This is a genomic window from Micromonospora sp. CNZ296 (genome assembly GCF_007827635.1).
Genome location: NZ_VISW01000002.1, coordinates 186,805 through 244,475, shown reverse-complemented (window position 1 = coordinate 244,475; position 57,671 = coordinate 186,805). Strand labels below are relative to the sequence as shown.

Here is a 57,671-nt window from a genome sequence, read left to right as displayed (position 1 = left end):
GCCGAGGTCGAGCTGGAACAGAAGCTCATCGGCAAGGGCCTCGTCCCGGAGATGTGGCCGGGCTGCGACGCCTACGACCTGAGGATCACGCTACCGAACCGGCAGGTTTGGGCCATCGACGTGAAAGACCGCGCCAACCCGGCCCTGCTCGGGCACAGCGCCACCCGGTTCCGGCCGGAGCCGCCGTACAACCGGGCCTTCCTGGTGGTGCCGCAGTACCGGTTCGACGACCGCGAGGACTACAAGATCGTCTTCGAGCATTTCTGCCCGCCGGAGGTCAAGGAGCAGGTGACCCTGCTCAGCGACAAGGCGTTTCTCCGCATGTTGACAACCACCCTGACCCGGCTGCGTAAGAACGGCTCTGCGGGAGGCGACGATGCGTGATCGCAGTAGCTGGCACGGCGACCTCGCCGGCGAATTCCGTGGCGCGTGGAAGGCACCTGCCGGGTTCGGCATCGGTGACCTGCTCGACGTAGAGCTGGCAATCTACCTCGGCACGCGGGTCATGCCGACCCGGCCGGTGCGCGACATTTGGACGTTGCTCAGCGGCTACCCCTATGAGGAAGTGTTCGGCGACGTACGCACCAGCGAAGCGCGGCTGATGATCCGGCGAGCCCGGCATTTCCTGTGGGACCGCAGCCGCCGCTACACCTGGCACAACTCGCTGCACATGTATCTCGATGTCGACATCACGCTGCGCGGCTACACGTTCGCGACCATTGACGATCTGCCCAAGGCGCTTGAGCCCACGCGCGCGCACGACCGCAGGGAGATCTATGAACGGTTGCTGACCCAGCCGCCTCCTCTGGAGCGGCGCGAGCTGCCCGTCGCCGGCGCCGGAGACCAGCTGTTCTACGTCCGCGACCAGCGCCACTCCGTGAACATCCCCGTCGAGCTGATCGGCCTCAAGCCCTGGATCGGGCATGACATCGGGGCGGCGCCGGCAGGCAGAGGCGAGCCGATCACCGTCACCATGACCGAACTGGAAGCCGCAGCTGATGCTATGGACGCCCTGGAGGTCGCCGCCAACGCCGCGGATCTGGCAGAGAACCGCACGCCGCGCAAGCTCAACGATTGGAAGAAGCGTCTACGGCGGGTCGAGTTGCTGCTGCGCGACGAGGCCGCCGGGGCGTTCCAGACCCATCCCCGGCTGCGCATCGACAGGCTGATGAACCTGGTGGGCATGGTCGGCGCCGGCAAGTCCACGATTCGCGACATTCTGGCCTTCCAGCTCGCCACCCGCGAGCGCCCGGCCGACCGACGCCGGACCACGATCGTCGTGGGTGACGTCGCCGAAGTGCTGACCATCACCGAGCAATTTCGCCGCCTCGGCGTGCACGCCGCGCCGATCCTGGGAAAGTCCACCCTCGAACGCAACATTCAGCGGTTGCACCGGCGCAGCGAGTCTGCCAGACAAAGCATGCTGAATCATGACAACCCGGGTTTCGCGCACCTGTCGAACGCCTGCCCGCTCGACGCCTTACGGGGGTTCGAGGCACGTCGGGCGCTGGCGATCACCGCTGCGCCATGCACCGCTTTGTACAACGCTGACGATGTCGAGAAGGCCGAGATCGAGCACGACGATCCCGACTCCGCCAGCACGAGGTTCCGGCGTCGCCGTAAGCCAGCCAGGCCGAAGCGTCACGGATGCCCGTTGTGGACTGCTTGCCCGCGGCATAGTGCCGCCCGCGACCTGGTCGACGCGCAGATCTGGGTCGCCACGCCGGCATCGCTGGTGCACAGCCGTGTGCCCGACCATCTCAACGACGAGAATATGCGCTACCTGGAGCTGGCCTGCCGCCGCAGCGACCTGATCATCGTCGACGAGGCCGACCGGGTACAGATGCAGCTCGACACCGCGTTCGCGCCGGCGGCGACGCTGGTGGCCCGTGGTGCGCAGTCGTGGCTCGACGAGGTCGGCAAGCACAAGCTCACCGAGCTGGCCGCGCAGGGCCGGCTGCAGTTGTCGAGTGACGAGATCGACGATTGGAACAACGCGCTCAACACGGTCATCACGGCCACCGACCGGATCTACTCGATGCTGATCAACGACGAGCCGCTGCGGCGATGGATCACGCAGGACTACTTCAGCGCGATGACCTTGCACCAGTGGCTGATCAATGAGTGGTTTCCCGAGCTGCGCAGGCGCAATCGCGACGATGACGAGAATGTCGTGGCCCCCGACGAGGACAAACTTGCTTCCCAGCGGGCCGAGCTCCAGCGTGTCGACACCGTTCTCGGCAGTTTCCGCGACTCGCCGCTGACCCCGTTGCGCGGGAGTGGTCCCGAGGATACGACCACGGACCTGGTCAACGCGCTCGTGGCGATGGCGACGGAGTTGCTGCACGCCCCCCGCGGGGTATTCGTTCGCGAGTTCAGCCGTGAGCGGCTGAAGAAGTTGCTGCGCCAGCTGGTCCCGAACAACGCCTCAGTCGCCGGTGACCTTGACGCCAACCTGCACCGCTTCGAATTCACCCTCGTGCTGGCGGTCCTGCACGATCGTCTTGACCGCATGACCATTCTGTGGCCTCGCGTCGAAGCTGCCCTCAACCTGGACTCGACCTCCAACGTGCTGTCCCGCCGGCCGCCCAAGGACTACATGCCGGTGGTTCCCGAATCCCCCATGGGTAACGTGCTGGGCTTTCAGTTCCAGGCCGGCGACCGCAACGAGGACGGCGATCAGAGCGGTGAGCTGCGGTTTTTTCGCTGCAACGGTGTCGGCCGCGAGCTGCTGCTGGAGCTGGCCGACATCCCTGCCGTGGACAACCGGCCCGGCCCGCATGTGCTGTTGATGTCGGCCACCAGCTGGGCCGGCACCTCCAGCCGCTACCACCTGCACGCCCAGGTTGACGCCGTGCTGCGGCCCCACGAACACGAGGTCGCCGCCATCAAGAAGAGCAATTTCCGCAAGCTCTTCCTCTACCCACCCGGCGTCACCACCGCCCTGCGGCTGTCCGGCACCGACCCTCGGCAGCGTCCCGCTCAGCTCGAGCAGATGCTGCACCAACTGGCCGTACCTGACCGCAGCCTGACCGGCGCGACCTCGCTGCTGCAGCAGGAACTGGACGACATCGACGACCCACAACGCCGCAGGATCCTGTTGCTGGTCGGCAGCTACGCCGAGGCACACCGTGCCGGGCACTACCTCAACAACCTGCCGGAATGGACCGGCAACGTCACGGTCCTGGTATCCGACGACACCGACCTCGACCACTCCTGGAGCAACCTGCCCGCCGACACCCGCCAGCTGCACCTTCGCCGCGGCGAGCTGGCCAAGTTCCCCGACATCGGCGGGCAGTTGCTGATCGCGCCGCTGCTGGCCGTCGAGCGCGGGCACAACATCGTGGTTCCCGGCGGTAAAGCCGCCATCGGCAGCGTCTACTTCCTCGCCCGCCCGCATCATCGCCCTGACGACATCTCCCTGGCCACCCAGGCAATCAACGACTGGGCGGTCCGCCAAGTCCGCGGCCCAGGCCGTCGCTTCACCCAGACCGCTCTGGCCGCCGGCAGCCCGGACGACGCCGGACTGCGCTTTCGGGCCGAAGCCGCCCGCAAATGGCACCGCTTCCTCACCCGTCGCCTGTCCTGGACCAGCCTGCCTCCCGATGAGAAGTCGGCCTTTACCTGGGATCAGCTCGTGGTCATCTGGCAGGTCATTGGACGACTCGTGCGCGGAGGTGTCGCCGCCCGCGTCTACTTCGTCGACGGAGCCTTCTCACCCCGCGAGGCCGGCTTCACCGGAGACGACACCCCAGCGACCAGCCTGCTCGCCAGCATGCTGCACGAACTCGCTCCCTATTTCGACCCCGAGTCGGCGCAGACGACGATCGACCGATCGCTGGTGCAAGCCCTCTACGACCCGCTCTACCGCGCCCTGCGCGACATGAACTGACCGCCCACGCTCGGACCGGTTCAGAAAGGCCCCCGATGCGCTACGACCGCACGCAGACCGCAGCCTTCGTGGCAGCAGGCGATCTCAAAATCCCGCTGCACACACTTACCTTCCCCATCTCTTGGCGCCGCCCTATCCTCGACCTGCGCACCGCCGGTTGGCGCGAGGAATCACGCGCACGCGCCCAGCAGGTGCCGATCGGGCGCCTCAACGCACTGATGCGCACCGTCGCCCCCGATCTGGTCTCCACCGCTACCTGGGCAACCCTTGATGAAGACAACCCCTGGCTGTTCGCAGCAAAGCCGTTCCCGCCGGCGATCATGCGGACCTTCATCAACGCCTGGCTGTATGACCTGCCCACCACCGACGACGGCAAAGCGCTCGTGATGCCGACAATCAGGAAACTGGACTCGGGCACCCTGCGATGGACGCAGAAGACCGTCGACCTGCTCGCCCACGAGCTCTCCGATGGCAACACCGCCGTCCCTCAGCCTCACCTGTTCAGCCTGCTGCCTGACTACGCCGCAGCTAAAATCGCTGGCCAGTCATACCAGCATGGCAGCAGATCCATAAGGTTCCGGCAGGTCGCGGCGAATCCCGCCAACGGCTACGCCGAACTCGTTTCTTGGCCGCCGCTGGAACACCACACCGGCAGAGGTAGCAACATCCGGACCTGGTACTACAGCGCCACGATCAAGATCGCGCTGCGTACAAAGGCGTTCGACCCCACCCTGCGACTACACGTCGACACCGGCATCCGCCGCTGGACCAGCGGCGAGCTACACACCAAGGGCCGCTGGGGAGCTTCTACCCTCCTACAGTCGACCAGCCCCTTCGTAGTCGACGCACCGACATCCCAGAAATTCGCGGTCGCCCACCTGATCTGGGACCGAGACACCCGGGAAATGGGCTGGCGCAACGGCGGCACCGAACAGATCCTCAACCGGATCGGCGCCGTGGACAATCTCCCGGCTGCCGAGCAGCTCGCCGGTAAGTCAGACGCCTGGATCCTCGGCCGAGATGGCGTCACTGCCGCCGTCACCTACCACACCACCATGCGCGGCCCTGACCACCAGGTCGGCACCGGCGTCATGCCAGCCGAACGCAGCCGCCTCATCCGCTGGATCGGCCAGTGCCTGCAGCCCGACTTCGACCTCGACCAGCCCCTGACCCGCGTCCTCATCGGCGGCAAGGCAAGCCGAAGCCTCAGCAAGCTCGAAAGCGTCCCCAAAGACAAGAAGGACCAGACCGACGCTGAGCGCACCCAGCTCGTCGAGAGGCAGGAAGCCGCCAACGCCGCAAACGCTGAAATCTCGAAGGCGAACGCGCTCGTCCGGCGCCAGCAACTGGCCGCCGCGGTCGACGGCCGGCTCTCTGTCGTTTTGCTCTACCAGGGCGACGGCAAGGGAATGCGCGACCGCCTGCTCGCTGCCGTCGAACGACTACTCGACCTGCCTCATCAGCAACCCGCCAGCAACGACACCTGGACATGGAAGGTCGGAGACCTCAACCTCACGATCTACGCCCGCCCCCTCGGCAGGCTCGGCGCAGCGCTCGGCGAGGGCTCCGTTCCCAGGCGCGGCCGGAAGCACGACGAAGCCGTCGACACGCACCGGAAACTCGTCGCCTCCGCGATGAAGGACCTGGCCGAAGAAGTCGATGACACCCTGCAACTCGCCCTCATCGAGCTCGACGGTGCGAAGGCCTTCAACGCACGCACCACCGACCCGAAATTCGCTATCCGCATGGGCTGCGCCGACGCCGGCATGGTCAGCCAGTTCATCCGCCCCGACGAGTTCCCCGGCAAAGATCTCGACAAGGAAGAGGCCAGCAACCAGCACCGGGCCGAAGCCGCCTGGGACGACTGCCTACGGCAGCTCGGCGTCCGATTCGTCCCGCAGCACAAACTCAAGAGCGCCATCCCCGACGACCTCGAGCAGCTGGCATTCTGGGTCGTCAAAAGGCGCAACGACGACACCAACACTCACCAGATCTTCGTCCCGATCGCCGTCCTGATCCGGCCCGGCCAAAAGCACATCATGGGCAAAGCCGAAGGTATGGCCGACTGGGTGCCCTACCCGACCCTGCTCAAGACCCTGGCCGGCACGAACTACCACGCCAGCCCTGCCAAGGAAGAGGAACAGAAGGAGCGGCTCGCTGCCTTCATCCGAAGTACCCTAACCCGGTTCCGAAACACGCAGATCCTCATCGTGACTGAAGCCCATAACATCCGGTATCGACTCACCACGGTGCAGAACGCTCACATGCTGCCCGACCACCTCCAGCTCGGCGAATTGCGACCTCAGAAAATCAGCCTCTTCGGCAAGAAAATGAGGCTGGTACGGATCTGCGGCAACGATCGCCTCGAAACCCCCGAGTCATGGGCTTTCGAGGCCGACAGCATCGGCATCTCCGACGGGCTGTGGCGACACGACGACGGAACCGGAAACACCGAGCAGACGCGCGTCTATTACAGCACGGTCGACAAGCCGGCCACCCACAGCTCCATCGTCATCGACTTGGCCAAACTTACGCCTCATTACAAGGAGAACCCGGCAAAGGCCGATGCTCCCGATCCCTCAGAGGGCCGTTCTCCCGACGGAAAGCTAGAAGTCGCGAGGAACTATCTCGACCCTTCTAAAAACGCCTGGAACGCGGAACTACTCGAGTTCGTCGTCGCCGCTCACCCCCAAGGTGAAGACCCTGCAAACTGGGCCGGGTTTCTACACCAGCAACGCCACTGCTTTGACGACTACCGGGCAGCCCTCAGCAGGCCCCTGATCATGCACGTCGCACGACTCACCAACCAATACGCCCTACCCGCCGACGACACGCTCGAAGACGACGGCGACAACATCGATGATCAACCCGAACCCGAAGGCGATGTACAGCTCACCTTCGACTTCGAGCTCTGAAGACCCTCTCGGAACGCAGGCGGACGGGCTGGGCACCTCCTCACTCCGTAGGAGGTGCTCAGCCTGGCCAAGCACCGACGGCCAGTGCCCTGGAGCCAGATCAGACCACCCCCTCATATTTTGTCGAGCGGATCCCCGACCCCAAGCCCGGATGGAAGGACGTCCTCGATGCCACCCGGCGTGAATACCGCATCCGTCAGATCGCCGCAGTGGTCCGATCCAACCCGGCAACCGCGGTCGCGACGCTCAAGCGACTCGGCTACGAAGTCCGCAACCCAGACGGCGGCCTGCTCTCCAGCCTGCGGAAGCTCACGCAACAGCTGAGTGTGAGGTCAGGAGGTGGGGCCCTCCTCCATCGCGCCCAGGTTCGCTGCCCCCATCTGGGCCCACCGCGTGCTTTCATAAGCCATGCAGTCGGTGCCACCTGACGTCCTCTCCCGGCTCGATCTGGAAGGAGCCACACGCCGAGAGGCAAGTGCCGAGGAACCGTTGATACCGTCGTCGCCGGGCGCTACCGAACTGAACGAACGCGCTCCAGAGTTCGCGTCGTGGCTCGCCGGCCAACTCCAAGCCGGACTGACGCCTTGCCGCGGTCTGGTCGTCGCGGTCGCCAAACCCGAGACCGGCAGCAGGCCGGTTGCGCTCTGGGGTTTCGCCGAGCGAGTGACCTACCGGGCGTTAACCGATCTCCTCATGGCCGAGGCCAAACACGAGGTGGACCGCTCCAACGAGGGATACCGGACGTTCGCCTACGCGCCGCTGGCGTACGCCCAAACTCGGGGCAACCGGGTAGACGCCAACAGCCACAGCGAGTTGTCCTGGCCGGATAACGCGGTCGTCCAATACGTCGTGAAAGCCGACCTCGCGTCGTTCTACGACTACGTCGACCATGACATCCTCGCCCGCGAACTACTCCTCCGTACCGGGGACCACGCCACCATCGAGTGTCTGCTCGAACTCCTGCTCGAAGTCCAGCGCAGGCGTTACGGACTTCCTCAGCTGCTCGAGCCCTCGGATCGGCTCTCCGACCTGTACGCGAGCCGGGTGCTGCGCGCGCTGCGTCGCAAGCAGTGGGCTGCGTGGCGGTTCAACGACGACTTCCGAATCGCGACCGACACGTTCGAGGACGCCAAACGAGCGCTTGACGATCTGGCAGCAGCCGCCCGCGACAACGGGCTGACGCTCAACGAATCCAAGACCCGCACACCATCGTTCCGCGCCTACTGGGAGGAGAATGAGGTACCCGAGTACGCCGATGATGACGACGACAGCGACCCGCAGTGGGCGCTCGACACGCTCAACTCGACCGTGACCCCCCGCGACCTGCCAACGAGCACGGCTGCTGACCACCAGATCAACCTGCACGAGGCCGACCGTGCCGCGATCCGCGCCATCCGGAGTGCCCTCATCAGGCTGTCGGATCCCGCAGAACGACGGGCCGTCGACGTGATGCCGAAAGTGGTGAATGTCGTCGCCTTCGCCGCGTCCACGACACCGTATGTACTCCGCTATCTGAAAGCCATGGCCAACCTCGACCGTCCTGCAGTGACCCGCACCGTTACGGCGATCGCTACGGAGGTCAGCCTCAGCGACTGGCAGCGGCTCTACCTGCTCCGCGCTATCCGCGAACTCGGCCTGATGGATGTGGAACCTTTCACCGCTTGGATCATGGCCAACCGTGCGCAACGGTACGAGCCTGTCGTACGCGCCGAGGCCGCACTTGCCCTCGCAGACGCGAACAAGATCGAGCCGCAGGAGGTCGTCCGCGCCCTCGACGAGGAGCCGTCCTCATTGGCAACCTGGTACCTGGTTGCGCTACGACGCCTGCACCACCACGGAGCTGTATCGCAGGAAACCAACGATGCCGTTCGCGACGAAAGCGGCCTACACGCGACGATCCTGGCCCGGACGTGACACCAGAGCCCGTAACACTCGAGATCACCGAAAACGCTCTCGAAGAGCTGATCACCACCTACGCACGACACACCGCCACAGCAGCCGGCCGTCTACGTGACCGACCCCGCCACCGCGTCAACCTCGACAGTGACGCTGCGTCAGCCGACCGTGCTGCCTGCTGGCTCCGGTTGGTCAGCATCGTCGAGATCTACACCGAGGCACTCCTGACACATCTCGCCGGTGAGGCTCCTGGCCGAGCGCCCGGCGGCTGGAGCGACGTCATCGGTCTCCTGCGGCGGCGGCACAACATCGACGTGGCTGACATCCCGGCGTGGGAAAGCCTCGAGGCATGCTTTCTCGTCCGCAATGCAGTCGCTCATGGTCTCGGACGCTTCACAGCAAAGCAGCTCGAGAGAGAGACTCCCCGCAAGATGCGCGTCATCGGCGTGCCAGTACGCGACGGCATGGTCGTCATCACCGCGACCTCCCTGGCCCACTGTCTCGAAACCTGCCGCGAATTCATCACCAAGCTGGACACGCATCCTCAGGTCACCGCCGAGGCGATCACCGCGCCCGCCGCCACCGACGCCCGGGCCAAACACTGAACGGACAACGGCACGATGCCGAGTGGTGCCGAGGCCTCGCCGCCGCACAACTCCCCACGTGAACGGGAGGGCGCGGATCGGGGAATGTCCGCTGCGGACGATGGAGCGTCTGCCCTCTGGACTCATCTGCCGGCGCCTGCGGTAACTCCAGTCAGGCCCGGTTCCGCACCTGCTCGCCACCCCGTAACTGGCTCGATCACCGCACAGCAGAATGTGGCGCTGCCTGACACCGCCGTTGCGACTCGTTCAGTCGGCCGCTCCACTTTGTCCCCGGCCGGGGAAGGCTGGACGGACTGCGAATGCTCGACAAGGAGATTCGCTGCAAGCTCCGATCACTCCAGCGAGAAGCCCCATTCATCCCACGACCATGGCCACGGCGCATCGGGATTTTCGTTGAGTGGCGCCGAGAGGACTGCCGCCTCAGTCTCTGGGGTGAGTCCGGTTGGACGCACTGGGGCCTCACCACCGAACTGGCGGGAGAAAATTTTCGCCAGACGGAAGTAATCAGCGAACGGCCGAACCTGAGGATCCTCCCATCCCAGCCTGATCAAGAGGTAGGCGAGCAGTGATCCAACCGCCGGCCTGCTGGTATCAGGTAAGAAAGAGCCGACGAAACAATGCAATGGTTCAGGCACCTCACTTGGATCGCCACCCAGCTTATGCCAGCTGGCCGCTGCCATATGTGTAAGGCGCGTCGACTTCAATGTTACGCATGTGTTTGCGACGCAAACTAGGTCGAGGAACTCCCGCGCGTGCAAGGCGTGCTGCCCGGTGCCCGTCACCACATATTCATTGATCTTCTCGACGGCGACGTGATCACTGGACCATCCGTGAGCGTGCGCCAGTACGCCGTATACGATCGGGCTGACAAGCTCTTTGTAGGGCGTTCCTTGACGCGGGGCCGCCATACGTGCGATCTCTGCTGCCGTCTGGGTCGCTTCCTTGATATGTGCAGCCGTCAAGGTGAGCTTACATTCGAAGGCTGCCGCTACGCCGGAGGTCACGTACAGCTTCTTGTCGAGCAGCTTGCTGGGATAGCCCGGACGGAGTACGACCACGTCCACCTGCCTGCTCGCGGCTCCATCATGAGCGAGGATGCGGCCCTTCGTGCGTACCTGGTAGCTGCTCGGCAGCCATTCGCGCAGTAACCGAGCCCAGTTCTCCTCTCCCTCGTCGCCGGCAGTCCCTGGATCCTCGGTGGCGCGTAGCCGGATGCGTTCGTACTCGCTCGCCATCTCGCTAGTGGTTTGCTCGATCCAGGTGTCGAGCTCGTGTGGGCGGTGGGGGTTCGTCACGGAGAAAGAGTCTCAGTCTCCGCGTGGGACGGCCAGTTGCTATTGGCCGGCAGGACGGGTAAGGCCCTCCTACTTGGCGATACGACCGAGCGGATTGACAGCAGCACTGACAGCAACGGCCTCGGAGCATGAGGCACGGTTAGCGGCACCTGCGGAAGCATGGCCAGCCGCGGCCACGGGGGGCATGGACCGTTCCTGAGCCTCGAAGCGGGACAGGTGCAGTTGGGCGGCGACCGCGACTGCGTCGGTTGGTCCCCTGACGGTGCTTGGCGGCGATCAGGTTGTCGTGCGGAGTTCGAAGAACGCCGTCAGGTTAGGGTTTCGTCCTTGGTAGGTCACACGGTGTAGCTTCGATTCGCCTGCGCCCTGCCAGCTGTCGATAGGGGTCAACATGCGTGAGATTCTGCGTCGGTCGGTACGGGCGATCCTGTGGGACGAACGTGATCAGCTCGTATTGATCAAGAGGACGAAGCCCGGCCAAGCGCCTTACTGGACTGCGCCCGGTGGCGGCCTTGAACCGACTGACGCATCCCTCGATGCAGCCCTGCGACGTGAGCTGCGCGAGGAGTTGGGCGCGGAGGCAGAGCGGCTTAGCCAGGTGTTCCTCTTCAGCTCGCCGTCAGGCGAGGGAGTGTCCGTACAGCACTTCGTCTCCTGCCGGCTCGCCCGGGTCGACGAGAGCGCTCGTACGGGTGCAGAGTTCACTGATCCGGGTCGTGGTGGCTATGCCCTGGACCGGGTGGCCGTCGACCGCCTTCCTGAGGTGGATCTGAAGCCTGAGGCTCTGAAGGAGTTCATCCTCGCGAACGCCGATGCTTTGCTATCGGAGTTCAGCTAAGGCGGGCCAGATCCCTGCCGGTGCGAGCGTGAAGCGGCGCGCGGCTTGGAACACGTCCTGGGGGCGGCTCGCTCCGGCGGTGATCGCTGCGACCGCGCCGATGAACACTCGGTGCGAGACGATCAATGCTGTGTTTCCTTCACGCACGTGTCCGAGAATCGCCGAGGCGGCCGTCGCCCGTTCGTAAAGCGCTGTAAGGCTCTCGCCGCCGGCCAGGGCCGAGTCCGAGTCGCGGAGCCGGTCCGTGCGCCAGGTCCGGTACTCGGCTGGGTAGTTTTCCGGTCCTTTGCCGAGGACGCAGTCGGGGGCGCGCCACTCGGCGTACAGCGGGTTGGGAGCGGCGAGCGGCACGCCGAGCAGCGCAGCCAGGATCTCCGCGCTTGTGGCGGCGCGCGGATGCGGGCTGGTCAACACGATTGCAGGCCGGACACCGCAGTCACGAAGTGCGCGGGCGGTGGCTGCAATCTGTGCCGCGCCGCGCGCGGTGAGGGGCGTGTCGGGTCGGGCATGGGCGTGGGGGCTGGTGATCCCGTCGAGGCTGGCTCCGTGGCGGATCCAGAGGGTCGTCATGACAGGTGCCAGCCGCCGTCGACGTTGATCGCTTGGCCGGTGATGAAGCCCGCTTCCGGGGTGGCCAGGAAGGCGATGGCGGCGGCGATATCCGAGGGTTGACCCCGTCGTTTGATGCATTGTCGGTCGAGCTGGCGTCCGACCATGGCCTCGTGATCGGGTACGACGCTACGTTCTGCGGGGACCTCGATCGAGCCGGGCCGCACAGTGTTGACGGTGATGTTGTGGGGACCGAGTTCGCGGGCGAGCGCGCGGACGAGTCCTTCCAGGCCGCTTTTCGCGGCGATGTAGCCGGCGAGGTCGACGCGTCCGATCTGGGTCATGACTGACGAGACGGCGACGATGCGGCCGTATTTGTTGCTGACGAAGGCTGGTGTGGTGGCGCGGATCGCGGCGGCGTGCGTGACGAGGTTGAGTTCGAGCTGGTCGCGAAGGACGTTGAGGTCCGTCCGGCTCCACGGGATGCGGGGGTACGCGCCGGCGTTGCTGATCAGGACTGCGAGTTGGGTGGCGTGTTGCTCGATACTGGTGCGGAGTGCGGTCTGGGTGTCAGCGGCGGTCAGGTCGCCGGTGACGGTGTGGGTCTGTGCGCCGTGGTGGCGGGCGGCCTCGACGACCGCAGCGAGGTTGGTGTCGTCGTTCAGGTGGGTCAGGACGAGGTCGAAGGTGGCTGACAGCCGGGCGGCGATGGCCGCTCCGATGCCGGTGCCTGCTCCGGTGATGACGGCGATGGGGCGGCTCATGAGGGCGGCTCCGCTGGCGTCTGAGTGGTGAGTCCGAGGATCTGCTCCAGGGCGGCGTCGGGTGCGTAGAGGTCGGCGAGTAGGCCCAGCGACAGAGCAGCGTCGCGGGGTTCCAGTAGCTGTAGTGGGTAGACGGCGAGGATCCGCATGGCGAGGTACGGGCGTATCCAGGTGAGCAGGTCGGTGGCGGCGGAGAGTGCGAGCGGCCGGGCAAGCGTCGTGAGATATCGGGTGATGGCTTGCTGCCGGGCCGGCGATGGTTGGTGCTCATAGTCGATGCCGACGGCTCGGTGGGAGAGTCTTCTGAGCCGAACGGTGGGCTCGACAGCTTCGGCGAGTGACCTCCTGTGGTCGGCGTAGGCGCCGGGGTTGTAGTGAGGGACGAGCCAGGCGCCGTGCAGTCTCTGGTACCACAGGAAGCAGGCGATCTCGCCGGGGAGGGCGTTGAGGCCTGCGGTGTCGTAGTCGAACCAGACGGGCTGGTTGTCGGTGTCGAGGCCGATGTTGAAGTCGGTGGGGTCGCCCTGGGTCATCGCGGCCCAGACCTGCTCGTCGGGCTGGAAGGCGTCGCGTAGCTCGCTGACGAGGGCATGGAGGTCGAGCCGTCGGGGCTGTCCGTTGACCATGAGGGTGGTCTCTCGCAGCTCGGAGGGTCGGAGACCGTCGGCGTCGGCCAGTTTGAGCACGATCGGGTCGTGACCGTAGTAGTGGTCCAGCCTGCCGCGGGGCTGGACCCGGTCGCGGTAGAGCTTGCTGTTGGTGCGCGAGGCGGGGACGCGGCAGATGGTCGCGTCGATGGTTCGGCGGTAGTGCTGGAGGATCGCTTCGAGCCCACGATCGAGGTTGGCCGTGCTGTCTCCGTCGGTCGATGTGAGAGCGTCGAGGAGGAGGCCCGTGTCCGGGAGATCGGGTTGGTGGCGGTCATAGAGGGTGAGGGTCCAGTGCCCGATGCGGTGTTGGGAATGCAGCCCTGGTACCTGGTAATGGTGGCGGATTCGTTGGTATCCGGCGGCTTCGGCGGCGGCCTCCACGGGGTTCGGGTTCACTTTGGCGAAGAGGCGGTGCGGGCCGATGTCGAGGTGGAACGTGCGGTTCATGGTGAAGCGGCGGTAGCGGGCGACCCGGATCATCGAGGCCACCAGCCGGCGCGCTGCCCCGCGAAATCGGCTATGTCCTTGATGGGGATGGCGCGAAGGTCGCTCGCGGTTGACCAGAGAGTGTCGTCGTAGCAGTCCCGCACGGGACACGCATCGGCGACCGACATCAGGTGCGAGAACGGGGTGGCCACCGCGTGGTGGTGTGGCGATCCGGTGATCCACTTGGCGTAGCCGTGCCGTCCGTAGAGGCCGACCACGTGCGGCTGGGTGCCGTCCGGTCGGATGGTGAGCGCGGCGAGATGGGTCAGGCCGGTGTCGTTGCCGATGACCAGCTCGGCGGTGGCGAAGAGGTCAATGCAGTCGACCGCCGTTGGTCCGTGAAGTACTTCGATCTGACCTACGAATGCCGGAGGTTGGTGGCCCGGTGGTGTCACCAGGCTGAAGCGCCAGGCGCCCGAGTGGCGGGCCCTCAGGTGTTTGGCGAGGGCGGCGAAGTTGTCGATGCCGTAGTCCTTGCGGTCGGGGCGACTCGTCGTGGCCACGAAGACCACGTGGAATGGGTCTGGCGCTGCGACGGTCGACCGGAACCTGGGGCACGGATCACCGGATGCGGGGAGCCTGGCGCCGAGGGTCTGCTCGATGTCGAGGTAGTAGCGCATCGGCAGCGCCGCATGGACCTCGACAACGTCGACGTCGACGAGGTCGAGCAGCGTCGGAGGCGATTCCGGTACCGCGTCGAATTCCAAGGCGTTATCGCTGCTCCGCGTGCCCAGTTGGTGCCCGTCCCCGTACGTGACCGTGACTGGAAGGGTGCACCGGGCGATTAGGTCCGCCCGCCTGCCGGCGTACTCCAGTGTTTCGAACTGATCGTGTGTGGCGTCGTGAAGTGCCCGAGCCATGGCGAGGCCGAGCAGCAGGTCGCCGAGTCCGCGAGAGCCGAAGTCGACGCGCCACCCGGTCTCACGTACCGCGTCGAGCCGTGCCCGTCGCGGCGGGATCTCTCCGTTGGCTCGTCGATACGGCAGGAGCCGGCCGAGCGGCGCCTGTTCACGTCGGACGAGGTACCGCCCGCCGCGGTGGCACACCGGTTTCTCGACGAGGGTCACAGCGTTGTCAGTACGCACAGCGGGACCCCGTTGCGTTCGAGTAGTTGCCGGCCCTCGCCAGCGGTGTCTTCGACGAGGCAGAGCGCGCCGGTGATGTCGGCGCCGGCCGCGCGAAGCGCCTCGACGAGATTGGCCAGAGTGAGTCCGGTGGTGATCTCGTCGTCCACGATGAGGACGCGCAGTCCTTCGAAGTCGCCGTAGGCGAAGACCTCAAGACGCCGGGCATGCGGTTCGTGGAACACGAGCTTCCCGGGTAGGTCGAGGTTGACTTTCCAGGCGAGCCGATACTGGCTACCACTGGCCCAGGCCACCGCGATCGTCGGCACGATGCCGCCGGCATCCAGGCCCAGGAGAACATCGTGCGGCCGGTACGCCGGGTGCTCGCACCACCGCTTCCACAAGCTGCGTCCCGTCGCCAGGACCTGTTCCGCGCCCACGTCGGTGCGGATGCCATCAAGGCCGTGGACGACGCGGATCGGACGAGTGGTGTCTCCCACCCCGAGCCGGGTCACCCGGTCGGCGTGCAGAACCTCGTCAAAGGCGGTGGTCATCGAAGATCTGATCCTTCCGTCTGGAGCGTGTTGGACGCGACCGAGCAGCCGAGCACGTCGTGGTAGGTGAGGATTTTGGCGGCGGCCCCGCGGACCCGATGGGAGAGAATTTCGTCCTGTCGCCACCGGTCGCCACTGACCTCGGCCACCGCCGGGAGGTCGATGTCGGCGTCCGGATGGCTGGTGGTGAAGGCGAGACGAACCTCCTCGCTGGCGTCGAGGTCCACCCCGTCGGCGCGCAGGATGATTTTCATGATCAGCACGACGTGCTTGTAGACAGCGCGGACATCGGGCTCAGGGTTCGCGGCGAGTCGCCGCAACACCATCGCCACGAGCGGCAGCTCGCTGCGTGAGGCGCGGTCGTCGGTTGGTGCGTCGAAGGCGTTGAGGACGAGGTCGCTTCGGCGGTAGAGCAGGCCGCAGCCATCGCGGGCTATCTGCCGCACCGCGTGCAGTACTCGGGGTGGGACCAACCCGGCGAGCATCTCCCGGGTGGTGAACGACGACAGCGCGATCTTCTCCCCCGCCGGTCCGCTCTGGGGTACACGCCTGGTCTGAAGCCAGCGCAGCGGCAGCGTGTCGCGTACGACAAGTAGGTCGATGTCGCTCCATCCCGATTGCCAGCCCTGATGGGCGAGGCTCCCCGTGGCGGCGACGAGCGCGGTCTCAGAATCGGTCAGCCTGGCGACGCAGTCCGCGAGTACCGCTTGCAGCCCCTCCGGGATGGCCGTGTCCGCACGCGGCGGAACCCTGGCCCCGGACCTGCGGTGAGCAACTTCTGTAACCGCCCTCTTCAGCGCGGCCAGGCTGCGGCCGTTGTCGATGACCGTGTCGGCGATTGACGCGATGCGGTCTCCGCCCCGGCTTCGCTTGATCGCGTCGCGGGCGGAGAGCGACTCCATGGCCTCGGTGGCGCGCTGCGCGCGAAGCCCGTCCGGAAGGCGGAGGAACACAATCTCGCAGCGCTCCCCCCAGATCCTGCGGAGATGTGCTGTGGCGTCGAAGCGGTGCGCGCTCTCCAGGCTGATCCGGTGCGAGCCCGGGTTCAGCGCGGCGAATCGAAGGATCTCCTCCGTGAGCATCTGCGCCTGGGTCAGCTCGCCCCATTCGCGATACGGATCGGCCACCCCGAGCCGATCGGCGGCGAGCTGCATGAGGTAGCCGATCTTCAGCCGGGTGGCTGTGTGCTCCGTGCGGAGCAACTCGCCGACCGTGCTCTTGCCGCTCTCGGACATACCAGCGAGCACCCACAGGCGCTGGATCCGGTCCGGCGGCAGCGGAACGACGGGCACGTCGAGCTGCGTCAGCGCCTCACGGATTTCACGCTGCACATCAAGGAGTGGGCGGTCCCCGCGCACCACGATGGCCTCGTACTCCCCGCCATCGACTTGTAGGCCGATCGCCTCGGCCAGTCGCCGCTGGTACTCGATGTAGCGTTCGGTGGTCGGCACAGGCTCACGTGCCACGGCGTGGTGCGCCTCGACTACCGGCTGGTCGCTGTGGCGCAGTAGCAGGTGCAGCTCACGGCGCGGCGCGGGGGCGTAGCGACGTGCTTTGGTCTCGACTTGCGCGAGCGCCTCGGTGGTGGAGATGCCGTCCTTGATCGCCGCTGTCGCGGCGCAGGTCGCCACAAGCATCGGCCAACCTCGGTCCTCCAAAGCCAAGGGGCCGCCACCGCCGCACCGCGCGGCGTGGGAGCTGAAGACAAGGTCGATGTGTTCGTCGGTGGTGCTGTCGACGAACCACCACTGACTGAAGTCTCGTCGCGACACCTCGGCCCATCGCCGGTCCCACCGATCGACTGTCCCGGTGAACTCGACATCCGGCATCGCCGACGCCAGCCAGCGGGCGTTCGTGGTCTTGCCGACGTTGTCGGCGCCGTTGAGGGTGACGGCGGTCCTCATCGCGGCTCCCGATAGCTCTTGAGCGTGCGCCAGTGAGGAATGCGGCGGCGACCTTCATGGATGTCGAGCACAAGGGTGTCGAAGGCTTCGGTGAGTTCGGTGAACTGCTGAAGCGCCAGCGAAGGATCGACGTCGCTCGGGTCCAGCTGGGCGGTCTCCGAGAATCGCCTCCACCGAATCCACGCGATGGCCAGGCGGTCGATCACGGAGCCGATCGTCTCGGTGTGCAACGGTGCCCCGCCCGCAGGCCGGATCACGTGCTCAACCCAAGAGTCGATCTCCCCGATGAGAGCGACGCGAGTGGCGTTGAGACGGTCGATCGATCTCTTGGCAGCAGCCACCACGTGGTCGTCAGCGGATGGGTCGCGGGAGATTGTCTCCGCCGCCCATTGTTCGCGGTGGTGCGAGGCGAGCCGGGACGCCGCGTGAAGGGGCACTGCCCAAGCCTCTGGCAGAACCTGCGGACGGCCGCCGAACGTACTGGTGATCAGGTCTGAGCTGGGCAGCGGTGGACAACGCTGCGGGTCGGGGGCGAGTGGTAGGTGACCGACGGAACGGAGGGGCATGGGTGAGCCTCCTTGGTCCTTGGTAGGGCGGCGGCCGGTGCTCGGTCTGTCAGGGCCGGAGGGTGGTGCCGGTATGGGCGGTGTTGTCTTGCCAGCGGTTGCCGACCGGACGCGGGGAGTTGATCGGCATTGGATTACTGGCGCGGTAGGGGTTACGGCGCATGGGTCGCAGGCTCGGCCCGTTCGGCAGGGTGAGGGGCGGGCGGAGCGTGTACCCATAGCGGGCGAGCAGGTGCTCGGGTTCTGCGGGAACGGCGGTCCAGGAGGGCAGGCCGATGCGGTCGAGGCGGGCGCGGTGATGGCTGAGCAGGGCGCTGCCGCAGCCGGCCTTCTGCCGCGTTGGGGATACGGCGAGGAGCGCCAGGTGGTAGTGCGGTTCGGTGGGCTGCTGCTGTGCGATCAGGCCATCAAGGGTGTTGAAGCGCTCAGCGTGTGCTCCGGCGGCCTCCACGAGGCGGGTCGGGTAGTTGGCCGGTGGCGGGATCGGTCGGTAGCGGTGAAAGCCGACGATGGCGGCGGCGAGGTCGTCGGTGAGGTGTACGTCGCCGAAGAACATCGCGTGCTCCACCCACACCGCGACGACGTCGGTCATCACCCGGCGGCGCTGCGCCGCGTCCGGTACCAGCCAGGCACCGAGCGGGCTGGGGTGCAGGGCGTCGGCGATCAACGCAGCGACGGCCTGCCTGTCTGTCCAGCGGGCGGCACGGATACGAACGCTGGGGTCCACGGCTGTTGTCATCTCCTCGGTGGTCTATCGGTAGGTGGCGGTGGCGAGGTCACCGATCGCGGCGTCGACGGCGGCGGTGATTTCCCGGACGGGGCGGTGGTGCTGGGCGGCGATGGTCTTCAGGTGGGCCGTGAGGGTGGCGGTGTCGTCGTCGAGGTAGAGGTGGTCGGCGAGGCCGAGGACGGCGACGAGTCCGGCGAGCGCGGCGGTGTGGTTGTCCGGTTGTTCGCGGCCGGCGGCGAGGTAGCGCAGACGGGCGCGGGCGACGACAGCCCATTTGGTGTCGGTGGGGAGGTAGGCGTCGGCGCGGACCAGGCCGCCGAGGCGGCGGCGGGCGGTGTGGCGCAGGATCCCAGCGGCGATGAGTCCGGCGCGAGTGCGCTCATACAGGTCGTCGGCGAAGCTACGCAGAAATGCCTTCACCGTCGGAGTCGCACGGGAGTACCGGATCGCGGCGAGGGCAGTGTCGGCAATCAGGTCACCGACCGGCTGGTCGGAGTTCAGGCGTAGCCACCAGTCCGCAGCCGGATGCTCGGCGTAGGAGTCGATGGTGATCCGCCCGGCGAGGAACAGGTCGATCAGCACACCGCCGGCCATGCCAAGGGCCAGGGCTTGGCGGTGCAGGTGCGGCTGGCCGGTGTCGTCGTGGTGCCCGAGCAGGAACAGCTCGTCGCGCAGCGACAGGTGGGGTATCGACGTGGTCATCCCAGGCCCCTATCCCTGCACAGCGGCAAGGGCCCGCAGCCGGGCGTGCGCGTCGCGGTAGGCAGCCTGCCGCTGCGGGAGCAGGGCTTTGTCGATGGCCGCCAGAACGGTGTAGTTGGGATCGCAGACGTTGCCGATGGGCGCCCGCCCGGCCTGCGAGATGAGCTGATAGGCATCCAGCGTGTGCAGGCCGCACAGGTCGACGGTCCAGCCGGTGAGGTCCTGGTGGGCCATGCGGTAGGCGTCCTCCAGCGGGCGGGCGCAGCCGACCGACATGATCGCCGTGTCGGTTTCCAGACGCGGCCAGGCGGTGTCGGTACCCTTGATGACCTCGACAGCGAGGGTCGTGACGGTGGCGATCTCCACGCCGACACCGCAGACTTCGCCGTGGCCCTGGCGGGCGTGTCCGTCGCCGAGGGCGAGCATCGCCCCGTGCACGTTCACCCCGAGATACAGGGTGGTCCCGGCGCGCAGTTCCGGGGTGTCGAGGTTCCCGCCGTAGTAGTCCGGGACGATCGTGGACCGGGACTCCATGCCACCTGGCGCGACGCCGATGGTGCCGATCATCGGATCCAGCGGCAGCTCGACCATGTGGTCACTGGCGGTGGCCCGGTACCGAACGACGCCCGCGTGCCCGTCGATGCCGTACACCCACACCCGCTCCTCCAGCGGCGGCTGCAACGTGGCCGTGTGCGAGGTCGACGTGAGTGCCCCGAAGTACGGGAACGTCGCCGACACACCCCAGTCGCGGGTCGGCTCGATCGACAGCAGGTGCACGGCGAGGGTGTCGCCGGGCTCGGCGTCCTCGACGAAGAACGGCCCCGACACCGGGTTCAGGTACGGCATCTGACACACCTGCGACGGCAGGTCCGCAGGCCCCCGCACCAGGCCGCCGAAGCAGTCCTCGGTGTGCACGGTGATCAGGTCGCCGGAGCGGACGTGCGCCACCGGCAGGCGTCCACCGAAGGTGTAGGCCAACTCGTCACGGGCGGGACGGTAGGTGAAGTGACTCATCGCGATCACACCCGCTCCATGTCACGCCCAGCGGCCTGGGTGGAGGCCAGGCCGGACAACACCGGCCGGCGGCCGGTCAGGTACAGGCCGGCCAGGACCAGCACGCCGAGGCCCAGCCAGGCCAGGCCGAGGCGCTGGGCGGCGATGTTGGCGTTCACCACCACGTAGGCGAGGATCACGAACCCGGCGGCGGGCATGAGCAGGTGCGCGAACCAGTTGCCGCTGCGACGGCGGATCAGGTGGTGCACGACCACGGAGACGTGCAGGACCAGGAACGCCACCATCGCCCCGAAGTTGATCAGCGACGACAACAGCGTGATCCCGTCGGAGCGGGTGGCCATGTACAAGCCCAGGGCCAGGGACACGACACCCGTGAGCAGAGTGGCGTTGATCGGCACGCTGCGGCGCACCGACACCTTCGCCAGGAACGCGGGGAGCTGCCGGTCGCGGGCCATGGCGTACAGCAGCCGGGACGTGGCGACCTGCGCGACCATCGAGTTCGGCAGCCCCCATGCGATCGCGGTCGCCACCGCGCACACCGTCGCCAGCCAGCTCCCGCCGGCCACCGCGGCGGCGTCGTAGAAGGCGGTGCCGTGCACGTCGCCCTCGGCCAGCAGCCCGCCGGGGTTGGGCACGAGCATCGCCGCCAGCCATGTCTGCGCGATGAACAGCACCCCCGCCAGGACGAGCACGGCCGCCATCGCCCGGCCGATCTGCCGGGCGCCGTCACGGGTCTCCTCCGCCAACATGGAGATGCCGTCGAAGCCCAGGAACGACAGCACCGCGATTGACACCGCCCCCGCCACGAGGGACCAGGTGAAGGTGTCGGCGTTGTAGAACGCATCCCAGCTGAACCGGCCCGTGCCCGTCGCGAGTGCCCAACCGGCGACGACCAGGAACAATGCCAGGACGATCAGCTCACCGACGAGCATCACCCGAGTGACCACCGCCGTCATGCGGATGCCGACCGAGTTGACAACGGTGTTGACCGCGACGAACCCGAGCAGCCACAGCCACACCGGCACCGCCGGCACCGTGGAGTGCATCGCCACCGACGCCACCAGGTACAGCAGGCCGGGAACGAGCACGTAGTCGAGGAGGATCACCCAGCCGGCGAGGAACCCGACCGGCGGGCTGATGCCCCGACCGGCGTAGTTGTAGACGCTGCCTGACATCGGGAACGCCTTCACCATCTGCGCGTACGAGAACGCGGTGAACACCAGCGCCACCACGCCGATGGCGTAGGCGAGGGCCACCATGCCGCCAGAGCCCGTGTAGACGCTGCCGAAGATCGCCATCGGCGCGATCGGGACCATGTACACCAGGCCGTACGCCAACAGGTCCCGAAACCGCAGCTGGCGGCTGAGCTCCTGCCGATAGCCGTAGCGGGCCAGGTCGTTCGAGGTTGTCATCGGTAATCCTCACGAGGATGAGAAGCGCGAGCAGGGCGCGGAGAGACGCCTGCCGGGTGGCCGTCAACGACCCGACGGCGACGGGCATCCGCAGTTGACGTTGCTGTGGCAGCCACTCCATTCGTCACTGGTGGTGGCTACATCCGGACCGACCGTGATCCGGCTCAGCAAGCTTGCCAAGCGCATCCACGTGAGTGGATTCCCATTAGTGGTGAGATTTTTCCCCACCCGTGCATGCCCACGAACTGCAGATACTTTGATCAATTAGCGACGAGCTACCCACCCCGGGGCCGCTGGCCTCGCCGCGCCCCGTACCGATTCCGATGAGAGGGGCGATACCGTGCGACAGGAGGCCGCAGGTAGGAGGTGACCGCAATGGCGAGGACGACGGGCACCAAGGCGCAGCGTGATCACGTACGCCAGACACTGGCCGGTTTCGGAGTGACCCCGGCCGCCATCGCCGCCGAGCTGCAGCGCCGCTTCGGGCTACGCCCCCGGGATGCCTTCCGCCAGGCCCATGGTTGGACTCAGGACGCGGTAGCCGAGAGACTGAACGCTAAAGGAAACGGTTCGGCGACGTTCACCGGGGCGCGGATCAGCGACTACGAGCGGTGGCCCTTCGGCGGTCGTCGGCCCACCTTGGCCGCCTTGAACGCACTGGCGCAGGTCTTCGGCACCGAACCGAGCAGTCTGGTCGACCTCGACGACCTGACCGCTATGCCGGAAGCAGACCGAGCGGCGGTGAGCGGCAGGAGCGCCGCCCCGATGCCTGCGCCATCGGTCACATCCTCAGCACCGCCTGGCGCGATGGCTGAGCCTCTGCGGTGGGACCTGGGCGCTCTGCAGGACGAGACGGAACTGGTGATAGCGGTGTCAGAACGCACGGCGAGCTTCGGCGCATGGGCGCAAGCCTCCAACGTCGGGCCCTTCACCCTCGACGATGTCGCCGCCTCCACCCGCAGGATCGCCGTCGACTACCTGACCGAGCCGCCTGTCGTCGTCTACGCGCGGGCCGGGCTCCTGGCGGATCGCGTATTCCGCCTTCTGCAGACCGGGCGCCAGAATCCTGATCAGTCTCGGGAGCTCTACACATGGGCGGGCTACCTCTGCACACTGCTCGCTTGGATGGCCGGCGATCTCGGGCATCCGGCCGCAGCCGAGTCCCAGGCACGCACCGCCTGGATGTGCGCCGAGACCGTCCGCGACAGCACCCTCCGCGCCTGGGTCCTCTCCACGGTCAGCAAGACCCACCTGTGGGAGCGGCGGTTCGAAGACGCGGCCAACGCCGCCGTGCGCGGCTACGGCCATGCCGCCGAAGGCAGCGCGGCCGTCATGCTGGCGTGCCAAGAAGCGGACGCGTGGGCGGAGATCGGCGCCGTCGAGCCGGCACGGGCAGCATTGCAACGAGCCGAGGAAGCCCGCCAACAGGCAAGCAGCGACCCCGTGGGTGGCCTCCTCGCCTGCGGCACGGTACGCCAACACAACTACGCTGGATCAGTGCTGCTCCGCATCGGCGAGGCCGCCAACGCCATCGAACATGCCGAGCACGCCCTGACGGAAGCCGCCGCGGACCCCTCGGTCGCGTACGGCACGCTCGCCCAGATCCGCATCTGGGCCGCCGCAGCACATCTCAAAGCCGGCAGCCTCGACGGCGCGGTCTCGGTCCTGTCACCAGTGCTCGCTCTGCCACCCGAACAGCGGCTCGACCCGCTGGTGCACCGCCTGCGTGGCGTCGGGCGCAACATCGCCGGCAACCCGTCACTGCGCGCGAGCATCGAGGCCCGCAATGTCCAAGCAGCCATCACCGAGTTCTGCGCCACCGGCGCCGCCCGACAACTTCCCTGAACCTGGAGAACCCATGGCAGTCCCGCACGCCACCGATATCCGTGATCACTGGTACTGGCGACCGGGTTGGGGCATCGGCTCCCGCTTCTACACCTGGCACATCACCTTCGACGGACAGCCCGAGGTCGAGAAGCTCGCTGACCAGTACCGGTCCCTGCTGTCCTCGCAGCCCAGCCTCGACGTCATCCCGAACCGATGGCTTCACCTCACCATGCAGGGCATCGGCTTCGTCCAAGACGTCGCCACCGACGACGTCGACGCCATCGTGGCCGCCGCCACCGACCGGTGCTCGCGCCTGTCACCTTTCAAGCTCACCATCGGAACCCCCCACGTCGATCCCGAGTCCATCCAGATCGCCGTCGAGCCGATCGAGCCCGTGCGGCAACTCCGCGCCGCCATCCGTGCCGCCATCGCCGACGTCTGGGGGCAGGACCGCGTACCCGAGGCCGCCGAGCCCTACGACCCTCACCTCAGCCTGGCCTACACCAACACCGACGGTCCCGCAGCGCCACTCATCGAGGCCCTCTCCGCCGCCCCGAAAATCAGCGCCGACGCGCTGATCACCTCGTGCCAGCTCATCGTCCTCAACCGCGACGAGGGCATGTACGTGTGGGAACCGTACGCCACGGTAGAACTCGGTTCCTGAATCTTGTTCAACCTCCGCCATGTCACCCCCTGGGATGATCGCCAGGCTCATGTTTCTTGCTCCGCACCTTGTCGCGGACGGCAGGGGTTGCCGTCTTCGAAGGGTGCTCACTCGGCCGGCGTTCGGGTGAAGGAGGCTGCGCCCGCCCCGAGACAGGGCGGGCGCAGGTCACGCGGCGCGTGGCGGTGCAGGTTGGTGTAGGCGGAGCAGGCGGGCGAGGGTCGCGGCTTGGTCGACGGTCGGGAGGCCGGCTTCGGCGGCCAAGGCTTGGATCTCGGTCTCGGTTGCGGGTTCGGTCAGGTAGCGGGCCATCGACATCGTCCCTGGCAGGAGTGGAGCGTCCGCCTCGGGACGCGCGGTCGGGGCCTCGCAGCCGGCTGTCCGCGTGGGCGGGGTCGGCGGCGACGGGTGTGGTGTGTTCGCACGTGATTGCTGGTCACGGCGTGCGGCCATGTCCCTCCCAGGACGACTCGCGGCGTGGGGGCGAGGTGTGGGGCCATGGTCATCTCCTCTCTCGGTTCACCAGGGAGTTCTGAAAATCGATCGCCGGCCTCCGCCACCCGGACTGGGGCGGCGGGTCGACGTAGTCGCCGGTCGGGTGACTTCGATTGCGGGAGCAGCGGGTGGAGGGCCGCGGACGGTACCTCCAGGGGCCACGAAAGTGAACAGTGCGCCACTCACAGCGACTCACCGCGACGTGCCGTCGGGTGTGAGTACTCGGACGGGCGCGGGTCTGCCGCCGAACTGCGCTGCTGACAGAGTCTGACGGGTCCCGTCCGATGCGGGCTGTCCGCTCTCGTCGCCCTCGGTGCGCGCCCACATGCGAAGAACGGCTCCCGCCCTGGCGGGTTTGGCGGGCATGGGTATGTCCGGCGGTGTGTAGGGCGTTCAGGGCGGCCGTCCGCGCCGCCTGTCCCGCCTGACCTCATGAGGCGTCCCGCTTATCTGGGGCGGGCTGGTCATGGACGGGATATTCGTCGTCGTGGCGGGTGTCGGTATAGGGCAGGTCGATGAGGCGGTGACGGCCCGCGCGGCCGGGTAGCTGCCAGATCTGGTGGGCGGGGCTGGCGGCGAAGGCGGTGCGTAGTTCAGCGCTGGTGGTGGCGATGACCTTTGTCGGGTCGGGGACGGCGGCGAGGCGGTGGTGCAGGTTCGCCTCCCGTCGTGCGGAGGGGAGGTGGAACAGCACCGGCCATGCCCAGGTGCTCATCATGTACAGCCGCTCGTACTTGATGACCTTGTCGATGAGGACCTGCAGGTTTTCGCCGCTGGTGTCGTACTCAAGGAAGAACGGCACGGACCGTCCGTCCTCGGTCCACACCCCGGCACCGTCCGGACGGGGGAAGCCGGTCGCTCCGGCGATGATGATCTGCGGGTCGCCGCCGGCGCGGTACAGGGAGCCTGGTTCGTGGTAGGCCGACGCGGGCTGCCAGCGGACCAGGTCGGTGTCGGGGTGAGTGCGGGCGTGGGCGGCGAGGTCGATGAAGACCTGGTTAGCGCCAAGCAGATGCGGCAGGTCCGGCCGGGACGTCAATGACTGTTTGCGGCGGCGGGCCTGGTCCCGGCGGCCTCGTGGAAGTCCGCGTTGAGCGTGTACGTGGTCGTAGCCGAGCTGGTCCAGGACGTAGTGGTACGGGTAGGAGCCGCCGTCGGCCTTGTTAGGTCGGAACCGGTCCACCGCCCGCAGCAGGGTGAGGCGGCGCAGCCGGCGTTGAGTGAAGTCCAGGGACGGGAATAGGGCGGCGGCGATCTGGTCGGTGGTGAGCACACCGTGGTCGTAGAGCCAACCGAATAGCCGGTCGTCACGGGCGGTGATGCTGGCTTGAAGCCGCAGCAGCGGATCTGCGCTGTGTATGGGTTTACGCATGGGCAGCCCCAGGGGGGAGACCCCAGAGTTGAGGGTCTGTCTGGAGCGGCATCGGAGCGCTGAGAGCGGGGTTGACCTGGGCTGTGAGCGGCCGTGAGGGGTCAGGTTGGGGGTCAGGATCAAGACGGACGGTAGACCGGAGATCCGCGCTGACTGCTAAACCGCCGGGCCCACCGGGTCTGGAATGACGGATTGGTAGGAGTCGGTGTGGGTCGGGCCAGTGACGCTGGTGCGCTTCGCGGTGCGGGGTGATCATCGTTCTTGCTCCATGGTCAGAGGGTGCGAGTGGGTGTGACGTTGGTGCGCCTGCCGCCGCAGCGGGCGAGAGCGGGTGGGCAGGTCCGGTCGACTTCTGTCAGCTCGCGGGCGTGCTGACAGGCGCGCACGCCGGTCTGACAGCGTCGGCTCGGCCTGACAGAAGCCATTGGTTCGGGTTCTGTCACGCGACCTCCCTCGCTGACGGATCCGGTGCCGGCGGGGTGGTCTCGGCGCGCAGGACGCGCACGAGGGCTGAGGCGGTGGCGTTGGACAACTGGTGCCCGTCCGCGCGTAGCCGGTGGGCGAGGGCCTTGCGGGACAGAGGTGTCCCTTCGGCGGTGAGGGTGTGGGCGGCGGTCCGGGCGGCCGGTACCAGCGCGGTGACCTCCGGAGCGCCGTCGTCGGTCGATGCCTCGTGGTCCGGGTGGTCCGGGACCGCCGATGGTTGGTCCGCGACGGCGGGGACCGCTGTCGCGGGGTCCGGGACCGCGGCGGCGGTGACGGGGACCGGCGGGCGGTTGTCCGGGACCGACGTGTCGACGGTCTGCGGCGGTTCGAGCTCCGTCGGCGCGGGCTGGGCGGTGGAGGTGGGTGGGGTGGGGTCGGCGCGGCCGAGGGCGATCTTCACCATCGCCAGGAAACCCAGGGCGGGTAGGGCGGCGGCGATCCAGCCGATCACCGACGCCTCGGCCTCGACGACCTGCGCGGCAAGCGACAGCAGCACCGCTGCGGTCAGCATGGTGGCGGGGAAAACGATGCTTCTGCCCAGTCGCCGGTTGCGGCGCAGCTCCAGACCGGCGGCGATCGAGGTCAGCTCCAGGACGATCGCGTCGGCCCAGGCCAGCCAGCCCGGCTGGCCGTGCGCAGCGGCGACGTCATGCACGTGGGTGAACGACGCCGCGCCGGCCGCCCCGCCGATCAGCAGCATGATCGCCACCTGGGCGCGGTCCTCCAGCCGCTGCCGTCCGCGCCCCGCCGCAGCGGGCGGGTCGCGACGTCGCTGGTCATGTGTCGCCAAAGGCCCACCACCTGTGGCCGGCTGGCCCGGATGACACCCGGTGAGGCGTCGTCGCCCAGACGTGGACGACCGGGAGGGCGGCCGTGACGGCCGGGCCCGTAGCGACGATGTTGTCGAGTGAAGTCACGATCTTCTCCAAAATTGGGGTTGTGGGTTCCAGGTGCGGCACGAGGGCGGATCGCCTGCGGGTCGCGCCTGCCAGCCGGGTACGGGCAGGCGCGACCCTGCCGGGTGACGCCCGGCCGGGCGGACCCCTCACGTGGGCGCGGGGGACGGCAAGTCACTATGGTCGAGTCAAGGAACACGCCAGACCCCACGCAGCAGGCAGCAGGGCAAGCAGGCGTCGCCGCAGCCCGCACAGCAGGCCGCAGTCAACAGCGTGGACACAGGGCGAACGGCCAAGCCGAGCCACAGATGATCAGAACCCACCACCGATAGCGCGCAGGCGCTCAGGTGGGTGCGGCGGCTCAACTCGCCGACAGACGATCCTTCATGGGGTCCTCCCATCACTCGACGTACCCCGACAGGGTCGGCACCAGCAACGGCAGGCACCCCCACTGGGGGTGCCTGCCCGCTGAGTCTGTGGCCGACGGCGCCAGCCGACGCTGCGGGAACGTCTCTCCATTACGCCCCGGAAACCCGATCCAGTCAACCACCGATCTCCAACAGATCAGCCGCGAAGTCTTGTCGCCAGTCCGCCTGAGTGCTATGGATGTCGCCTACGTCCGTGACGGTTCCTGTCCGTCCACGCGATTCGCGGTCGAGAATCTTTCTGTGACGTCTCGCATGCTGGGATGTCGATCTCCGTAAGCGGCGAATCGGGTGGTCACATTCTGCCCTCAACCGCTGGTTCGTGGCCTTCTGTTGTCCTACCGCTGTGGTGGCGCCACGGAGTGCGAGTGCCGTGGCGAAGATCGTCAGATGGCGACGGCAGTCGATCCTTGCCGGCCGCTGTCAGAGGCAGTCGCTACACTCCCCGGCCGCGGCAAGAGGTCAGTAGACATCAATGCGTCCGGGCGGAGAACACCTCCACGTCCTGCAGTTCGACAACGGGGTCATCACGGTGGGCCGCACCGGCGACCCCCGCATGCGCCACGAGCGTCACGAGCCGAGATTGCGGTCGCTACCGTCTCACCATCAAGCGTCGCTGGGTCTCGGAGGCATGGCAGGGCGCCCAGTGGGCGGAGCGCCAGCTGATCGCCGTCTGCGCCAAGATCGGCAGACGCACGCCAGCGGGCCGCGAGTACTTCCGCGACGTGCCCTTCAGCATCGCGTGCCAGCAGGCCCGGCAGGGGCACCCCACCACGTGCCCAGACTGCCGGCAAGGGGTGGTGGCCGCGCCGATGCGGATGCCCGCCACGGTCGAACGACGCCTCGGAACACGATGGTGAGCTCGTCTGCGACTTTCGGCTGCCGTGCGACGGCGTCATCACCGCACGCCTGCACGACCCGGACATGGCCCCCGACGGCAGATATCCGATGCGCCGGAGCGAGCACTACGACATTGAGCTGGAGTGCAGCGAGATCGACGCCTGGAACGTCTGGGGGGGGCCGAACCACGTACCCAGCCGCTCGCACCTGGTGTGCCCGCTCGACTGTGACCGCCCGGCCTTGCGGGCGTGTCCGGACGCCCGCCGTGACATCGCTCGGGTGGGCATGAGCGCTCGCGCGGGCATGCCACTGATGCTGGCCCCGCTACGCGACGGCGCTCCTCACAGGTGACCAACGCGGGAGGCTAGCCGAACGGCTGACGGGACGCGTCACCTCACGTGGTGACCGCGTCGCGAACCAACCGGCGAAACCGCGCTGGGAAGGTTTGACCACCGTCGCGCCCCCCCGGGCTGGTTGGGTACGTGAGGCGGTCGTTCGGGAAGACCGAGCGAGGGCCATCGCGCGGCGGGCAGCGCGCGCGGCGGCGCACATGCCCCGCTGCCCGACACACTGCAGATTCCGGCAGTTGCCACGCTCATTCGGTTGGTGCGCGGCGGCGACATCGAAGGCGAGCCGCCACAACAGCGGATCGACCACATCACCGGGCAGGGCAGCGAGAGCGCTGAGTCGTTCGCGGGGCACGGCGAGAAACCTTCCGTCGACGGGTCACGCCGCCCAGCCCGATCACGGCGGGACGACGGACACGATCGACGCTCACCTCTGCCTGAAGGTCAAGTCGTCAGGCCACCCGCTGGTCCTGCGGGCCGAACTTCCACCGCCAGTCGAGGCGGTGGCGGCCGAACGCGGCCGTGACGACCGGTCGCCAATCGCGTCAGCGCCGAGCTCGGCATTAATGCGCCGCCCACCGTTTCGCCATAGGCCAGGACACGTCATAGCGTTTCGCGGCCCGGGCGACCCGTGATCACGATCAAACGCGCCAGGCGAAGACGTGCACGAGGAGTTCAGAGCGGCGTTAGCGTGGGACACGAAGGCCTCCTGGTTGCCGGAGCGGTTCCTAGACAGCTCCACTCCACAACCGGAGGCCTTCGTCATCCCGTCTATCTACGCCGTGTCGTCACACGACCTCAACCAGCCTGCCTGGGCAGTACACCCAGACGGTGGGCCGGACCGGTCGGTTCGGCCCACCGTCTCTTGCCGTTGCAGGCGGGCGCTCACGAAGCCACGACGACCCAAAACGGTCCGGCCGTGGGACATCGGGTCGGTAACTGGGCACCCTCTGGGGCTGCTGCCTCCACTGATCCTCCTCGCAAGGAGACCTTGTCGCCGGTCTTGAGCGACTTGGGCTGACTCAGTGAGGAGGTAGGAAAGATCGGCACGTAGACCGTGCCTGATGTGGAATCGGTGACGCTCAGGCACTCATCTCTTTTCGAGACGGTGCCCTCCAATAGCGCGCTGTCGCCGACGCCTGGCTCCTCGTCTCGATATTGGGCAAATGTCGCCGAGCCGGCGTCAAAGGCATCGTCGGGCGAACGGGAGCAGCCGTTCATGCAAGCCATGATCACGCAGCCTGCGAGCAGGGGGCGCAGAACAGCACGATTCATCCGTCACCAACTCTGCTAGTAGTAGAGGGTTGTGCCTGACGGGATTCGGTAGATCTTGGAGTATACGCTCCACCCGCTACCCCCGCCCTTATGGATCCCGATCGCGTTACTTCCGTTCACCCACGGCCCGCCGCTGTCGCCTCCGGCCTGGTCGGCGCTCACCCTGACGAAGACCGAATTGCATGTCGTGCCGGGGCAGGCGCCGGACCAGGTCGGCTTGTAGGCGATCGAGGTGATCGTGCCGCACTTCCAACCGCTCGTCTTGCCCCGATGACATGCCGTAATGCCTTCCGGCACGTCTTGCGGTCCCCCGACGATCGTCGGACTTGATGAGGATGACCCGTAGAACGTGTTGGAGATGGAGTTCCCGGTGCCGACGGCGACGCCGTAGAACGCGATGTCCGCGTTGGCGCCGTAGTTCTGGGCCTGTCTGGTGCTGGTTTCCCAGACGCCGGTGCCTGCGGTGTTAGGGTAGATGTTCTGAGTCTGACCGCAGTGGGCGGCGGAGAAGTATCCGATGGCGGAACCGTTCTTCGCGGAGAAGCCCGCAGTACAGCTGGTCAGCGCTACCCCGCCCCGGACCGTCAGCCCAGAGTCACCGCCGGCGTCCTGCAGGTGCTTGAGCACGACCTCGGGAAAACCGGTAGCGTCCTTCACCGCCTGAGCTACTGACCCACTGCCGCTGTCTGTGGTTTCGATGACCAGTGCTCCGTCTGCCGTCCGGACGTACATGCCCTGCACCCCCGGGGAGACCTGACGTACTGCAGCCTCGACCTGTGTCGTCAACTCGGGTCGCCTGTTGCTGATCGGTGTTCCATCGACCACCGAGACGGTGGTCAGGCTGGACAGCCGCAGTTCGGCGAAGGCGGATGCGACATCTTTTCGCGCGGTGCGCACCCGCAGTGTCTGGCCACCGGAGTCCTGCTCGATCCAGACGTCGGCGTCGACCCCAAGTGTGACGCCGGTGCGGGAGATTAACTCGACGACGTTCTTCTGGTCATTGATTGCGTCAGTGGCCTTGTCGATGCCCACGTTGTTGAGCCGCGCATAGTCCTCGGTGGCGGCAGTGGTCGCATCGGCTGGAGCGGAAGAGGCCACAGCCTGCGCTGTCGGCGTTGCGGCCAGGGCGAGCAGAGTCGCCGCCGAGAGCGCGGCAGCCTTGTGAGCTGTGCGTCGTCGCACCGGTCCTCCAAAGTAGCGTGATCGATGGTTCACGGAAGGTAGCAAGAGCCGCTTCGCCGTCACAAGACTTCGGGGAACGACAGACGTCGTTGCCTTACTCATCCTCAACAGCCTCGTAGGCTGCCCTGGCTCGCGGTGGCGGCGGCGGGCCTCCGCCATTGTCCACTGGGGCACACAGCTGCCAGCCTCGGTCCAGGCTCGCAGCCGGACGACATCCTCTGCTTCCGCACGAGTTTGGGTGCCGACGGGCCAACGCCGCCGATCCTGTACGCCAAGCTGGCAGTCCTTGGCCGTCCTCGGAAACACGACGAGGATGAGCCGGACCGAACGGCGCAGACGTCTTCGCCCTCGAAGCGACGCTGGATCGGGTCGGCGAACTTCACGACGTCGTCACGGCCAGCCTTGAGTTCAAATCCTGGATCGGACCTCGCGCTGCTGCGCGCCGCCGAGAATTTCTATCGGACTTGAACAGCAGTTCCGATGGCATCGACACCGTCGTCGACATACACCTATTCGAACGGGCGCTACCGAACCACGACAATGCGACGATGGCGCCGACGGCGGCGCAACTGCGATAAAGCCCTTCTTGCCTGTGCTTCAATCGCAGGTGAGTAATTTGCCGATCGAACCGCTGGTTGCCGGGAGAACCTTCTCCATCTTGGAACGCGCGAGTCAGGCCTTCGGGTGGTGGTGGGGGTCGAAGTTCCAGTTCCAGTGGAGGCGGTGGCGGCCGAAGGGGCTGCGGTCGCCTTTGTAGGCGGCGGGTAGGAGTTTGATGTCGGCGACGAGGCGGATGATCTCTCGTTTGACGGGGGTGTTGCCGTCGAGTTCTTGCCATGCCTGTACGGCGTGGTCGCCGATGCGTCCGCGGAGCACGGCGGGGATGCCGGCGTCGGCGGCGCGTTGTTCGTGCTCGGCGATCTGGGCGAGGAGGCCTTTCTCGGCGCGGGCGTAGGCGATGGCGGTGACGTCGCCGTTTTCGGCGAGGCGGCGCCAGTCTTCGAGTTCTCTGCGCAGGCGTTGGGCTTCGGCGCGGGCGTGGGTGACGTCTTCGTCGCTGCCAGCGGCGGCGGTGAGGATGTCGTGGACGTCGGGGCGGGACAGCCACGCCACTACGGCGCGCTGCACGTACTCGTCGAGGATCGGTGCTTTCACTCCGACGTGCCGCTTGTGCAGGCAGGAGTACACCTGCCCGGTCCAGCCGTGCCGGTTCTGCCGCTGCGAGGACAGCGGCCCGTCGCACACTCCGCAGCGCACGATGTAGGACAGCAGGTGCACCGCCCGGCCGGGACGGGTCGTGGTGCGCGCGGGGTCGCCGAGCATGCGCACCACCGCCCAGTAGGTCTCCTCGCTGACCAGGGCGGGCCAGATCCCGTCGCCGACGATCTCCCCGCGCAGGACCCGCTTACCGATGTAGGCCGGGTTCATCACCTGCTTGCGCAGGATCCCCCGCCGCCAGACCCCGCCCTGGGAGGCGGGGATCCCGAGCCGGTTCAACTCGGCTTCCCGCGCCGTCAACGGCATCCCCGCGGCGATGAGCCGGAAGTTGTCCCGCACCACCTGAGCGTGGGAATACTCCGTCACCGTCCCGTCGGCGGCCACGGCGGTGCGGATCTCGTCGTCGGGCTCCTGACGCAGCAACGCTCGGGTGCGCTGGTCGTAGATCCGCCGATACCCGTAGGTGATCTTTCCGTGCGGGCGACCCGCTTCGGCGGCGCCGACGATGCCGCGCAGCACGTTGTCGCGGATCGCCTCGGCCATCCACTCGGCCTGCACCGCCTGGAAACCGAGCATCATCCGGTCGTTCTTGTCCCGCAGGTCATACAACACCCCACCGACCAGCCAGAAGTACAGGCCGACCTCGTGACACATGTCCCGGATCTTCACGAACACGGCCAAGTCGCGTTCCTTGCGGGAGATCTCCCAGACCACCAGCACATCGCCCTTGCCCGCGCGGATCTGCTCGATCAGCAACTCGAACTGCTCGCGCTCCTTCGTCGCACGGCGGCTGGCCGAGCGGTGGTTGTCGGTGAACGACCCCGCGTCCGTCCAGGACCGCTTCGTAATCTCCGCCAAGTTGAGCACGCCCTGGTCGTGGACGCTCTTGCCCTGCTCCTTCTTGTCCTGACTCGCGCGCTGATACCGCAACGCCCGCACCTGCCCGCCCCCGGCCAGCAGCGCGTCCTTGCTGTCAAAACGGCCCTGGTTCCCCGACCGGGCCTTCCGCCGTACCATCAGAACCGTCCCCCTAGACGTCTGTTAGGCAACATCGACCATAGCTTCTAACGATCCTTGACAGTGCCGACCGTGCAGTCGAGCACGGCGGCCGTGTCCTCCAGGCTCAGGTCCAGGTAGTGCCGGAGCACCACGGCGGCCCGCTGTCCCGCCGGGACGGCTTCGAGCGCCGCCCGCAGGCGCATCCGCTCGTCAGTCACCGCCGCCGTGTCCCGCACCGCGGCGTCCGGCATGGCGTCGCCGGCCGACCGCTCGCGCCGCCAGGGCCGACGGGTCTCGTCGATCGCGGCCCGGTAGACCATGGTCTTGACGTAGAGATCGGGCCGCTCCAGCTTCCGCCAGCGTGGATAGAGCTTGACCAGCGCGTTTGCCACGGCGTCCTCCGCGGCGTGCCAGTCGCCGCAGGTCATGTACGCCAGCTTGCGCAGGGACGCCATCTGTGACGTCACGAACTCGCGGAACGCTTGCTCGTCTTCGGCTTTCAATCGACTGCCTCCTCGTGACGGAGGTAGAACGGCTACGCCCGCCCGGGAAGTTGCACGGACGGCGGACCAATTCCGCCACGTGTCCGGAGGCCTCGTCAGTACCGTCCCGGTGGCGGCGCCGGCCACGAGCGGATCATGGTCGCCAGCAGCGCCGGATGGTCGGTCGCCCCGCGCATGTCCACCGCGCGGCGGCAGCAGATCGTCACGCCGCTCGACGCCAGGATCTGCTGGCGGCCGCCGTCGTCGATCCGCCGGTAGCCCACCGGCACGCACGACCGCACGTCCGGCATGCCTCCGGCCCGCAGGTTGAGGTCACCGCCGAGGACGGTCGGCGCGCCGACGGCGCCGCCCCGGACGCCCGGCACGACGGTGCCGAGCAACTGCCCGCACTGGGCCAGCGCCACCTGGCCGCTGGTGTTCGCCAGGTGCGTGGTGCACGCGTGCAGCCCGTCGGCCCGGACACAGAGCCAGACCCGCTCCTCAGGGTCGGTCAGGTCCTGCGCCGGATAGGTCCCCCGGTGCACCGACGGCCGCGTGTCGCGGGCGTCGAGGCGGGCCAGCAACCCGATCCCGTACGGCTCGCCGTTGTTGCACCGGGTGGGACCGCCGGAGGGGCGGTCACCGGCGGCCTGGAACGCGGACACCGTCGTGCCACCGGCACGGACGGCCCGCAGCGTACGCGCAAGCGTCACCACGTCGTCGCGGCAGACCTCGTTGAGCGTGACCACGTCGGGCAGTTCCGCAGCGATGACGTCGGCGGCCTGCGGGACGGCCCGGCCGGTGTAGCAGCCGGCCCGGCCGCTGTTGCACAGGTTCATCTGGAGCACCCGCAGCGTCCCCGCGCCGGCGGCGCCGGCGTCCGAGGATCCAGCCGGTAGCCCGGCAACGACGAGCAGACACACCGCGGTCAGCACCCGGCGGACACGCCGGGCGAGGTGGGTGACCGGCTGCGCTGACAGCGGGGCTCCAACGGGTACGGGCGGCGGCGGGCGCCGGTGATCCTATCGCCGCAACGCTCCCGTCACCGCCCGGCGCGGCCTACCTCGGTACGGCCCGGAACCACGCCTCCCGGTCGTCCGGGTCCGGTCCGCGCCGGGGCAGTGTCGGGGGTTCCTCGCCGGTGACCGGCGCGTAATGGTCGAAGGTGGTGGTCAGCACCGCCTCGCCGCCGGTGAGGTCGGGCAGGGCGGCGACGACCCGCGGCACCCGGGCGGACGGCAGGGTGCCGCTCACCTCCAGGTAGCCGCCAGCGACTGCGGTGTCGTGGACGACCGCGCCGAGCCGGCCGAGCAGCGCCAGCACCGTCTCGACCGCGTGCCGGGGCAGGTTGACGTCGAACCGCTCGATCGGCTGGCACACCCGCGTACCGGCCTGCCGCAGCGCGGCGGCGACCACGACCGGGGCGAGGTTGCGGAAGTCCGCCGCCACCGTCGATATCGACTTGTCGAACTTCTGGTGCGGCCTGCTCTGCCGGGGCCAGTACCGGGACGCCGTCATGGTGACAGTGCAGTCGGTGACCGGCCAGCCGTGCCGGCCCTGCCGCAGCGCGGCCCGCACGCCCTCCTCGGTGGCGGCGACGAAGGCGGGTGGCAGCCGGCCCGGCTCGATCCCGGGACGGAACTCGATGCCGTGCCCGGCCGGTGCGGCGTCGATGCGCAACCCCAGCCCGGCCAGGTACGGGTTGCCGCGCTCGCGCAACCGCTCCTCGGCGGCGCCGGTGCCGGCGACCCGTTCGATGCAGGCGGTGAGCGTGCCGGAGAACCGCACCCGGACGCCGTAGCGGTCCTCCATCAGGGCGGCGAGGACCTCCTTCTGGACCTCGCCGTGCAGGCGGATCACCGCTTCCGCCTGCTGCTCGTCGAGGCGCAGGTCCACGAGCGGGTCCTCGTCGGCCAGCTCGGCCAGGCCGGCGAACATCGCCAGGCGCTGCGCCGGGTCGACCGGCTCGACGACCGCCTGCCGGGTCGGTGGCGGGAACCGGTAGCCGTGCCGCCGTGGCGGGTCGCCGATGTGCTGGCCGATCCGGGCCGACACCCCGCGTACCGCCGCGATCTGCCCGGCGGAGACCGACCGGCGCACCAGCACGCCGGCGGGCTCGATGACGGCGATCTCGGTGACCGGCTCCGGACGACCGCCGGCGAGCTGCACCCGGTCCCGCACCCGCAGACGCCCGGACCACAACCGCAGCCAGGCGCGCCGGCCGCGCCCGTCCCGGTCGACGGCGAAGACGGTGCCCGCCGGCGGACCGTCCCGCGCCTCGCCGTGCGGGAGCAGGTCGGCCAGGACGTCGCACAGCCGGCGTACCCCGGCACCGGTGATGGCCGAGCCGCACACCGCCGGGACCAGCTCGGCGCCTCGTACCGCGCGGCGGAGCGCCCGGCGGACGTCGCGGACACGTACCGGCCGGTCGGTCAGCCAGCGTGCCGCCACCGCGTCGTCGACCTCGGCCACCTCCGCCACCACGGGTTCGGCGTCGAGGTCCACGGCATGCACCAGGGCCTCGCGGCTGCCCTGGCCGGTGACAGTGGTGAGCAGGACCGGCCGCGCCCCGAGCCGCTGCCGCACCTGGGCCGTCGCCCGGTCCACGTCGGCGCCGCCACGGTCCACCTTGTTGAAGAAGAACACAGTCGGTACGCCGATGCGGCGCAGCGCCCGCCAGATGGCGACGGTCTGCGGCTGGACGCCCTCCACGCTCGACACCACGAGCACTGCAGCGTCGAGGACGGCCAGCGACCGCTCGACCTCCGCGATGAAGTCGGGGTGGCCGGGGGTGTCCAGCAGGTTGATGCTGAGGTCACCGATGGTGATCGAGGTGACGGCCGCCCGGATGGTGATGCCGCGGCGGCGTTCCAGCTCCATCGAGTCGGTCCGGGTCGTGCCGGCGTCGACGCTGCCCGGCTCGGCCACCGCGCCCGCCTCGTAGAGCAGGCGTTCGGTCAGGCTGGTCTTTCCGGCGTCAACATGCGCGACGATTCCGAGGTTCAACAGGGCCAAGGCGGAGCTCCACGGTAGGACGGGCAAGGGTCCGAAGCGTGGAAGCTGCTCGCATTGTCTCTCCTGGTGACAGTCGTGGTGGCGGCGCTCGCCGCCGGTGCGCAGTCCTACTTTGCCCGTCCGCCGCGACCACCACCACCGAATTCGGTCCGGCTCAGCGCACGGACGCGGCCGTATTCGGCCAGGGCGTGAAAGGCGGCCTTGGGCGTCCACGAGCCGTCCGGCAGCACGCGCACGATCCCCCGTGACGCCAGGTCGTAGTCGTGCTCGGGGTCGCCGGTGGTCGGCAGGTGCCGGTTCGCGAACGTGTACACGAACGCCGCCTCCGCCCCGCCGGCCTCGTAGTCGCGCAGCAGGTCGACGAGGTAGCGTGCCTGGCCCTCCTCGTCGCGCTCCAGCTCCGCGGTCAGCTTCGCCGCACGGCCGTGCTCGTCGTAGGCCACGGGCTCCGTCGCGCCCGCGACGTCGGCCGCGCCGCGGAACGTGCAGCAGCCGAACTCGGTCGCCGCGTACGGCTTGCCCTGCCCCACGGCCGCCGCCAGGGACTGCGGGAACACCGCGGAGTTGGTCGCGTCACGGTAGCCGGCGTCGCTGGCGATGATGTCGAAGGCCGTCCAGTCGACGTCCTCGAGCGGGATCGAGGCGTACCCGACGGGGCCGCCGAAGCGCTCCCGCACCGCGGGCACCGCTTCCGCGAGGAAGTCGCGCACCGCCGCCCGCGCGGCGGGGACCGCCTCCCGCATCCGCATCGGGTCGGTGAACACCGCCATGCGCTCGGTCAGGTCACGGCCGGGCAGGAAACCGTCGGTGAACAGGGAGATCTCGGAACCGGTGAGGTAGACGACCGGGGCGCCGTCACGCCGCAGCCGCTCGGCCCGCTCGGCGCCGTCGAGCAGGAACGCCATGAGGCCGTCGCGGTCCAGGCCGTTGGTGAACGGGCAGTACCACACCTCCAACCCCGCCTCGGCCGCCAGCCGCGCGGTCAGCTCCAGCCGGTCCTGCACGCCGCCCGTGACGCGGACCGCGTCGCAGCGCAGCTCGTCGCGGATGACACGCAGGTCGCTGCGCACGACGTCGGGGTCGAACGGCTCGTGGGTGGTGGATCCGGCGCTGACGAAGCCGGTGTCGTAGTTCATGCCGAAGACGCGCATCGAGAACTCCACTCTTAGGGTACGACGCGTACCCTATAAGGTACGGCGCGTACCCTGCAAGGCTATGAGCAGGAGGCGACGGGGCGAGGAACTGGAACAGGCGATCCTGCGGGCCGCGGCGGAGGAACTACGCGAGTCCGGATACGCGGGGATGACGATGGACCGGGTGGCCGCCCGCGCCGGAACCAACAAGAACGCCATCTACCGCCGGTGGCCGCACCGGGCGGCGCTCGGCGTCGCGGCGTACCGCCACCTGTCCGACGCGGCCATGCCGAATCCGGACACGGGCACGCTGCGAGGCGACGCGCTCGAGATGCTCCGGCTCGCGAACGAGACGTGGTCGTCGCCGCACGGGGCCGTCCTGCGCGGCCTGCTCGCCGCCGCGGCCGACGATCCGGAGCTGCTCACGCTCATGCGCGAACGATCCGGCGCCGACACCATGGACCGTGCGTGGACCGGGATGCTGGAACGGGCCGCGGCCCGGGGCGAGGCGCCTGCGGCGGCCGTCCGTCACCGGGTGGCGACGGTACCGATGATGCTGCTGCGCGCCGAGTACGCGATGCGCGGCGTCCCGTCCGTCCCCGACAAGGTGCTGGTCGAGATCGTGGACGAGGTGTTCCTGCCCCTGGTACGTGGTCGCGGCTGACGCCACAGTTCATCGGCGGGCCCGCGCGATGTCGAGGCGCCGGCGCAGCACCCGTGGAGCGCGGGCGAGCACACCCGGGCCGTACCGGCGGCCGCCACCGCCCACAGCGGCAGCGCACCACCGTGGGCCACCAGGACGATCACCAGCGTCAGGACGAGGACCGGCGGCAGCCCGACGAGCGTCTCCACCGCCTTGTCCACCACCAGCTGATTGTCGCCCCCGACGGGTTGACCGGTGGCGAACCGAAGCATCCGCCGGGTCGGCGATCCGTAGGGTTCGGATCGACAGCAGGCATCTGCGCCGACTGAGGGGCGGCCGAGGACCGGTGGCAGCGCGTACGCATCGCCCGTCGCCCGCCCTGCTGGTCAGCCTGGCCACCTCGACCGGTCTGCTGGCAGCGCTGAGCGCGGCCGTCCGGAGCCGCCGGGTGCCGCCCTGGGAACGGGACCTGTTCGCCCTCCTCAACCACCTTCCCGCCGGGCTGACTCCGGTCCTGGTCCTGGTCATGCAGCTCGGCTCCTACCCGGCGGTGTTCGTCGCCGCCACCGCGGCCGTCCTGGCCCGCCGGATCGGCACGGCGTGGAGCCTGCTGCTGGCCGGGAACCTGGCGTACTGGCTCGCGGTCGCCGCCAAGGCCGCGGTCGCCCGGCAGCGGCCGGCGGCGTTGCTCACCGATGTGGTCCTGCGGGAGACGATCACCGGACGGTACGGATACCCCTCGGGACACGTCGCGGTCGCCACCGCCCTGGCGCTCGTCGCGGCGCGGGCCGGGGGCACCCGGTGGCGCCGGGCGGCCTGGGTGGCGATCGCCCTGGTGGCCGGGGCCCGGATCCACGTCGGGGCGCACCTGCCGGTCGACGTGCTCGGCGGGTTCCTCGTCGGCTGGCTCGCGGTCTGCGTGACACGGCTCGTGGTCGGCGAGGTCGGGCCGCAGCGGTCGGTGCCCGCCCTGCGGGCGGCGCTGCGGCGACGCGGGATCGACGTGGCAGGGCTGACGCCGATCCACGGTGACGCCCGGGGTTCGCAGCCGTGGCGGGCGGTCACCACCGGCGGGCGGCAGTTGTTCGTCAAGGTGACCGGCGGCGAGCAACGCGACGCGGACTGGGCCTACAAGCTCTACCGCCGGGCGCGGTACCGGCACGTGGCCGACGCGCCCCCGTATCTGAGCGCCCGCCAGCAGAGCGAACACGAAACCTGCATGACCCTGCTGGCCGAGCGCGGGGGCGTGCGGATCCCGGCGGTCGTCACGACCGCCGCGATGTCCGGCGGGGACGCCGTCCTGGTGCAGGAGTTCATCGACGCCGCCCCGCTGCACGCCGTCGTCGGACCGGTCCCGCCCGCCGCCGTGCGCGACGCGTGGGACCAGGTGGGTCGCCTGCACCGGGCCGGCATCGCACACCGCGACCTGCGCGCCGCGAACGTGCTCGTCGGCCGGGACCACGTCTACCTGGTGGACCTGGGCTTCGCCGCCGACGACGCCCCGGCCGACCAGCGGGCCCGTGACGTCGTCGAGCTGATGGTCGCGCTGTCCACGCGGGTGGACCCCGCCGCCGTGGTCGCCGCCGCGGTCGACCGTCTGGGCGCCGCGGCGGTCGCGGACAGCGTGCCGTTCCTGCAACCCGCGGTGCTGTCCCGCGCCGGCCGCAGCGCCCTGCGCGGCCGTCCCGGCATGCTCGACAGCCTCCGTCAGGAGATCGTGCGGCGCTGCCCCGACCGCGACCGCCCGGCGGCGAAGGTGGTCCGGTTCAACCGCCGCACCGTCCTGGAGCTGCTGATCCTGGGGCTGATCGTGCACCTGCTGCTCCCGCAGCTCGGCGAGATACGCACCGCGGCGCGTCTGATCCTGCACGCCGATCCGCTCGCGGTCGCCGCGGCGCTGCTCGGCTCAGCTCTGACCTACCTGCTCAGCGGCGTCGTGCTCCGGCTCGCCGCGGCCAAGCGGATCCCGCTGGGCGAGGCCACCCTGGTGCAGGTGGCCGCGTCGTTCGCCAACCGGCTGGCTCCCGGCAGCCTCGGCGGCGCCGCGCTCAGCCTGCGGTACCTGCACCAGAGGGAACTCACCACCGCCGACGCGGCCACTGCCGTCGGTGTCTCCCGCGCCGCCGGTGCGGTGTCGGTCGTGCTGCTCCTGCCGGTGCTGCTGCCGTTCGCCCGCCGGCCCGCCCGCATCCTCACCCATGACGCGACCAGGGCGATACCGCTGCTGCTGGGTGCCCTGGCTGTGTTGCTCGTCCTGGCGGCCGTCCTCGCCGCGCCACGGCTCCGGCGGCGCGGACGCGACGCGGCCGGCCAGGTCGTCACCGCCCTGCGCGCCCTGACCCGTCAGCACGGCCTGTGGTGGCTCGTCGTCGCGTCCACGGCGCTCACGCTCACCTACGGCCTCTGTCTCTACCTCGCGCTTCTCGCCACCGGCCCGCTCCCCCTCGCGCACCTGCCCCCGGTGATCCTGGTCTGCCTCGTCGGCGAGGGCGTCTCGTCCGCCGCGCCCACCCCCGGCGGGCTCGGCGCCACCGAGGCCGCGCTCGTCTCCGGGCTGCTGCTCTACGGAGTGCCACTGGACGCCGCCGTCGCGGGCACCCTGATCTACCGTCTCGCGACGTTCTGGCTCCCGGTACCGCCGGGGTATCTGGCCCTCCGGCTCCTGACCCGCCGCCGGCTGCTGTGAGCGCCGGGCGGCCGCCGGTCGTCGCGGCGGCCGGCGGCGGTACGCGGGGCGGCCTCAGCCGGGGGCACCGGCCCGGATGTCGTCGACGAGTTCCCGTACGGCCTCCCGGTACTCCGGCTCGGTGTGGTAGTGCCAGTGGCGTTCGACGGGCGGCGGCACGGTGTCCGGCGCCTCCACGACGACGCTGCGCGGATCCCGCAGCCGGACGTCGACCGCCTCGGCGGCCGGGGGCAGGTGGGCCCGCAGAGCCGGGTCGGCGAAGATCGGGCCGCCGATCGGATCGGTGTCGCGCCACAGGTTGCGCCAGCGCCAGCCGATCCGGTCGCCGACGTCGCGCAGCGCCTCCTCACCGAGATAGGCGGGGTAGAGGCGGGCGTAGATGCGGTGCAGTGGACTGCCGTGGGTCAGCAACGCGACGTGGGGCAGGGCCTCCGGCGGCAGTTGCAGGACGGTGGCGGCGGCCAGGACGGAGCCGTGGCTGTGTCCGGAGATCACCACCGGGCCCTGCGCGGCGAGCGCGGAGACCCGCCGGGCCAGCTCCGGTACGGCGCGGGCGGCGTAGCACGGCGGCGCGAACGGGTGCACCGTACGCGGCCAGAACGTGCCCAGGTCCCACAGGACGCCGACGAGCCGGCGGGTCTCCGGCGACCGGTACGCCCGGTAGCCCAGGATCAGCAGCCCGATGACGAGCAGACTGATGGCCCAGATGCCGACGTCCGTCACGTACGCGGTCAGCACGGCGAGCGTGTCGTGCCGGCGGCCGAGGCGGGCGACGAGCTGGGTCGGGCCGATCCCGATCAGGTCGAGCGCGACGGTGGCGAGCCCGACCGACGAGATCACGAAGAACGCCACGAACGTCGGCCCCAGTTCGTCGGTCACGAAGGACCGGGCGATCGTCGAGCGGACCGCGTCGAGTCGTGGTGTCGCCTCGGCGGGCGCGTCGGGATAGTCGTGCTCGACCACGTGCCGCGCGTACGCCCGCCGCCGGCGCCGGGCCACCGGCAGGGTGACGGCGATCGCCGCGCTGACGACCAGCAGAGCGGCGAGCCCGGCCAGCGCCGCCCACCAGTACCCGACGGGTGGTTCCAGCGGGCCCAGGGCGGGTGGGTTGTTCCGGATCGGGTCGGGGATACGGCCCCGGTCGAGCTGGTCCGCCGTCCGGAACACGAGCGTGGCCGTGTAGGCCGAGGCGACGGTGACCGACATGGCGGCGACCAGCGGTGTGCCGAGCCCCCGGAGCAGGGCGCGGGAACCGGCCGGCCGGGCGCGCCGGCGCACGAGCGTCACCGCGGCGATCAGGACCAGCATCAGGCCCTGCGCCGCGACCAGACCGGCGACGGCGCCCTCGTAGCCGGGCATCTGCCCGGCCGGCACGGGCACCTCCCGCCGGGACACGGCGTACCCCAGGCTCGACACGGTGGCGACCGCGACCAGGATCCAGACCACGCGGCGCAACGGCCCGGCCCGCCCGGCGGGGACCGTCACTGTCAGCAGCACGGCGCAGAGGACCACGAGCCCGGCGGTGAGGCCGAGCAGCCCGACGGCGACGGCGCCCCACCGGCCGTGCGACACCGCGACGACGAGGCTGACGCCGACGGTGCCGGCACCGAGACCCACGTGGATCTGGCGCAGCCACGAGGTCATCTGCTCGTCGTGCCAGACCCCGGGGGCGGCGAGACTCCCGGTGGACTCCAGGAACCGCCCGCGCGGCGGGGCCGAGCCGAAGCCCTCGAAAGCGGCGGCCGACCGCTTCCCGACGGCCCAGAACACCCGCAGCGCCAGCAACGGGACCAGTGCCAGCACGGCCAGGCGCGGGCCGATCGGCAACGCCACCAGCCACGACAGGTACGGTCTCCCCTCCCGGCACTCGGCGTACGGGACGCACTGCCAGCCGGTCAGGTTCATGGTGACCCCGACCAGCGCCAGCGTGAACGCCACGGTCAGCGATCCGGCCAGCAGGCGGCACAGCCCGCCGAGCAGGCCGCAGCGGTCCACCGGCGTGGAACGCATCCACACCGCCAGGTTGCTCAGCATGAACGGCAGCAGCACCAGCATCGACGCCGTACGCACCGCCACCCCGGCGGTCAGGGTTCCCCACCGGTACGCCTCCACCACCACCCCGGCAGTCGCGCCGCCGGCCGAGCCGAGCCCTTCCCGGACCCGGTAGAACCCGGCGTGCCCGTCGCCGGCCACACGCACCACTATCGGATGGTCGACGATCGTCTCCGCCGACGCACCGGACACCCCGTGGATGCGCAGCTCGACGCCTCTGTCGCCGCCGGGTATCTCCACTATCGAAGCGTCACAAAGACGGCCCGCCCCGCGCTGCCGAACGCGGAACAGAGGGCCGCTGTCACCTCATGCCGGCCGCGGCGGCGGTAACCGGGTGCGGACCGGACCGGACGGGAAACCGCACGCCGGTGAGGTCCTCGGAGACGGCCCAGAGCCGCTGCTGGACGGCCGCCTCGTACGACTGCGGGCTGGAGGTGACCAGCCGGGGGTGACCCTTCACCTCGTACCGTCCGCCGGGGCCGTAGTACTGGCCGCCGAGCACGGCGGGGTCGGTGGCGGCCCGCAGCGTGGGCAGCGCGCCCATCGCGGGTGTCTGGGTGATCAGCGGCGCGAGCCAGGTGAGCGGGAGCCGCAGGGCCGCCGGGGTGTTGCGGGCGAGTTCGGTGCTGGACATGCCGGGGTGCGCGGCCACCGCGACAGTGGTGCCGTACGGGGCGAGCCGGCGTTGCAGCTCGTACGTGAACATCAGGTTGGCCAGCTTGGACTGCCCGTACGCGGCGGCCCGGCCGTACGAGCGCTCGAAGTGCAGGTCGTCGAAGTGGATCGCGGCCCGGATGCGGTGGCCGGTGCTGCTGACCGTCACCACGCGTGAGCCGGGCACCGGCAGCATCAGGTCCAGCAGCAGCCCGGTGAGCGCGAAGTGGCCGAGATGGTTGGTGCCGAACTGGAGTTCGAAGCCGTCCCGGGTGGTCCGCTTCGGGGTGTACATCACGCCGGCGTTGTTGACCAGCAGGTCGATCCGGTCGAACCGGGACCGCAGCGCCGCCGCGGCGGTGCGGACGGAGTCGAGCGAGGTCAGGTCAAGCGCCTGCACGCTCACGTCGCCGGTGAGGCCGGCTGCGGCCCGCTCGCCCTTCCCGACGTCGCGGACGGCGAGCACGACCGAGGCGCCGCGCTCGGCCAGTCGCCGCCGAGCCTCGCGGCGGCCTACCGGGCCGAGCCCGAACTGGCCCGCCTGCACCTGGAGATGGCGGACTCGCTGACGATGGCCCTGACCGCGACCCTGCTGGGCGTGCTGCCCCGGGCCTGACCGGCTGCCCCGCGCGCCACCGGCGCTGCGGGGCAGCCGGACCGTCAGCACCAGGTCAGCGTCGAGTTGACCCGCGTGACGTTGCTGATCGTGTTGTTCGCCCCGCCGCACGGGCTCTGGGTGATGTTCGTGTTGGTGACCGTCAGGTTCTGGAAGCGGATACCGGAGGAGATCGGGAACTCGGTCCGCGAGGCGATCCGCACCTCACCACCGCCCGTCACCGTGCCGGACACCCCGGCGATGGTGACGTTGTAGCAGTTCTCCACGAGGATCGAGTTGTTCCCGGTGTTCGAGATCGTCACCCGGTCGATGACCGCGCCGCCGGACTCCGACACGCAGAAGACCCCCCGGCCACCGCCGGACGCGATCACGGTGCCGACCCGGATGTTCGTCGGGTACGAGCTGCCGACCCGGCCGTTGCGGTTGGCCATCCGGAACGCCGCGTACCCGGTTCCGGTGCCGGCGCCCTGCGCGTCGACGGTGCCGACTGTGGCGTTGATCGTGTCGTTGAGCAGCAGGCCGGAGTAGCCGGTGTTGCGCGCGGTGACGGTGCCGATCGTCAGGCCGTCCACGCCGTACGTCTCCACGCCGTGCGCGCCGGTCCCCGACACGTACACGGTGTCGATCCGCACGTTGCGCACCTTGACCGCCCGGTCGCCGCCGTGGTTGTCGATCCGCACCCCCAGGCCGCCGGACAGCCGCATGTCGATCTGGCCGAGCGTCAGGTTGTTCACGTTGCGCATGAAGATCCCGTACAGCGGCGCCCCGGTGAGGGTCAGGTTCTGCACCTCGACGTCGGTGGTCCCGCGCGAGTACACGGGCGCATAGTCACCCGACCCCGAGCCGGTCACGTTGATCGTGCCGCAGACCGCGAGCGTCGTGTACGACGGCAGCGACAACCGCGACCCCGCGCTCATCGACCCGGAGCCGCGCACCACCACCCGCTGCTTCGCGGTCCGTCCCGCCGGCAGGGAGTTCACCGCTGCCTGCATCGCGGCGAGCATGTCCCCGCCCGAGTACACGGTCGACGATCCGTTGCGCGCCGTCCAGGTGCCGCCGTTCAGCACGGCCTCGGCCTGGTAGGAGCCGCTGCCGCACCCGGTGGACGGCGGCGGCGTGGTCGGCGTGCCGCCGGTGCCCACCCGGACCATCTGCCACTGCTGGTTGGTGCCGTTGAGATCGGCGTACTGGCTGACCCGGGCGCCGTCGGCGGTCGACCTCTCCCAGACCTCCAGTGCCTTGCCGGAGTGCCTGTTTATCAACCGGATGTAGCCGCCGTCCGAGTCGCGCACCTGGAACTGCTGGTTGGCGGCGTTGAGGTCGGGCCACTGCCGGTACTCCGCGCCGTCCGCGACGTTCCACTCCCACAGGTCGACCACCTTGCCGCTGTGCCGGGCACGGAGGCGGTAGTAGCCGCTGCCGGAGGAGACGAACTGGAACTGCTGCCACTCGCCGTCGTTGCGGGACCACTGCTGGATCGCCGCGCCGTCGCTGGTCGAGGTGTCCCGGACGTCGAGGGCCTTGCCGCTGTTGCGGTTGACGAGCACGTACCAGGCGCTGGTGTCGATGGTGGCCGCCTGCGCCGACGGCGCGGCCACCACTGCCACGCCGATCGCGGCGGCCAGCGCCGCCACCAGGGTCAGCGCCAGGCCGGCGCGCCGGCCCCGGCGGGCGCCGGGCGGCGACGTCACTGCGGGGTTGAGCATCGTTCGACCTCCGAGAAAGGGGTACGCCGAGTCCGGCGCAGCGGTTGTCGGGGCGCCTACTCCAGGTGGAACGTGGCCGCGGCCCGGTCCGCGCCCGTACCCACCGTTTCGAGCTGGAGCAGTCCGTCCCGGTGGCGGACGTACCGGCCGGGGTAGTTCTGCGATTCCAGGGAGAGCCCCTCGGTCGTGGCCAGGCCCGGTCGGCGCTGGAAGCTCGCGTCGCCGTCGAACAGGGCCGAGCCGTCGTCGCGTTCGACGGAGAGAGCGAAGGCCCGGTGCCGCAGGTAGTAACCGGGGAAGTTCGTCGACTCCAGCGACACCGATCCGGCGCCGGCGAGACCGGGGACGAGGCGGAACTGCGAGTCGGCGAGGTTGGTGACGTTCGGTTCGACCCGGGCCCGGTAGTCGTAGTGCCGGACGTAGGCGGCCGGGAGATCGTGCGAGCGCAACCGGACCGGTGTGGCGCCGTCGGGTACGGGGATGCCGAGGTTCGGCGTGCCGTCGGCGTTCCAGTACAGCTTCTGGATCCGGGTCCGCCGGTTCGGGTCGTTGAGCGGATCACCGCTGATGTCCCGGTAGTTGCGGTCGTGGTAGACCAGGATGTCGCTCTGCCCGTCCTCGGAGACGGTGAAGGAGTTGTGGCCGGGGCCGTACTGGCCGGTGGCGGCGTTGCTCGCGAACACCGGGGTCGGGCTCTTGCTCCAGGAGGCGGGGTCGAGCAGGTTCGCGCCGGCCGACGCGGTGAGCATGCCGAGGCAGTAGTTCGCGTCGGTGGCGCTGGCCGAGTACGTGAGGAAGACCCGGCCGTTGCGCTGGATCACAGCCGGTCCTTCGGCGACGCGGTAACCGCGGGTCTCCCAGTCGTACGCCGGCACGACCAGCCGGGCCACCGGGCCGGTGATCTGCCACGGTTCGGCGCCCGTCCGGGCGAGGTAGACGTTGGAGTTGGTGGCGATACCCGGTTCCTGCTGGGCCCAGGTCAGATACCGCACCCCGTTCACCACGAACGTCGAGGCGTCCAGGCTGAACGTGTCCCACGGGGTGGTGATCCGGCCGCGTTCGGTCCACGAGCCGGTCAGCGGGTTCGCGCTCGCGTTCTCCAGCACGTACATCCGGATCCGCCACACGTCGTCGGTCCGCCCGGCGGCGAAGTAGACGTACCACCTGCCGTTTATGAAGTGGATCTCCGGGGCCCAGATGTGGGCGCCCATCTCGCCGCTCGTGTGCCGGCGCCAGATCGTCGTCTCCGTGGCGGTGGCCAGCCCTTGCAGCGTGGTGGCCCGCCGGAGCACGATCCGGTCGTACTGCGGCACCGTCGCGGTCATGTAGTAGTAGCCGTCGGTGTGCCTGACGATGTGCGGGTCGGCGCGTTGGTCGACCAGCGGGTTGGCGTAGTTCACCGCGGGCGCCGCCTGCGCGGGGCCGGGCGCGGCGAGACCGGCGGACGCGGTGAGCATCGCGAGCGCCGCGGCCAGGATCGGCCGCAGACGACGGCGGGCCGGGTCGGCGGTGCGGGCCGGGTCGGCGGCCGTGCGGCGGGCCGGGTGGAGAAGGTGACGAGGCGACATGCGCGCCCTCCCTGGTGGCCGGTTCAGTACACGTAGGGCCAGGCAGCGGCGTCGTAGCCGATGCGGTTGACGCCGAGCAGCGACGCGCCGTTCTCGGCGTAGTAGTGGTAGAAGAGGACGTCGCCGTCGGTGTCGGCGAGGACCGCCTGGTGGCCGGGGCCGTGCACGCTGCCGTGCGAGGCCAGGATCTGCGTGCCGCCCTCGGCGAGCATGTCCCGGCCCGCGCGGTCGACGAACGGCCCGGTGGGGCTCGCCGAGCGACCGACCATGATCCGGTACGTGCTGGCGGCGCCCTGGCAGCATCTGTCGAACGAGACGTACAGGTAGTACCAGGCGCCGCGCTTGACCAGGACGGGCGCCTCGATGCCGGGGCCGTAGTTGGCGAGCGCGTACATGGCGGTGCCGAGCCGGCGTCCGGTGGCCGGGTCGATCGGGATCATCTTGATGCCGGACCAGAACGAGCCGAAGGTGAGCCACCAGCGGCCCTGGTCGTCGACGGTGAGGTTCGGGTCGATGGCGTTGAAGTCGTCGGTGGTCCGCGACTCGACGACGAGCCCCTCGTGGGTCCAGCTCCCGGAGTTCCCGGTGGTGCTGGTGGCCAGGAAGATCGCCGAGCGGTTGGAACCGAACGTCGACGCCGAGTAGTACAGGTGGTAGCGCCCGTTGCGGTACGACAGGTCCGGCGCCCACAGGTTGCGCGCTCCCCCGGTGTACGTGGTGGTCCACGGCGCGCCGCCGGGGAAGACGGCACCCGCGTTGCGGAAGGCGATCCGGTCGGCGGAGGTCTTCAGCGCGATGCCGTCACCGGTGTGCGCGACGAGGTAGGTGCCGTCGGGTCGCTTGACCACCGTCGGGTCGTGGACGCCGATGTCCCCGGTCACCCGGCCGGGCTGCGGGTAGGCCGGTGCCGGGGTGGTGGGCGCAGGGCTGGTGGGTGCCGGGGTCGTCGGCGTGCCGCCGCCCAGCCGGATCAGCTGCCACTGCTGGTTGGCGCCGTCGAGATCGGCGTAGCCGGCCAGCCGGCCACCGTCGGCGGTCGACCACTGCCACACGTCGACGACCTTGTTCCACTGCCGGTTCACGAACCGCACGAACCCGCCCGCGGAGTCCTGCAACCGGAACTGCTGGGTGGCCGACGAGCGGTCGGTGCTCTGCACGAGCTGGGTGCCGTCGCCGCCGTCCGGCAACTCCAGCACCTTTCCGCTGTGCCGGGACCGCACCTTGTAGAACCCGCCGCCGGCGTCCACGAACTGCCACTGCTGCACCGCGAGGTCGTTGCGCGTCCACTGGTTCACCGGCGCGTTCTCCGCGGTCGACCAGTCGTACAGGTCCATCGCCTTGCCGCTGTGCCGGTTCACGACGACGTACGACGCGGACGTGTCGACTGTCGCCGCCGACGCCGGCGGCATCCCTGCCACCACACCCGCGGCGAGGACGGCCGCCGCCGAGACCACGACCGCGGCCGTACGCGTCGTCCGAGCGGTCCCTGTCACCGAAACCTCCTGCGCTCGGCCGCCTCCGGCTCCCGGAAGCACGATCGGGGGCGAAGGATGATGGCGGCGGCGTTACGTCCGGGTTACCGGTCATGTTGTCGATAACATCGATATCTGTCAAGGTCTCGCTGATTTCCGCTGCAGCCCGGCGTCACATCACGGCGCACTCGTCTCACGGCGCGGGCGGTTAGTTAGCGCTAACAGAGCTGCTGACAGGGCTCCGGCCGCACGCCGGAGCCGCGTCGCCGGCTTAGCGCGGGTCGGCCGGACCCGGGTCGTTCGCGTCCACGATGGAGACCGGAGTGCCCAGCTCCACAGTGCGGGACACGGTGCAGAGCCGGTCGTGCGACTGCCGCAGCGAACGCGGCAGCACCTCTCGTGCCCGGTCACCGTCCGCGCCGTCCGGGAACGTCACCGCGAACGTGACGGTGAGGTTCTCCATCCGGTTCCCGGCCTCCGGGTCACGGATCTTGTCGCCGCTCACCGTGACGGCGAACCGGGTCGGTTCGGCGCGCCGGCTGGTCACGTGGTCGACGTCCACGGCGGTGCAGCCGCCGAGGGCCGCCAGCAGCAGTTCCACGGGCGTGAAGGTCGCGTCCTCCCCCGTACCCATCGACAGCTCGCCGCCGCGGGCGTTGCGCGCGACGTATCTGCCCACGCTGGTGCGCTCGATCTCCACCGACCGGAAGGTGTCGTCACTCATGCGACGAACCTACCGAAAAGCGTTCCGCGAACGTGCGGTACACCGGTGTGCCCGGCAACCCGTCACGAACGGCGAACACCACGAGGTCGAACCGGTCGACCACCCGGAGCGCGTCGGCGAACGCGCCGGCCACCGTCGCCGGGTCGTTCCGGAACACCCCGCACCCCCACGCGCCCAGCACCACTGTCCGATGCCCGTGCGCGGCCGCCACCTCCAGCACCCGCCGGGCGCGCCGGCCCAGCGCCGCCGGCACGTCCGCGGCGTGCTCCGGCTGATTGCGCACCATCGCGCCCAGGTTGGGCGCCGCCGCGGTCAGGAAGGACGTCGTGTACGGCTGGTCGAGCAGGTCGCCCTTGTCGTCCCGGAACACCGGCACGCCCGGCGAGTAGACGACCCGGTCGCTGTACCGCAGATCCCGCTGCGCCCGGTGGAAGGCGTAGAAGTCGGGCGCCGCGAGCAGACACGGGTACAGCGCGGACGCGCGGGCGATGCTCTCCTCCTGCGCCTTCGCGCCGCCCAGGAACCCGCCGCCCGGGTTCTTCGCCGACGCGAACACCAGACACGCCGCGCCGGGCCCGAGCCGGCGGGCCGCCTGCAACGTCGACTCGTGCGTCACCTCCAGGTCGCCGGTGCCGGGCTTCGCGCCGTCGACGTGGAGGACCTCGTCCGGCAGGTGCTCACGGGTGCCGGCGACGGCGGCGCGTACCGCCGCTTCGATCGCGATGTCCTCGCCGGCATTGTTGCGATAGCGTCCGGCTTCGGTGATCGCGACCGTCTGCCGGGCGATCTTCCGGAGACGGCCACTCCCCCGGCATACCCGTCGATGTCGTGCATGATCGGCAATCTAGGCAGTCCCTGCCGCGTCGGGCAACCGATTAGTGGCCGCCGCCGGTCGGCTCGCCGGGTCAATGGCAGCCGGTCCCGACCTCGGACCGAGGGCTACCGCCCCGCCGGCTCCCCCAGCAGCCGGTCCAGGGCCCGGTCGGCCACCGCCGCGATCGTGAGCGCCGGATTCGGTCCCACCGGCCCGGGCATCGCCGAGCCGTCGAGCACGTAGAGGCCGGGATGACCGAACACCTGGCCGTGCCCGTCGCACACCCCGTCCCCCCGGTGGCGGCCCATCGGCGCGCCCCCGAGCGGATGGACGGTGACCACCCGGCGCAGCCACCACGCGGGGTTGTCGGTGTAGCGGCCACCCAGGACGTCGGCCACCGCTCGCATCGTGGACCGGACCGCCGCGAAATAGCCGGCGCTGGTCCGGGTCGTCCAGTCCACGTCGAGGTGGTCGCCACGCAGCCGGAACACGCCGTCCGGCACGTCCCGTCCCATACCGAGGATCGGCAGCGAGCCGGCGGAGAGCCGGCCGTCGCCGAGCAGCCGGGCCAGTCCCCCGCCCAGACCGCTGCGGGGCGAGCCGGTGAGCCGGGCCGACAGCCAGTCCACAGCGAACCGCAGCCGGCGGGCCGGGGCGCCGGACAGCCGGGACGACTCCGCCAGCCAGTCCACGAACCCGGGATAGCCGCCGTCCTGAAGATAGAAGCCGCGGCCCGGAGAGCCGTCCCCGTCGTGCGCGTCCCCCACCCGGATGGCCGTGGTGATGACGGGCCCGCGGCTGGCCGAGAAGCGGGTGGCGTCGCCGCGACGTGGTGGCCGGATCAGCCCGAGCAGATCACCGTTGCCGCTGAACCGGGTGCCGAGTGCCGGGCCGACGGCGGGCAGCCGGTGCCGGTTCCGCAGCAGCAGGTACGTGGTGCCGTACGTGCCCGCGGCGAGCACCAGACGGTCACAGGTGATCGTCCTGCCCGGCCGGGCGCGGCCGTCGCTCCGCCGGTCCTCGTCGGCCGGGTCGTGTACGAGATACCGGACCTCGTACCCGCCGCCGCGCCGGGGGCGGATCGACCGGACCTCGGCGCGGGTCCGCAGTTCCGCGCCGTGCCACCGGGCCGCCGACAGGTAGGTGTGGTCGAGGGTGTTCTTGGCGCCGTCGTTGCAGCCGATGTCGCACTCTCCGCACAACCGGCAGGTGCGGCGCGGCGCGGCGTGCAGGTTGCCGTACGCCGGCTCGGCGATCAGCGCGGCCGGGACCGGCTCCGCGCCCGGCCCCGGAGCGAAGCTGACCGCGAGCGGCGGGTACTGGTACGCCAGTCCCAGCCGTTCGGCTGCCGTCCTCATCGCCGCCGCCTTGGGCACCGAGCGGTACGGCGGACGGTCGGCCGGGAACCGGCTGGCGCCCAGCATCCGCTCGACCCGGTCGTAGTGCGGGTCCAGGTCGGCCCGGGTCACCGGCCAGTTCTCATGGCCGGCGCCGGGCACCGGATCCTCGGTGACGAACCAGTGCTCGTCCTTGCGCAGCAGGACGTTCGCGTAGATCAGGGAGCCGCCGCCGAGGCCGCTGGCCACCACCGACTCCAGTCCCCGGAAGGTCCACACGTCGAACAGGCCGTACAGCCCTTCGCTCGGATCCCAGAACGCCCGGCCCATCTCCTGCGGCGTACGCGGGAAGCTGCCCGGCGGGTACTGCCGCCCGCGCTCCAGCACCACGGTGCGGCGGCCCGCCTCCGCCAGCCGGTACGCGGCGACCGAGCCGCCGAATCCGGAGCCGACGACCACCGCGTCGACGTGCTCGTGGGTTTCCATGTTCCGGTCTCCTCTCGGAGCGCGTGGATCAGGGGCGCGTGGGTCAGGGGCGCGTGGTCAGGGAGGCCGTCTCCTGGAGTCCGCGGAGCACGTAGGGCACCGCCTCGGCCTGGAAGTCGATGTCCGGCGCCAGTTCGCGCACCGAGCCCTCGAGCACCAGCAGGGCGAGGATCGGGAAGACGAACTGCGGGTCGGCGTACAGGCCGCGGGAGCGCTGGATGGCGAAGAGCGAGGCCGCGAAGGACACCAGGTCGAAGTCCGCGGCCGCGACCGAGCTGTTGCGGGCCACCAGCGCCACCACGTCCTCCCGGAAGCCGTCCCGGTCGTACCCGCCGCCGGGCGCCCGGGCCGTCGACAGCAGGACCTCGGCGCAGCGTCGCCCGTCGTTGCGGCCGAGGTGGTAGAAGAACTCGGCGAAGGTACGGCGCGCGAAGTCGGTCAGACAGCGGACGAAGCCCGCGTCGACGATCACCGCCGTCCCGTCCGCCATCAGGTAGAGGTTTCCCGGATGCAGGTCACAGTGGACGAAGCCGTCCCGGAAGAGCATCTGGTAGGCGGCCCGCAGCCCGTTGAGCACCGCCGTCCGGCGAGCGCCTGTCGGCTGGGCGTCGCGTACCAGCCCGTCCATCCACTCCGTCACCAGAACCGTGCGGCTGGACAGCTCGGGCACGACGGCCGGCACCCGGACATCGGGCAGGGTGTGCAGGTTCTCCCGCAACCGGGTCAGCGACCGGGCCTCGCGGACGAAGTCGAGTTGCTCGTACACGGCCGCCGAGACCTGGTCGACGATCTCCGCCAGCGGAACCCGGCGCAGCGCCGGCAGCCGGCCCACCGCGCGGGCGACGGCGCCGACCAGAGCCAGGTCGAGCCTCATGGTCCGGTCGATTCCCGGCCGCCGCACCTTGACGGCCACCTCGCGGCCGTCCCTGAGCCGTGCGCGGAAGACGCAGGCGATGCTGCCCGCCGCCGTGAGGGTCAGCCCGGACGCCTCCCCGACGACGGAGCCGGTCAACCTCGGCGGCACGGTCCGGACGACCGCGGCGATGTCGGACGGCGGTGACACCCGGTCGTGCAGCCGGGACAGGCTCCGGCAGAGCCGGGGAGGCAGCACGTCGGACCGGGTGCTGAGCACCTGTCCCAGCTTGACGTAGGCCGGGCCGAGCCCTTCGACGGCATCGGTGAGCGTGGCCGCCACCCGCTCCCGCGGGGCGACCCGGCCGGCGCCGCCCGGACCGGTCCGGCGCAACGCGTCGACCAGCAAACGGGCGCCGAGCCGGCCGGTCCAGCCGGCCAGCAGGACGGCGACCGTTCCCGCCCGGACCACGAGTGACAATCGTACGAACATTGATTCCCGCACCGCTTTCTCCCGACCTCGACGACGGGGGGAACAATAGTTCGCAACGACCCCCGACCGGGTTTCTCGAATGCAGGAGAGCAAGACTTCGCAGTTCTCCGGCATTCGCAGTTACGCGTTCTTGCTGCGCTGCGCCGGACGGTTGACGCCGCGCTGCCGCGCTGCCAACCCTGGAGGGGCACCACCGCAGGCGGGGCCATGGCATGTGGAGCAGCGGCCAGCGGAGCCGGCCGCCACCGGGCGGCTTCATGGTTCTTCGCCTGCGGCCCGAATCCTGAACCGGCAATGAGGTCGCGAATGGTTCGCACTCGGTCTGCAGCCGGTGCCCGTATTCGCCATCCGAGGCGGAACCCCCGATGACTGCTCCGCATCGGGATCCGCCGCACGCATAACACAGGCACCGCAATCACCAGAGATGAAAGGGTGATCACGAAAATGACGCTCCAATCCATCGGCCTGTCCACCGGGGGCCGGGACCGCGCGCCGCAGTGGGAGCATTACCTCAAGGGTGACCCGGCGCTGCTGAACAGCGAGTTCGGCGACATCCTGGACCGGGACGCCGTCCGGCTCGACATCCGCACCGACGACCAGGTGGCGTACGAGGCGCTGCACCACCCGGACCCGATGGTTCGCGAGCAGTCGCTGTACCAGGCGATGGACCGCCGGCTGACCGGGACGATCGACCTGATCGCCGAGAGCATCGCCAGCGACGAGAACCGCGAGGTGCGGTGGAACGCGCTGTGGGCGCTGGAGAAGATCGGCGGCCCGCGGGCCCTGCAGGTCATCGAGCGGCACATCGACGACGACGACGCGGACGTCGGCGAGTGGGCGCGGTTGTTCAGCTCCGAGCTGCGCACCGGCGTGCCGGCCTTCGACAACCGGTCGTTCACCTGGGACGGCGACCGGACCTTCGACGAGACGATCCTGCTCAACATCCACTGCGACGTCTACGTCGCCCTGGACGAGACGGGCCGCAACTGGGGCAAGATCTCCCTGTCCCCGCAGGGACTCGCCCGAAGCTACGGGCAGGCGCACGCGTGCCCGAACGTGGACACCCGCAACCAGAAGCTGATCATCAGCAAGACGCTCTCCGGCCTGCACGACGACGGCTCGCCGCACACCGAGAACTTCGTGTTCCGGGGTCTGACGAACCACGCCAACGCCGGTCGGGGCAGCTTCTACTTCGAGTCCCGCGGTCTGCGCCCGGTCTTCCTGTCCGGCCGCGCGGACGACGACAGCCTGGGCCACCGCAACGAGATGGTCGCGGCCAAGCGCAGCGGTGAGTGGACCCTCGACCCGCAGATCCAGATCAAGGGCGAGTCGGCCATCCGCTACGTCCGGGGCCGCGTGCACACCTGGGGGTACGTCAACTTCGACACCATGGCGGGCAGCTCGCTGGAGGAGGTGCTGTTCCCGGGCAACAGCATCCTCGGCACCCTGGACACCCCCACGGGGCCGCTCGCCAACGCGTTCATCGTGGGCACGTTCAAGGGCAAGCTGGTCGACTGGGACGGCGACGGCAAGATCAACGTCAACTCCCTCGACATCTACTCCACGCTCGACGGGGACGTCGACTCCGACCAGGACGGCGTAGCCGACATCCCGGGCGTGCAGTTCTGCCCGCGCACCAACTGGATGAACTGAGCTGATTGGTCTCCGGGGCGGACGGCGAATGCCGGCCGCCCCGGAGCCGTATCTGTGGATTCTTTGGCGGGCCGATGACGACAATCAGTGTCTTTGCCACAGTCAGGTCTTTCCGCCGTCGACATCACGCCATTGGTGAGGACATTAGCAAGATTGCGACTATACGCACAGCGTGACGAGCTGTTGACTGAACGCTCAGCGGCGCAGCCGGCAGAACGTCAGTTCGAGTGCCTGGAGGCGTACGAATCTCGGGCCTTTGTGCCCGGATGAGGACTGGTCGGCGGCAAGGAGAGACGCCCGCCCGGACTCCGTCGGACCACCGTCCGATGCTCAAGTAAATCCTAGGGGAGGCCATACGATGACCACCGCCGATCAAGCATGGCGACAGGGGGGGAACTGTATGGATTGCGCCCAATTCATGACGTGCAGCACCCTGGGCGTCTGCCTCGGCAATCCTACCGACGCGGCCCGGCTGGATTCCGTCACCCGAGCCGTCGAATACATGACTGAATATCTTTCGGAACCTCAGCGGCTGTCCGACATCGCCCAGGCCGCATTGCTCAGCCCGTTCCACTTCCACCGGGTCTTCCGACACGTCACCTCCACCACGCCCGCGCGGTTCCTGACCGCGCTACGGATGGCTCAGGCCCGGAACCTCCTTGTCAATTCGAACCTGTCGGTGACCGAGGTCTGCATGGCCGTCGGCTACTCCAGTCTCGGCACCTTCATCAGCCAGTTCACCCGGCTGACCGGGATGTCGCCGCGTCGGTTCCGGTCCGCGATGTCCGTCTTCGGCCAGGTACGACTGAGCGAGCTGACCGATCCGGCCGCCGACCGCCACTGCGCCCCGGGCCCGGTCGGCGCCGTAACCGGAGGACCGAGCGGCGGCGGGTGCGCGGTGCTGGCGCTGTACCGGTCGGAAGAGCCCGACGACGTCCCGCTGACCTACGGCGTGCTGGAGACCAACCGTCTCAGCCGCATCCGGCCGCTGGCCGACGGGGCCTACCACGCCGTGGCGCTCGGGTTCGACAAGACCTCGACGCTGTCCGACGTGCTCGGCGACAACGGCCGGCAGGTGGAGTTCGTCGGCACGGGCGGCGCACCCATCGTGGTCCGCGGCGGGCGCACCTTCCGGACCTTCCAGGTCGCGCTGCGGCGACCTCGCCCCATCGATCCTCCGCTGCAGCTCACCTCGTCGGTGCTCGCCCTCGCCCAGCGCAGGCGTCCGCAGCTGCTGGCTACCGGCAGCTGACGACGCAGGACGGCGCGTCCCCGACGAGGGGGTGCCGACACCGCGGCGCCCGACCCCGTAAACCGGGCGGGGGCCGCGCCTGGGTGAGGCGGGGGAGGGCCCCCCGGCCCCCCCCCGGCGCGGCGCCGGGGCGCCCCCCCCCCGGGCGCTCGCCGATCGAGCAGCCGCCGG

41 protein-coding genes (1 of these 41 running past the window's edge) are annotated in these 57,671 nt (G+C 69.4%); 12 read left to right on the top strand and 29 right to left on the bottom strand.

Annotation, left to right across the window (positions count from 1 at the left end; translation table 11 throughout):
• From FB455_RS03990 to FB455_RS03970, 5 genes are all read left to right on the top strand, one after another.
• Positions 1–384, top strand: partial view of a pPIWI_RE_Y domain-containing protein gene (locus tag FB455_RS03990; RefSeq protein ID WP_013285727.1) — the final stretch only. The gene continues 774 nt to the left of window position 1, outside the view; 384 of the gene's 1,158 nt are visible here — the last part of the coding sequence; its start codon lies off the left edge, out of view; its stop codon occupies positions 382–384.
• Positions 377–3,892 carry a pPIWI_RE_Z domain-containing protein gene (locus FB455_RS03985; RefSeq protein ID WP_013285726.1) on the top strand — a complete coding sequence of 1,172 codons (3,516 nt, stop codon included), beginning with the start codon at positions 377–379 and terminating at the stop codon, positions 3,890–3,892. The genes FB455_RS03990 and FB455_RS03985 overlap by 8 nt, the downstream gene beginning before the upstream one ends.
• 35 nt (positions 3,893–3,927) lie before the next feature.
• Positions 3,928–6,807, top strand: coding sequence for a pPIWI_RE module domain-containing protein (locus tag FB455_RS03980; RefSeq protein ID WP_013285725.1), 2,880 nt, complete (start codon positions 3,928–3,930; stop codon positions 6,805–6,807).
• 417 nt (positions 6,808–7,224) lie between these two features.
• Positions 7,225–8,721, top strand: coding sequence for a reverse transcriptase domain-containing protein (locus FB455_RS03975; protein ID WP_186466368.1), 1,497 nt, complete (start codon positions 7,225–7,227; stop codon positions 8,719–8,721).
• A complete protein-coding gene (locus FB455_RS03970) occupies positions 8,718–9,308 on the top strand; it encodes a hypothetical protein (RefSeq protein WP_145752240.1) in 591 nt (196 codons plus the stop codon). Before FB455_RS03975 ends, FB455_RS03970 begins: the two co-directional genes overlap by 4 nt.
• 332 nt (positions 9,309–9,640) lie before the next feature.
• Here the strand turns inward: FB455_RS03970 and FB455_RS03965 are convergent, their stop codons facing one another.
• Positions 9,641–10,603, bottom strand: a complete 963-nt coding sequence (locus FB455_RS03965) for a DUF6602 domain-containing protein (RefSeq protein ID WP_013285722.1) — start codon at positions 10,601–10,603, stop codon at positions 9,641–9,643.
• Between the two features lie 391 nt (positions 10,604–10,994).
• Here FB455_RS03965 and FB455_RS03960 point away from each other — a divergent pair, with 391 nt between their 5' ends.
• A complete protein-coding gene (locus tag FB455_RS03960) occupies positions 10,995–11,441 on the top strand; it encodes an NUDIX domain-containing protein (protein WP_013285721.1) in 447 nt (148 codons plus the stop codon).
• Here FB455_RS03960 and FB455_RS03955 read toward each other — a convergent pair.
• From FB455_RS03955 to FB455_RS03905, 11 genes are read right to left on the bottom strand one after another with little or no spacing between them, the layout of a single operon-like run.
• Complete coding sequence (locus FB455_RS03955) at positions 11,424–12,011, bottom strand: histidine phosphatase family protein (RefSeq protein WP_013285720.1); 588 nt, start codon at positions 12,009–12,011, stop codon at positions 11,424–11,426. The two genes, FB455_RS03960 and FB455_RS03955, sit on opposite strands and share 18 nt — an antisense overlap.
• On the bottom strand, positions 12,008–12,754 hold the full coding sequence (locus tag FB455_RS03950) for an SDR family NAD(P)-dependent oxidoreductase (RefSeq protein WP_013285719.1): 747 nt from the start codon (positions 12,752–12,754) through the stop codon (positions 12,008–12,010). The genes FB455_RS03955 and FB455_RS03950 overlap by 4 nt, the downstream gene beginning before the upstream one ends.
• Positions 12,751–13,884: an RHS repeat protein gene (locus tag FB455_RS03945; RefSeq protein ID WP_013285718.1), complete on the bottom strand. Its 1,134-nt coding sequence runs from the start codon at positions 13,882–13,884 to the stop codon at positions 12,751–12,753. The genes FB455_RS03950 and FB455_RS03945 overlap by 4 nt, the downstream gene beginning before the upstream one ends.
• Positions 13,881–14,957 (bottom strand): glycosyltransferase family 9 protein, encoded by a 1,077-nt coding sequence (locus FB455_RS03940; protein WP_013285717.1) that lies wholly within the window; start codon positions 14,955–14,957, stop codon positions 13,881–13,883. The genes FB455_RS03945 and FB455_RS03940 overlap by 4 nt, the downstream gene beginning before the upstream one ends.
• On the bottom strand, positions 14,954–15,508 hold the full coding sequence (locus FB455_RS03935) for a phosphoribosyltransferase (RefSeq protein ID WP_013285716.1): 555 nt from the start codon (positions 15,506–15,508) through the stop codon (positions 14,954–14,956). Before FB455_RS03935 ends, FB455_RS03940 begins: the two co-directional genes overlap by 4 nt.
• Positions 15,505–17,412, bottom strand: a complete 1,908-nt coding sequence (locus FB455_RS03930) for a hypothetical protein (RefSeq protein WP_013285715.1) — start codon at positions 17,410–17,412, stop codon at positions 15,505–15,507. Before FB455_RS03930 ends, FB455_RS03935 begins: the two co-directional genes overlap by 4 nt.
• A complete protein-coding gene (locus tag FB455_RS34175; RefSeq protein ID WP_013285714.1) occupies positions 17,409–17,978 on the bottom strand; it encodes a DUF4254 domain-containing protein in 570 nt (189 codons plus the stop codon). The genes FB455_RS03930 and FB455_RS34175 overlap by 4 nt, the downstream gene beginning before the upstream one ends.
• Before the next feature lie 49 nt (positions 17,979–18,027).
• Positions 18,028–18,717: a GNAT family N-acetyltransferase gene (locus FB455_RS03920; protein WP_049794829.1), complete on the bottom strand. Its 690-nt coding sequence runs from the start codon at positions 18,715–18,717 to the stop codon at positions 18,028–18,030.
• A gap of 12 nt (positions 18,718–18,729) precedes the next feature.
• Complete coding sequence (locus FB455_RS03915) at positions 18,730–19,410, bottom strand: GOLPH3/VPS74 family protein (protein WP_013285712.1); 681 nt, start codon at positions 19,408–19,410, stop codon at positions 18,730–18,732.
• A gap of 9 nt (positions 19,411–19,419) precedes the next feature.
• A complete protein-coding gene (locus tag FB455_RS03910) occupies positions 19,420–20,424 on the bottom strand; it encodes an acetamidase/formamidase family protein (RefSeq protein ID WP_425311448.1) in 1,005 nt (334 codons plus the stop codon).
• Between the two features lie 5 nt (positions 20,425–20,429).
• Positions 20,430–21,836 (bottom strand): APC family permease, encoded by a 1,407-nt coding sequence (locus FB455_RS03905; protein WP_013285710.1) that lies wholly within the window; start codon positions 21,834–21,836, stop codon positions 20,430–20,432.
• A gap of 375 nt (positions 21,837–22,211) precedes the next feature.
• Here FB455_RS03905 and FB455_RS03900 point away from each other — a divergent pair, with 375 nt between their 5' ends.
• Both FB455_RS03900 and FB455_RS03895 read left to right on the top strand, forming a co-directional pair.
• Positions 22,212–23,681, top strand: coding sequence for a helix-turn-helix domain-containing protein (locus FB455_RS03900; protein WP_013285709.1), 1,470 nt, complete (start codon positions 22,212–22,214; stop codon positions 23,679–23,681).
• Entirely contained in the window at positions 23,623–24,327 is a 705-nt protein-coding gene (locus FB455_RS03895; protein ID WP_222433928.1) for a 2'-5' RNA ligase family protein, read from the top strand. Before FB455_RS03900 ends, FB455_RS03895 begins: the two co-directional genes overlap by 59 nt.
• Before the next feature lie 925 nt (positions 24,328–25,252).
• Here FB455_RS03895 and FB455_RS03885 read toward each other — a convergent pair.
• From FB455_RS03885 to FB455_RS03845, 8 genes are all read right to left on the bottom strand, one after another.
• Positions 25,253–26,194: a replication-relaxation family protein gene (locus tag FB455_RS03885; protein ID WP_013285707.1), complete on the bottom strand. Its 942-nt coding sequence runs from the start codon at positions 26,192–26,194 to the stop codon at positions 25,253–25,255.
• A 439-nt stretch (positions 26,195–26,633) separates the two neighbouring features.
• The gene (locus tag FB455_RS03880; protein WP_041798987.1) at positions 26,634–27,470 is read right to left on the bottom strand and encodes a DUF2637 domain-containing protein; all 837 of its coding nucleotides are present in this window, start codon (positions 27,468–27,470) and stop codon (positions 26,634–26,636) included.
• 3,008 nt (positions 27,471–30,478) lie between these two features.
• A complete protein-coding gene (locus FB455_RS03870) occupies positions 30,479–31,645 on the bottom strand; it encodes a chymotrypsin family serine protease (RefSeq protein WP_013285704.1) in 1,167 nt (388 codons plus the stop codon).
• Positions 31,646–32,317: 672 nt separating this feature from the next.
• Positions 32,318–33,880, bottom strand: coding sequence for a recombinase family protein (locus FB455_RS03865; protein ID WP_013285703.1), 1,563 nt, complete (start codon positions 33,878–33,880; stop codon positions 32,318–32,320).
• A gap of 47 nt (positions 33,881–33,927) precedes the next feature.
• Entirely contained in the window at positions 33,928–34,365 is a 438-nt protein-coding gene (locus FB455_RS03860) for a SigE family RNA polymerase sigma factor (RefSeq protein ID WP_013285702.1), read from the bottom strand.
• Between the two features lie 95 nt (positions 34,366–34,460).
• Complete coding sequence (locus tag FB455_RS03855; protein WP_013285701.1) at positions 34,461–35,279, bottom strand: endonuclease/exonuclease/phosphatase family protein; 819 nt, start codon at positions 35,277–35,279, stop codon at positions 34,461–34,463.
• A 124-nt stretch (positions 35,280–35,403) separates the two neighbouring features.
• Positions 35,404–37,359, bottom strand: coding sequence for an elongation factor G (locus tag FB455_RS03850; RefSeq protein WP_013285700.1), 1,956 nt, complete (start codon positions 37,357–37,359; stop codon positions 35,404–35,406).
• A gap of 107 nt (positions 37,360–37,466) precedes the next feature.
• Positions 37,467–38,522 (bottom strand): glycoside hydrolase family 113 protein, encoded by a 1,056-nt coding sequence (locus FB455_RS03845; protein ID WP_236619317.1) that lies wholly within the window; start codon positions 38,520–38,522, stop codon positions 37,467–37,469.
• Between the two features lie 52 nt (positions 38,523–38,574).
• Here FB455_RS03845 and FB455_RS03840 point away from each other — a divergent pair, with 52 nt between their 5' ends.
• Both FB455_RS03840 and FB455_RS03835 read left to right on the top strand, forming a co-directional pair.
• The gene (locus FB455_RS03840; protein WP_145752233.1) at positions 38,575–39,156 is read left to right on the top strand and encodes a TetR/AcrR family transcriptional regulator; all 582 of its coding nucleotides are present in this window, start codon (positions 38,575–38,577) and stop codon (positions 39,154–39,156) included.
• 325 nt (positions 39,157–39,481) lie between these two features.
• On the top strand, positions 39,482–41,821 hold the full coding sequence (locus FB455_RS03835; protein WP_145752230.1) for a lysylphosphatidylglycerol synthase domain-containing protein: 2,340 nt from the start codon (positions 39,482–39,484) through the stop codon (positions 41,819–41,821).
• Between the two features lie 54 nt (positions 41,822–41,875).
• Here the strand turns inward: FB455_RS03835 and FB455_RS03830 are convergent, their stop codons facing one another.
• From FB455_RS03830 to FB455_RS03785, 9 genes are all read right to left on the bottom strand, one after another.
• Positions 41,876–44,113: a hypothetical protein gene (locus FB455_RS03830; RefSeq protein ID WP_232236605.1), complete on the bottom strand. Its 2,238-nt coding sequence runs from the start codon at positions 44,111–44,113 to the stop codon at positions 41,876–41,878.
• Between the two features lie 61 nt (positions 44,114–44,174).
• Positions 44,175–45,074 (bottom strand): SDR family NAD(P)-dependent oxidoreductase, encoded by a 900-nt coding sequence (locus tag FB455_RS03825; protein ID WP_222434129.1) that lies wholly within the window; start codon positions 45,072–45,074, stop codon positions 44,175–44,177.
• Positions 45,075–45,187: 113 nt separating this feature from the next.
• On the bottom strand, positions 45,188–46,849 hold the full coding sequence (locus tag FB455_RS03815) for an RICIN domain-containing protein (protein WP_071095585.1): 1,662 nt from the start codon (positions 46,847–46,849) through the stop codon (positions 45,188–45,190).
• Positions 46,850–46,905: 56 nt separating this feature from the next.
• On the bottom strand, positions 46,906–48,417 hold the full coding sequence (locus FB455_RS03810) for a family 43 glycosylhydrolase (RefSeq protein WP_145752228.1): 1,512 nt from the start codon (positions 48,415–48,417) through the stop codon (positions 46,906–46,908).
• Positions 48,418–48,440: 23 nt separating this feature from the next.
• Positions 48,441–49,910 (bottom strand): family 43 glycosylhydrolase, encoded by a 1,470-nt coding sequence (locus FB455_RS03805; RefSeq protein WP_145752225.1) that lies wholly within the window; start codon positions 49,908–49,910, stop codon positions 48,441–48,443.
• A 250-nt stretch (positions 49,911–50,160) separates the two neighbouring features.
• Entirely contained in the window at positions 50,161–50,613 is a 453-nt protein-coding gene (locus FB455_RS03800) for an OsmC family protein (protein WP_013285689.1), read from the bottom strand.
• Positions 50,606–51,400 (bottom strand): TIGR02452 family protein, encoded by a 795-nt coding sequence (locus tag FB455_RS03795; protein WP_186466374.1) that lies wholly within the window; start codon positions 51,398–51,400, stop codon positions 50,606–50,608. The genes FB455_RS03800 and FB455_RS03795 overlap by 8 nt, the downstream gene beginning before the upstream one ends.
• A gap of 152 nt (positions 51,401–51,552) precedes the next feature.
• Entirely contained in the window at positions 51,553–53,250 is a 1,698-nt protein-coding gene (locus tag FB455_RS03790; protein ID WP_145752221.1) for a GMC family oxidoreductase, read from the bottom strand.
• Between the two features lie 43 nt (positions 53,251–53,293).
• Positions 53,294–54,574, bottom strand: a complete 1,281-nt coding sequence (locus FB455_RS03785; RefSeq protein ID WP_255368056.1) for an ABC1 kinase family protein — start codon at positions 54,572–54,574, stop codon at positions 53,294–53,296.
• 465 nt (positions 54,575–55,039) lie between these two features.
• Between FB455_RS03785 and FB455_RS03780 the strand changes: the two genes are divergently transcribed.
• Positions 55,040–56,248, top strand: a complete 1,209-nt coding sequence (locus FB455_RS03780) for a HEAT repeat domain-containing protein (RefSeq protein ID WP_013285685.1) — start codon at positions 55,040–55,042, stop codon at positions 56,246–56,248.
• A gap of 358 nt (positions 56,249–56,606) precedes the next feature.
• Positions 56,607–57,500: a helix-turn-helix domain-containing protein gene (locus tag FB455_RS03775; RefSeq protein WP_013285684.1), complete on the top strand. Its 894-nt coding sequence runs from the start codon at positions 56,607–56,609 to the stop codon at positions 57,498–57,500.
• Positions 57,501–57,671: the final 171 nt, after the last annotated feature.

Coding starts and splice junctions, on each gene's coding strand:
- FB455_RS03960 (WP_013285721.1), top strand. CDS start 10,995: ATGCGTGAGATTCTGCGTCGGTCGGTACGGGCGATCCTGTGGGACGAA.
- FB455_RS03945 (WP_013285718.1), bottom strand. CDS start 13,884: ATGATCCGGGTCGCCCGCTACCGCCGCTTCACCATGAACCGCACGTTC.
- FB455_RS03895 (WP_222433928.1), top strand. CDS start 23,623: ATGTCCAAGCAGCCATCACCGAGTTCTGCGCCACCGGCGCCGCCCGAC.
- FB455_RS03815 (WP_071095585.1), bottom strand. CDS start 46,849: ATGCTCAACCCCGCAGTGACGTCGCCGCCCGGCGCCCGCCGGGGCCGG.
- FB455_RS03935 (WP_013285716.1), bottom strand. CDS start 15,508: ATGACCACCGCCTTTGACGAGGTTCTGCACGCCGACCGGGTGACCCGG.
- FB455_RS03885 (WP_013285707.1), bottom strand. CDS start 26,194: ATGCGTAAACCCATACACAGCGCAGATCCGCTGCTGCGGCTTCAAGCC.
- FB455_RS03780 (WP_013285685.1), top strand. CDS start 55,040: ATGACGCTCCAATCCATCGGCCTGTCCACCGGGGGCCGGGACCGCGCG.
- FB455_RS03775 (WP_013285684.1), top strand. CDS start 56,607: ATGACCACCGCCGATCAAGCATGGCGACAGGGGGGGAACTGTATGGAT.
- FB455_RS03810 (WP_145752228.1), bottom strand. CDS start 48,417: ATGTCGCCTCGTCACCTTCTCCACCCGGCCCGCCGCACGGCCGCCGAC.
- FB455_RS03800 (WP_013285689.1), bottom strand. CDS start 50,613: ATGAGTGACGACACCTTCCGGTCGGTGGAGATCGAGCGCACCAGCGTG.
- FB455_RS03950 (WP_013285719.1), bottom strand. CDS start 12,754: ATGAGCCGCCCCATCGCCGTCATCACCGGAGCAGGCACCGGCATCGGA.
- FB455_RS03955 (WP_013285720.1), bottom strand. CDS start 12,011: ATGACGACCCTCTGGATCCGCCACGGAGCCAGCCTCGACGGGATCACC.
- FB455_RS03865 (WP_013285703.1), bottom strand. CDS start 33,880: ATGGTACGGCGGAAGGCCCGGTCGGGGAACCAGGGCCGTTTTGACAGC.
- FB455_RS03920 (WP_049794829.1), bottom strand. CDS start 18,717: ATGACAACAGCCGTGGACCCCAGCGTTCGTATCCGTGCCGCCCGCTGG.
- FB455_RS03790 (WP_145752221.1), bottom strand. CDS start 53,250: ATGGAAACCCACGAGCACGTCGACGCGGTGGTCGTCGGCTCCGGATTC.
- FB455_RS03900 (WP_013285709.1), top strand. CDS start 22,212: ATGGCGAGGACGACGGGCACCAAGGCGCAGCGTGATCACGTACGCCAG.
- FB455_RS03915 (WP_013285712.1), bottom strand. CDS start 19,410: ATGACCACGTCGATACCCCACCTGTCGCTGCGCGACGAGCTGTTCCTG.
- FB455_RS03840 (WP_145752233.1), top strand. CDS start 38,575: ATGAGCAGGAGGCGACGGGGCGAGGAACTGGAACAGGCGATCCTGCGG.
- FB455_RS03980 (WP_013285725.1), top strand. CDS start 3,928: ATGCGCTACGACCGCACGCAGACCGCAGCCTTCGTGGCAGCAGGCGAT.
- FB455_RS03985 (WP_013285726.1), top strand. CDS start 377: ATGCGTGATCGCAGTAGCTGGCACGGCGACCTCGCCGGCGAATTCCGT.
- FB455_RS34175 (WP_013285714.1), bottom strand. CDS start 17,978: ATGCCCCTCCGTTCCGTCGGTCACCTACCACTCGCCCCCGACCCGCAG.
- FB455_RS03910 (WP_425311448.1), bottom strand. CDS start 20,424: ATGAGTCACTTCACCTACCGTCCCGCCCGTGACGAGTTGGCCTACACC.
- FB455_RS03930 (WP_013285715.1), bottom strand. CDS start 17,412: ATGAGGACCGCCGTCACCCTCAACGGCGCCGACAACGTCGGCAAGACC.
- FB455_RS03905 (WP_013285710.1), bottom strand. CDS start 21,836: ATGACAACCTCGAACGACCTGGCCCGCTACGGCTATCGGCAGGAGCTC.